The organism is Frigoribacterium sp. CFBP 8759 (assembly GCF_014841655.1).
GTDB lineage: Bacteria > Actinomycetota > Actinomycetes > Actinomycetales > Microbacteriaceae > Frigoribacterium.
Genome location: NZ_JACYUH010000006.1, coordinates 57,672 through 111,771 on the forward strand (window position 1 = coordinate 57,672; position 54,100 = coordinate 111,771).

The window sequence follows — 54,100 nt, forward strand, 5'->3', positions numbered from 1 at the left end:
ACACCGGCCTCGGCGTCCTCGAGCTCGAGGCAGACCCCGTGGCCACCGCCGAGGCCTTCGTCGCCGCGGGACTGCGCGCCGTCGCCCGCGGAGCGGAGGTGGTCTGCCTCGGCTGCGCGGGCATGGCCGGACTCGAGGAGCACGTCGGGGAGCGCCTCCCCGTTCCGGTCGTCGACGGCGTCGCGGCCGCCGCGTCGCTCGTCGAGACGCTCGCCCGGCAGAGGCTGACGACGAGCAAGATCGACAGCTACGCCACCCCGCTGGCCAAGGCGCGCAGCTGGCCCGGTCCGTCCCGGGCGGCGGCTCGTGTTGAATGAGGTGATCCCCCTCCGAACGGACCACGTCATGACCGCCGTCACCCCCGAGTCCTCCCTCGCCGAGCAGACCTACCGGACGCTCCGACGGCGGATCATCCTCGGTGACTACACCCAGGGCGCCCGGCTGGTCGAGGCGACCCTCGCGGCCGAGCTCAACGTGTCGCGCCTGCCCATCCGCGAGGCGTTGCCGCAGCTCGAGAACGAGGGTTTCGTCCGCACCCTGCCTCGACGGTCGTCCCGCGTCGTCGAGTGGACCGAGGCGGACATCACCGAACTGTTCGACGCCCGCCTGAGCCTCGAGACCCTCGCCGCCCGGCTGGCGGCCCGCGCGGCGGCGGGCGGTGCCTCGCTCGAACCCCTGCGGAAGGCGATCGCCGACGAGCACCGGGCGCTCGACGGCAACGACTGGCTCGAGGTCGCCGAGACGTCCACGGTCGTGCACGAGGTCGTCGTCCAGATCGGCGGCAGTGCCCTGTTGAACTCGCTGATGCGGGCCGTGACCGGTCGGATGACGTGGCTGTTCTACCTGACCTCGGCCCGTGACCAGCGTCAGCAGTCCGACGAGCACCACGAGATGCTCGAGGCCATCGGCGCCGGCAACGAGCGGCTCGCCGAGTCCATCGCCTTCACCCACATCGAGAAGGGGCGGGCACCGTCCCTGGGCCTGCTGACGCAGGCGACGACCGCCGAGGGCGACACCGGCGGCGGGCGGCTCACCCGGCCCTGAGGCGTGCTCGAGGCGGGCCGACGTCCGTCACCGACCCGCGCCTCCTGGTTCTCGGTCAGGCAGGGGTGGCGGTCACCGCCGCGGCACCGGTCCGCGTCGCGAGGACGTCGCGGACGGTCGTCCAGCGTGCGGGACCGTAGCGGTCTCCGTCGACGTGCCGCAGCTGTGCGTCGCCGCTGAACATGTTGACGAAGTACTGCATGCCCTGCCAGGCGGGGAAGGTGTCGTCGCCCTTCGACGTGCGACGCATGACGGCCGCCATCGCCGACAGGGTGCCGGTCGTGCCGGCCCACTGCGGCTTGAAGGACGTGCCGGTGAGCTCGCTCATCGTGCGGGCGACCTGGCGTGCCGTGACCCGGTCGCCGGCGACCTCCACGACGCGCGGCGCCTCGGGGTCGAGCGCGACCCGGGCGACGACGTGGGCGACGTCGTCCTTGGTCGTGAAGTCGAGCACCTGGTCGGCCGACGACCAGAACAGCACCCGCTTGCGGTCGAAGAGGACCAGGGGTGCGTCCCCGGTCAACAGGTCGGTGAACATGCCGTTCAGCACCGACGTCGCCCGGATCGGGGCCGCGTCGACGTCGGCCGCGAACTCGCGACGCAGTTCGAAGTTGCGGTTGCTGCCCGGCGGGATGCTGCGGTAGTCGGCCGAGTAGTCGGAGGGCACGAACCGGGGCACGCCCGCCGCGACGGCGGCCTTCAGGAGGGCGCGCTGCGCGTCGACGATCACGGCGCGGGTGCCGCTGACGGCGGACACGACGACGTCGGCGCCGCGGGCGGCGTCGGTCAGGGCGGGCACGTCCGTGTAGGAGGCGCGGGTCACCTCGACCCGGTCGTCGTCACCGAACAGCGTGGTCGCGCCGGTGTTGCCGGGGCGGGTCAGGACGCGCAGGCGCACGTCGTCCGTGGTGTCGCGGAGCAGTTCGCGGGCGATGCGCTGGCCGAGGTCGCCGGTCGCGCCGGCGAGGAGGACGGTGGTGGTCATGGGGGAGTGGCTCGTTCCGTCGGAGGGTCAGAGGCCAGTCTGCGCGCTCGACGGCGGTGCGGTGCGGTGCGGTGCGGCTGGTGGGGTCGGGTGCTGCGGATCGGCCGACACCGGGATGTGGGCACGACGCCAGGATGTGGGCACGACGCCAGGACAAGGGCTGGCGCTGTGCTCACATCCTGGCGTGGTGCGTGGTGCGTGGTGCGCAGAGGGAGGGGTCCTGGGGACGCGACCCGCGCCTCCTGCGGCCCGGCGGTGCGGGCCGTGCGCACCCTCATCATCCGGAGGGGAGCACGATGGCGGGGACCCGTGGCACCCGTGCACGGGCGAACGGAGAGAGCCGCATGAGCACCACCGACCCCGACGACTTCGTCACCCGCGCCGCACGACGGGCCCGTGAACTCATCGACACCTCCGACGTCGTGCCGCCCGTGGCCCGCGGTGCCCTGCACGACCTCGCGGGCCGGGCCGAGACCGTGGTGCGCGACGTCACCGACCGGGCCGGGTCGTCGGCCCACGACCTGGTCGACCGCGCCGAGGTGATCGCCGACCGGGCCGAGAAGACCGTGCGCGACGTCGCCGAGACCGTCACGATCGCCGCGATGGAGGCCACCGACCAGGCCCACCAGCGCTACCGGCGCCGCGCCCGCGTCACCAACGCCGTCGGCGCCACCGTCATCACCGGGCTCGTGGTCGCGCTGGTGGCGAGCAGGCGTCGGGGATAGCAGGCGTCGGCACCGGCGCCGCCGCCGAGCGGCCAGCCCGCCACCCCGCCACGAAGTCGACATCCCGCCACGCAAAAAGGTAGCGGGGTATGTACTTCGTGGCGGGCAGACCCTGAAGCGGTGCGGAGCGGTGTCCGACGGCGGGCGGGTGGCCAGGCCGCGGGGCTCAGGGACGCGCCGGCACCGACGTCGGCACGAGCGTCGTCGCGACCACGGTCACGTCGTCGCTGCGGTCGCGCTCGAGGGCGAGCCGCTCGACGACCTCGACGATGCGCGCCGGCTCGGGCGTCGCGGCGAGCAGTCGCTCGAGGTCGTGCAGCGCCTCGAGTTCGACGGGGAACAGGTCGAGCACGCCGTCGCTGACACAGACGAACACGTCGCCGTCGTCGAGCTGTGAGCGGTGCCGGTGCCAACCGGTGCCCACCCCGATGGGCAGGTCGGCCGAGTTCAGGCGGTCGACGGCCCCCGAGGCCCGACGGATGAAGGCCAGGCCGTGCCCCGCGTCGGCCCAGAGCACGCCGCCGTCGGCGTCGATGCGCGCATGGAACGACGTCGTGAACTGCGTCTCGGTGTCGTACGCGCTCGTCGTCAACCCCACGGAGGCGCGGTGGAAGGCCTCGGCCGGGTCACCGTCGTCGACGCTGCTGCGGATCACCGAGCGCACCGCCGCCGCGATCATGCCCGCGCCGACGCCCTTGCCCATGACGTCGCCGACGGTCACGGCGATGCCGGTCGAGGTCGGGTACCAGTCGAAGAAGTCGCCGCCGACCTCGCGGGCCGGCACGCAGGCCCCGAACACCGCGAAGGCGTCGGGCAGGGTCGAGGCGTCCGGCGGCAGCAGCGACTGCTGCACCACGGCGGCCCGGTTGAGCTCGCGCTCGAGGGCGTGCTGCTGGGCCCGCGCCCGCTCGAGTCGGGCCTTCGCCTGCCGGGCGAGTTCGTTGACCGCCGCGGCGACGGTCGCGTAGACGACCAGGGCGAACGCCAGCCGGATCAACTCGCTCGGGCCCCGACCGTCCGCGGTGAACAGGTACGGCAGCAGCAGGGTGACGGACGTTCCGACCAGGGGCAGCAGGACGTTGCGCCGACCGGGCCAGGACGCGACCCAGACGACCGCGAGCAGCACGATCGGCAGGAAGACCGATCGCTGGTCACCCGTGCCGTAGCGCAGCAGCCCCACGGCGACGAAGTCGGCCGCGGGCACCAGCAGCTCCCATCGCCGGAGCCGGGTGTGGCGGGCCATCGTGGCGGCGAACGCCAGGGCCGCGACGGCGACCGCCACGCCGAGCCACATCGTGACCGCGTCGGTGACGATCAGCCAGGGCAGGGTGGCGCTGAGCACCGCGGCCAGCGCGATCAGCAGGGCGATGAACGACTGGCGGAACAGCGGCACCTTCTCGACGGGCACGCGTCGCAGGGCCGTGTTGAGTGCCCGCCCGATCGCGTCGGCGCCCTCCGTCACGCGTCCCATGCCGGTCCCCTCGCCCCTGGATCGCCCGTCGACCACAGGTGTCGTCTTGTCTCGTCTCCCGACGACGCTACAGGGTGCCGCCGACGGGCCGCGGACCCGGGGAGGCGCGGTGTGGGCGGAACCGGCACCGTGCCTCCTGGGGGCGAGGCGTCGTCCACAGGCGACGCCTGTCTCACTCGGTCCGGTCGGACCCCTGGGCATCCTGGGCGGAGGAGGAGGAGGAGGAGGAGGAGGAGGAGGAGGCGGCGGCGGCGGCGGCGGTGGTGGCCGCGGCCTCCGACTCGCGGGCTGGGGCCGCCGCCTCGGGGGCCGTGGCCTCCGGCACCGACGCGACCCGCGCCTCCTGGGCGTGGGCGCCGAAGCGCAGCACGTCGGCGCCGTACGACGCGAACAGCCGGGCGAGGTCGTCGACCCGTGCCCGGGACAGCTTCTTCGTCGGACGCGAGGTCAGTTCGCGGACGACGCCCGCCAGCTGGGACCGGTGCGACACGATCACCGTGGCCGCACCTCCGTCGGTGGCGTCGCGCTCGGTCGCGAAGACCGTCGCGTCGCGGTGCGAGTAGAAGACGCAGGTGTCGAACCAGAGCCGGACGCCGGTCTCGGCCTGCACCCGGTCGGACAGCCGCTGCGCCTGGCGCCGCACCTGCGACGCGGGGGCCTCGCGGCCGAGGTGGGTGCGCACGGTCAGCACGGTGGGCGAGTCCTTGACGACCTGCAGCGCGAACGGCGGCGTCATCGTGCTCTCGTCGAACAGGCCCGCGAAGGCCGGGAACACGCTGCTCGGGGTCAGGCCGTCGAAGACGATGCCGTTCCAGCCCTTGTTCTCGATCACCATCACGCCGGTCTCGGCGAGCAGGACGTGGTCGACCTGCGCGACGAACCGCGAGGAGGCGCCGGTCGCCACGGGAACGAAGACCACGTTGGTCAGCAACACCGCGTCCACGCCCAGCTGTCGGCAGGTGTCGGCGATGTCGTCGCGCGAGGTGGCCTCCCACTTGAGGCCGGACGCCACGAGGTCGCGCGCCTGCTTCGCCTCGGTGAGGGCGGCCTGACGCTCGGCGCCCAGGGCGTCGCGCTCGCGGGCGTGGTCGGCGGCGGCCTTAGCGAGGGCGTCGTCGTGGGCCGCGGCGAGGGCCTCGTGCTGCTCGCGGGCGGCCCGGGCCTGCTCGTCGGCGGCCGCCTTCGCGGCGGCCAGGGCCCGCTTCGCCCGCGCCCGCAGCACGACGGCCACGACGATCAGGGCGACGAGCAGAACGGCGGCGATGATCCACGGGACGAGGCTCTGGTCGAACGGCATGCCTCCAGCAGAACACGGGGTGCGGGCGGCGCGAGGGTGCCTCGCCGGGCCCCGCCCGGTCGGGGGGTCAGGCGGGCAGGGCCCCGAGCAGCAGTCCGCCGGCCGCCGCCAGCGCGACGACGGCCCACGGCGGGGTCCGCCACACCACCAGCAGCACGAAGCAGACGAGCGCCAGGCAGAACGGCGCCACCCCGGTGATCGCGGTCGTGACGACGGGGTCGTAGAGGGCGGCGACCAGCAGGCCCACGACCGCCGCGTTGGCCCCGCGCATCAGGGCCCGGACCGGTGCCCGGCTCCCCAGGGCGTTCCAGAACGGCAGCACCCCGACGAGCAGGAGGAACCCAGGCGCGAAGATGGCGACGGTCGCGAGCGCGGCCCCGAGCGCGCCTCCCGGCCCGATGTCGGCCACGGTGCCGAGGTAGGTCGCGAAGGTGAACAGCGGGCCCGGGACGGCCTGGGCTGCGGCATAACCCGTCAAGAAGGTGTCGTCGTCGACGAAACCCGGCTCGACCAGGCCGGCGTGCAACAGCGGCAGGACGACGTGCCCTCCGCCGAAGACCAGGGCGCCGGCCCGGTAGAAGACGTCGACGAGCGCGATCGACCCCGACCCCGTCGCGGCGGCGACGGCGGGAAGGCCGACCAACAGGGAGGCGAAGGCCACGAGGCAGGCGACGCCCGCGGCCCGCGAGACGGGGAACCGGAGGGGCTCGGGATGGACGGCGGGCACCGCCGCTCCGGCCGTCGGGTCGGACCTCCGACAGAAGGCGAGCCCGGCCAGCACCCCCAGCGCGATCGCCGAGAGCTGCCCGGCCGGGCCGGCCAGCGCCAGCGCGAGGACGGCCGCGGTCACCGCGATGCTCGCCCGCGTCGGGTCCGGTGCCAGCGCGCGGGACATGCCGATCACGGCATGGGCGACGATCGCGACCGCGCCGATCCCCAGCCCCGTGACGATCGCCGAGCCCACCGGACCCTCGAACAGGCCGACGCCGGTGGCGATGACGAACATGATGAGTGCCGACGGCAGGGTGAACGCCACGAAGGCGACGAGCGCTCCGACGGGACCCGCCCGGAGCAGGCCGAGCCCGAACCCGACCTGGCTCGACGCCGGGCCGGGCAGGAACTGCGCGATCGCGACGAGGTCGCCGTACGCGGTGTCGCCGAGCCAGCGTCGTCTGCTCACGGCCTCGGCCCGGAAGTACCCGAGGTGCGCGACCGGCCCGCCGAACGACGTGACCCCGAGCACCGAGAACGCCGCCAGCACCTCACGGACCCGGGCCGGGCCGGGGCTCGACGGCTTCTCGGGTCGGGCCGTCGGATCGGGTGCGCGCTCGGTCACGAGGTCATCGTGGCAGGTGACCGCCCCGCGCGGTACCGCGGCCACCGAAGAGGAGGCGCGGGTCGTCACCCCGGGAGGCCGCGACCCCGCCAGGTCCCCAGCTCGGCGACCTCGCGCCAGCCGAGGCTCTCGTAGAGGCGGCGACCGTCGACGCTCGCGAAGAGCAGACCCGTCGTCGCTCCCCGGTCGGCGGCCCCGTGTTCGAGGCCGGCCATGACGCGGCTGCCCAGCCCGCGCCTCCGGAAGTCGGGTTCGGTCGCGATGCGGTCGAAGACGACGTCCTCGCCGACGACCGCCGCCTGGCCGCGGGCGGCGACGACGCCGTCGACCTCGACCCGGACGTGCACGACCCGACCGTCGCCGTCGCCGTCGACGATCACGCCCGCGGGCAGCGGCCGCGCCGACACCTGGCTCGTCATCATCCGCTCGGCGTGCGTCACGGCGTCGAGCCGGGCCAGGGTCGCGCGGGCGACGTCGTCGAGGGGGCCGATCACCGACAGCCAGACGTCGGGCGCGGTCGTCTCGTCGACGAGGCGGGTGAGCTCGTCCGGGGTCGGCCGGCCCACGATCCGTTCGACGGCGCGGGTCGCGGCGGCGACGTCGACCCGCCAGGCGTCGCCGTCGCGGTGACGGGCGGCGCCACGCGAGAGCGCCCAGCCCTCGACCCACCGGTCGACGAGCGGGATGAGGCCGTCGGTCGTCTCGATCACCCCTCGAGCGTAGGCCGGGTCGGCGACCACGAGGGGCGGCGAGAGGGCGGCGGGCACGTGGCACGTGGCGAGTGACGGGGGTGGTGGGTAGCGTCGTCGCCACGAACCACCCACGCACCACCAGAGGAGCACCTCATGACCTCGACCGGCACCGACCAGCCGCGCCCCCTCCCCGACGACGTCCGGCCGCCCGCCGTGGGCGCCCCGCTCGACGAGTTGTACCGGCATCTCCACCGACACCCCGAGTTGTCGTTCCACGAGGACGCGACGGCCGCGATCGTCGCGGCCGAGCTCACCGCCCTCGGCTTCGAGGTGCACACCGGCGTCGGGGGCACGGGTGTGGTCGGCGTGTTGCGCCGCGGGGACGGCCCGACCGTGCTGCTGCGCGCCGACATGGACGGACTGCCCGTCGCCGAGGCCACCGGCCTGGACTACGCCAGCACGGCCCGAGGCACCGACCCCGACGGGCGCGACGTGCCGGTGATGCACGCCTGCGGTCACGACGTGCACGTGACCTGCCTCGTCGGTGCCGCACGCCGACTGGCGACCGGCGACACCTGGTCGGGCACCCTCGAGGTGCTCTTCCAGCCCGCCGAAGAGCTCGGTGCCGGCGCCCGCGCGCTCGTCGCCGACGGGCTGCTCGACCGCGTCCCCACCCCCGACGTCGTCCTCGGCCAGCACGTCGCGCCGTTCCCGGCCGGTCTCGTCGCCCTGCAGTCCGGCCCCGCCTTCGCCGCGCAGGACGGCATCCGCATCACGTTCCACGGCCGGGGCGGCCACGGATCACGCCCCGACACGACGGTGGACCCGATCGTCATGGCCGCGGCCGCGGTGCTGCGATTGCAGACGATCGTCTCGCGCGAGACCGCTGCCGCTGATCGGCTCGTCATCACCGTCGGGTCGATCCACGCGGGCACCAAGAACAACGTGATCCCCGACACCGCCGAGATCCTGATCAGCATGCGGTCGTTCGACGAGCACGTCCGAGAGCGGGCGCTCGCCGCCGTCACGCGAATCGCCGAGGGCGAGGCCGCGGCGGCCGGCGCACCGCAGCCGCCCACCGTCGAGCACTACGAGAGCTTTCCGGCCGTCGTGAACGACCCGTCCGCGGCGGACCGCACCCGCGCCTCCTTGGTGCGTCGTTTCGGCGAGCAGCAGGTCATCGCTCCCGGGCCGGTGACGGGCAGCGAGGACGTCGGCATCCTCGCCACCGCGGCCGGTGCGCCGTGCAGCTTCTGGCTGCTCGGGGGTGCCGACCCCGCGTCGTTCGCCGAGGCGACGTCGGCCGCGGACGTGCCGCGGATCGTGGCTCAGCTGCCGTCGAACCACTCGCCCCTCTATGCGCCGGTCGTCGAGCCGACCCTGACGAACGGCGTGGACGCACTCGTCGCGGCGGCCCACGAGTGGCTGGCGGATCACGGTGCGTCAGGAGGCGCAGGGCACTGAGCGCACGGCCGCGCGCCTCGGTACGTCGTGAGGTCTCGTCGACGAGCTCAGGGCGGCCTCAGGGCGTCGCGTCGTCGTACACGGCGATCAGTCGGTCGAGGAAGCCCTGCACGACCGCCCGCTCGGCCTCGTCCATGCCGTCGACGAGGTGCTCGATGCCGTCGATCATCGGCAGCACCTGCTCGTAGGCCCGGTCGGCCGAGGCTTGCTCGGCCGTGACGATCAGCTTGCGGCCGTCGGAGGGGTGTCGCTCGCGCCGCACGTGACCGGCCGACTCGAGGCGGTTCAACACGAGGGTCATCGCGGCCGTCGACACCTCGACGCGGCGCGCCAGCTCGCTCGGGGTCGCCGGGCCGGTCGTGATCAGGTGGTCCATGGCGTCGAGCCCGGCCCGGTCGACGCCGAGACGCTCGGCCAGGTGCCGCTCGAAGCGCTGCTGCCGGACGGCCACCTGCTGCACGCGGGCACGGATGTCGTCGGCGGGCAGCTCGCGACCGTCACGCCGGGCCCGGGTGCGGTCGTCGCGATCGGGGCGGTCGCGGGGGTCGATGTCGGTCACCACTCAACGATAGCCGTGTAGATTGCCAATATCGTTGATAATCAATCCAGGGAGCAATTAGTGACCATCCCCACCACGCGCACCCGCGTCCTCGTCTCGGGTGCCAGCATCGCGGGGCCTGCCCTCGCCTACTGGCTCGACCGATACGGCTTCGAGACGACGATCGTCGAACGGGCCCCCGAGCTGCGGACCGGCGGGCAGAACGTCGACGTCCGCGGTGCGGGCCGCGAGGTCGTGCGCCGCATGGGCCTCGAGGACGACGTCCGCGCCGCCACCACGGGTGAGGTCGGCACCCGGTTCGTCGGGCCGACGGGCCGCACGGTCGCCGAGTTCCCGGCCGGCACCTCGGACTCCGGAGGCGCGACCGCCGAACTCGAGATCCTGCGGGGGGACCTCGCGCGGCTCCTCGTCGGGCGCACCACGAGCGACGGCCGGGGTCGTGGCACCACGTACCGCTTCGGCGACCGCATCACCGGCATCCGGGAGGACGGCGGGGTCGGGGTCGGCGGCGGGGTGGGGGCCGCCGGCGCCGCCGCTGATGCCGCCACGGGAGGCGACCCGACGACCACCGCGGCCTCCGCGCTCGCCGGCACCGCGCCTCCCGGATCCGGCTCGCGGCGCGTCGTCGTCTCGTTCGAGCACGCTCCCGACGAACGCTTCGACCTCGTGGTCGCCGCCGACGGCATCGGCTCGTCGACGCGGCGCCTGGTGTTCGGCGACGAGCCGACGATCCGGTCGCTGGGGCTCGAGACCTCGTACGCGACGATCCCGCGCACGGCCGCAGACGACGACTGGTGGCGCTGGTACAACGCCGCCGGGGGGCGCTCGATCACCCTGCGGCCCGACCCACACGGCACGATCCGCGCCGCGATGTCGTTCGTCACCGACCGCGCCCGAGAGCGGGGCGGGGCCGAGCGCCGCACCGTCGCGGAGCAGCGGGCCCGACTGCACGAGATCTTCGACGACGCGGGCTGGGAGGCCCGACGCGTGGTCGACGGCTTCGACCACGCGGACGACCTCTACTTCGAGTCGATCGGGCAGGTGCAGGCGCCGCGCTGGTCGTCGGGCCGGGTCGTTCTGCTCGGCGACGCCGCGTACTGCGCCTCGCCGGTGAGCGGCATGGGCACGAGCCTGTCGCTGGCCGGGGCGTACGTGCTGGCCGGCGAGCTCGCCTCGCACCGACACCACCGCGACGCCTTCGCCGGGTACGAGCGGCTGATGCGGCCCTACGTCGAGCAGGCGCAGCAGCTGCCGCCGGGGGTGCCGCGGGTCGCCAACCCGAGGTCCCGCGCGGGCGTCGCGGTGTTCCACGCCGGGGTGCGGCTCGCGTCGACCCGGGTCGCGGGTCGGCTCGGCGCACGCTTCTCCACCCCGCCGGCCGACGCGCTCGACCTGCCCGACTACGCACACCTCGAGCCCTGAGGCCCTGACGCTCCCGTCGAGTGGTCCCGGATCGTCCTCCACCCCGCCGGGAAGGACGATCTGGGACCACTCGACCGAGCAGTCGGGACGAGGAGGCGCGGTGCAGGCGTCCGACGGAGGGCCCGGACACGAGCGGCGCGGCCCGGACGTGCAGGACGGGCGGGCCCGGGGGAGGCGGGCGTCCGGAGACGCCCGCTCACACCGGACCCGCCCGTCCTGGCAGGAGGTCGGCCGGCCGGCCTAGCGGGCCGAGGCGGTCTCGCCGACGCGCGTGCCGTCGGCGTCCGTCGGAGCATCGGCGGAGCCGTCGCCGGCACCGCCGTCGCGGCCGCCGGCCCGGCGGGCACGGGCCCGCACGAACAGGCTCGACGCGTAGACCAGCACGAGCGAGGCGAGGATCGCGACGATGACGGCGATCTGACCGCCGGCCAGGCTGATCTGGCCGAACAGGATGCCGACGACGCCGTAGTCCGAGTCGGAGAACGTCGAGTTCGACAGTCCGATGTCGCCGAGCACCGGCAGCAGGAACAGCGGCAGGAACGTGATCGCGAGACCGTTGGCGAAGGCACCGAGCACGGCACCGCGTCGACCGCCCGCGGCGTTGCCGATGACGCCCGAGGCGGCTCCGGTCATGAAGTGCGCGACGACGCCGGGGATCACGATGGCGGTGCCGGCGAAGATCATCACCGACATGCCGACGATGCCGCCGACGAAGCTCGCGAGGAACCCGATCAGCACGGCGTTCGGGGCGAACGTGAAGGTGATCGGGACGTCGAGTGCGGGGATCGCGTTCTTGACCAGGCGCTCGCTGATGCCCTTGAACGCGGGCACGATCTCGGCCAGCACGACGCGCACGCCGGCGAGGATCACGAAGACGCCCGCCGAGAAGGTCGCGGCCTGCATGACGACGTAGACGATGTAGTTCTGGCCGTCGCTCAGCTCGGTCTCGACGAAGGCCGACCCGGCGAACAGGGCGACGATCACGTAGATCACGGCCATCGACAGGGCCACGATCACCGTGGTGTCGCGCAGGAACCCGAGCCCCTTCGGGAACGTGATGTCTTCCGTGGACTTCGACCGGGTGCCCTTGCCGCGGGTCAGCGTCGCGACCAGGCCGCTCAGGGCGACGCCGGCACCGCCGGTGTGGCCGAGGGCGACGTCGTTCGAGCCGGTGACCTTGCGCATGAAGGGCTGCACGATCGCCGGCGACAGCGTCGTGACGAGACCCTGCAGCAGCGCACCCCAGAGCACGACGCCCCAGACCGGGAACCCGGCGACGCCGAGGATCACGGCGATCATCGCCGCCATGTAGAAGGCGACGTGGCCCGAGAGGTAGATGTACTTGAAGTGCGTCGTCGCGGCCAGCAGCACGTTGACGATGAACCCGAAGAAGAAGATCAGCGCGGCGGCCGAGCCGTAGTCGAGCAGCACCTGGCCGACGATGGCCTCGTTGTTCGGCACGACGCCCTGGACGTCGAACGCCTCCTGGAACATGGCGCCGAACGGGTCGAGCGAGGCGACGACCACGCCGGCTCCGGCGGCCAGCACGAGGAACCCGACGAGGGTGCGCACGGTGCCCTTGAGCACGTCGCTGAACGCCTTACGCTGCAGCAGCAGCCCGACGAGCGAGATCAGCGCGACGATGATCGCGGGCTGGCGGAAGACGTCCAGCAGGACGGAGAGCACGCCCTCCATCAGTTGGCCCCGGCGTCGGGCACGGTCACGCCCTTGCGCACGGCGGTCTCGCGCACCTTGGTGCGCAGCTCGGCCAGGTCGATGATGCTGTCGAGCACCACGACGTCGCCGAGGCCGCCGACCGAGTCGGCCAGGTCGGCGCCGACGAAGATCACGTCGGCGGCACCCGGGCCGACCGAGCCGAGGTCGGCGTGGTCGACGTCGACCCCGGTGATGCCCTGCTCTTTGAGGACCTTCTCGATGTTCATGTGGACCATGAAGCTCGAACCGAGGCCCGAGCTGCAGACGGCGAGGAATTTCATGCGTTCTGTCCGATCTTGGTGAGGACCGCCAGGATGTCGGCGGGGGTGGAGGAGGCGAGCAGCTCGGCGCGGAGCGTCTCGTCGGAGAGCAGGGTGGCGAGGGCCATCATCGTGTCGAGGTGGCTCTGGGGGTCGGTCGCGGCGAGGCAGAAGAAGAGGTCGATCGGGTGCGCCGCGTCGTCGTTCAACAGCACCGTCTCGCCGACGCGCAGGCTCGAGAGCCCGGTGCGCTCGACGCCGTTCTCGGGCCGGCTGTGCGCGAGGGCGATGCCGAAGCCCAGGTCGATGTAGGTGCCGCCCGCGGCGATCGAGTCGGTCATGGCCGCGACGTAGTGGCTGCTGATGGCGCCGTTGTCGAGCAGGGGCTGAGCGACGCGTTCGACGGCGTCGCGCCAGCCGTCGACGCGGTCGGCGAAGAGGATGGTCTCGGGGGTGAGGAGGTCGGTCAGCACTGTCGTTCCTGGTGGGGGTCGGTGACGTCGGCGTCGGGACGGGCGTCGGTTGCGGTGGTGGGGAGGGGGTTCAGGAGGCGCGGCTCGGCGGGCGAGGCGCGCCCGGTCGGTCAGCCGTGCAGGCCGAAGAAGATCTCGCTGTTCTGCGGGGTGAAGTGGCTGGTCCCGTACGCGACGGCCCGCTCGTCGCCGTCGAACACGGTCGACGCGATCTTCAGCAGGGTCGTCCCGAGGGGGACGTCGAGTTCGTCGGCGTGGAGGGTGCTGGCCCCGTCGAGCGAGACGAGCAGGTCCTGTCGGGCGAGCGTGACGCCGTGCTCGCGGTCGAGGTGCCCGTAGAGCGAGCCGTCGGTGAAGTCGACGGTCGCCGTCTCAGGGAAGAGCGCGTGCGGCAACCAGGTCACGACGAGGTGGTGCAGCGAGCCGTTGACGAAGCGCAGGCGGGTCAGCTCGACGACCTCGTCGGCCGAGTTGATGTCGAGGTGGCTCGCCACCGTCTCGCCGGCCCGGACGACCTTCTGGTCGAGCACGCGGGTGCTGACCGCGAAGCCCTCGCCCGTCTGCTGCGCGTGGAAGCCCTTGACCTCGTCGGCGAAGCGCTCGCGGTAGTGCAGGCGGTACTGCGGCTCGGTGACGAAGGTGCCCCGGCCGTGCTCGCGCACCAGGTGGCCGTCCGCGATGAGGCCGTCGACCGCGTGCCGCAGCGTGATGCGGCTGACGCCGTACTCGTCGCAGAGGACGGGCTCGGCGGGCAGCTGCGACCCGGGCTCGAGCTTCTGGATGCGGGACAGCAGGTGCTCGCGCACGGCCACGTACTTGCTCGTGCCGCTCGTGGTGCTCATCTGGTGCCTCCGCGCCGTTGCTGAAGTGGGTGGTGCCCGCCCGACGACGCCAGGTCGTCGAGTCGTCAGGTCGTCAAGTCGTCATGATGACTTCGACGAGGGTACGTCTCGCCGACCACCGGTGCAAGTCGATAGTCGTCTTGATTCATCATGACGTCCTGATGACCGACGCTACGGTCGTCGGAGACCCAGCCCGCCCCTCCCCGAACCGGAGCCCCCCACGTGACCCATGCTCTCAATCAGGCCACTCTCGACGCCGCCGCCGCCGTCACCACCGCCCGCCTGCTCGCCCTCGACGCCGTCGAGCGCGCCGGGTCCGGCCACCCGGGGACGGCGGCCGCGCTGGCCCCCGTCGCGCACCTCCTCTTCCAGAAGCACCTGCGGCACGACCCGCAGGCACCCGACTGGGCCGGCCGCGACCGGTTCGTGCTGAGCTGCGGGCACGCGAGCGTCCTGCTCTACACGCAGCTGTTCCTCACCGGCTACGACGTGTCGCTCGACGACCTCAAGGCGTTCCGGTCGTTCGGGTCGCGCACCCCCGGCCACCCCGAGCTCGGCCACACCCCCGGCGTCGAGACCACGACCGGGCCGCTCGGGCAGGGCCTCGCCACGGCCGTCGGCATGGCGATGGCGATGCTGCACGAGCGTGCCGTCAACGACCCCGACGCCGCCCCGGGCGAGTCCGTCTTCGACCGCCGCGTCTTCGTGCTCGCGTCCGACGGCGACCTGCAGGAGGGCCTCTCGTACGAGGCCGGTGCGCTCGCCGGACGTCACCGCCTCGGCAACCTGACGGTGGTCTACGACGACAACGACATCCAGATCGAGGGCGACACGAGCCTCACCTCGAGCGAGAACGTCGGCGCCCGGTTCGCCGCGCAGGGCTGGCGCGTCGACCACGTCGGACTCGCCCCGGACGGCGACGTCGACGTCGAGGCCCTCGACGAGGTGCTCTCGACGACCGACCGCCGGGGCGACCGCCCGCACCTCGTGGTGCTCAAGTCGCAGATCGCCTGGCCCGCGCCGAACGCCCGCAACACCTCGGCCTCGCACGGCGCCCCGCTCGGTGCCGACGAGGTCGCCGCGACCCGGGTCGAGCTCGGCGTCGACTCCGAGCCCTTCACCGTGGACGACGCCGTGCTCGCCCACACCCGGTCCGTGCTCGAGCGGGGCCGGGCCGCCCGCGAGGCCTGGCAGGTCGCCGCCGACGCCTGGGAGGCCGCCCACCCCGCGGCCGCCGCCGAGCTGCACCGCTCGCGGTCGCGCACCCTGCCCGCGGACCTCGGGTCGCGCCTCCCCGTCTTCTCCCCCGGCGACACGCTCGCCACCCGCGACGCGTCGGGCACGGTCATCCAGGCGCTCGCCGAGGCGCTGCCCGAGCTGTGGGGTGGTTCGGCCGACCTCGCCGAGCCCAACCGCACGGCGATCGCAGGAGGCGCGTCGTACCTCCCCGAGGAAGCCCCCGGCACCGGCCGCGCCGGTCGCAACGTCCACTGGGGCGTGCGCGAGGGGGCGATGGCCTCGGCCATGAACGGCATCGCGCTGATCGAGGGCTCGCGGTTCTTCGCCGGCACGTTCCTCGTGTTCAGCGACTACCAGCGCCCGGCGATCCGGCTGGCGGCGCTCATGCAGCTGCCGGTCACCTACCTCTGGTCGCACGACTCGGTCGCCCTCGGCGCCGACGGGCCGACCCACCAGCCGATCGAGCACCTGGCGAGCCTGCGCGCGATGCCCGGGTTCTCGGTCGTGCGCCCGGCCGACGGTGCCGAGACCGCCGCCGCCTGGCTGGCGATCCTCGAGAAGGACGGCCCGGCCGGTCTGGTCCTGGCCCGACAGCCGCTGCCGGTCGCGGCGACGCCCGCCGACGTGGTGCGTGCGGGTGTGCGCCGCGGGGCCTACGTGGTGCAGGACGGTAGTGCTGCGGCTGCGGGCACCGGCACGACCGATGCCGGCGCGCCCGACGTGGTCGTCGTCGCCACGGGCAGCGAGGTCGCCCTCGTGCTCGAGGCCGTCGCGCGGATCGACGACCTCGCCGTGCGCGTCGTGTCGATGCCCTGCCGCGAGTGGTTCGACGCCCAGCCCGCCGAGTACCGCGAGCAGGTGCTGCCCCGCGCGGTGACGGCCCGGGTCGTGGTCGAGGCGGCCGCGAGCTTCGGCTGGGAGGGCGTCGCCGGCCCCGACGGCGTGGTCGTCGGCATCGACGAGTTCGGCCTGTCGGCCCCCGCGGCCGACGCGCTGCGCGAGCGCGGCATGACGACCGACCGCGTCGTCGCCGCCGTTCGCGGGGCTGCCGCCCGGGCTGCTGCCGCCCGGGCGGCGACCTCCGTCGCTTCCTGACCCGCGCCTCCTCGTCCTGGCCCGCGAGTGGGCAGAAGGTGCTGCTCGGCTCGCGCTGAAGAGCATCTTCTGCCCACTCGGCGGGGCGGCAGGGGTCGCTGCCGGGCCCGAGCCCGGGACCGGCCTACGGCTGGCTGGGCGAGGTGACCGTCACGGCTCCGCTGGCGATCTGGTCGCGCAGGGCGTCGAGCTCGTCCGACAGCTCGGGGCTGACCGACGACGCCAGGTCGTGGAACGGCGCGAGGCCGACGCCGCCGTTGTCGAGCGTGCCGACGTAGGGCTCGTTGGTGAACGAGTCGTCGGTCGACGAGACGGCGATCTGCTGGACGGCCTTCTCGGTGTCCTTGATGACGCTGGTCAGCACGATCGGCCGGTACTCGGCGGGCAGCGTGTCGTAGCCGTCGTTGTCGACCCAGATCACGTCGACGCCGCCCGTGGCGAGCGCGGCCGACGCCGCCCCCTCGCCGACCTGCCCAGCCACCGGCATGATCACGTCGGCACCCTGGTCGATCAGCGCCTGGGCGAGCTGCTTGCCCTTGTTGACGTCCTCGAAGTCGCCGGTGAACGAGCCGTCCTGCGCCTCCTTCGACCAGCCGAGCAGCTGCACGCTCGTGCCGTGCGCGGCGTTGTAGGCGTCGACGCCGTCCGCGAAGCCGTCCATGAACAGGGTGACCGGGGGCTGGTTGCCGCCGCCGAAGGTCGCGACCTTGCCCGTCTTGCTCACGCCCGCCGCGAGGTAGCCGGCGAGGTACGAGGCCTGCGCCGTGTCGAACAGGATCGGCTTGACGTTGGGGGCGTCGACGGTCTCGTCGACGATGGCGAAGTCGATGTCGGGGTTGGCCGCCGCCTGCTCCTCGGTGGCGGGGGCGAGCTCGTAGCCGACCGTCAGCACGAAGCCGCAGCCCGAGTCGACGGCCTGCGCGACGTTCGGGGCCAGGTCGTTCTCGGTCGTCGAGACGAGCACGCGGGCCTGGATGCCGTCCTCCTTCTCGGCCTTCTGCAGGCCGGCCCAGCTCGACTGGTTGAACGAGCGGTCGTCGAGCCCGCCCGAGTTCGTCACCATCCGGGCGCAGTCCTCGCCCGCGGCGGAGGTGCCCGAGGCGGCCGTGTCGGACGGGGCGCTGGCACAGCCGGCCAGCAGCGCGAGACCGGCGAGGCCGCCGGCGACCCCGAGGAGGCGCGGGCGGCGGAGTCGGGACGACGAGCGGCTCCCGGCGCGGGCGGCCCCGAGGCGGGTGCTGCCGAGGCGGGTGCTCGGGCGGGGTGCGGGTGCCGCGGGTGCTGCGGCTGCTGAGGAGCGAGCGGACGCGGCGGGGTGCGCGGGTGCGGCGGGGCGTGCGGACGCGGCGGGGTGCGCGGGTGCGGCGGAGCGCGAGGGGTGGACGGACATGAGGCGGGACCTCCGGGAACGGGTGTGCTGTGGGGGTGCCGGCGGTGCGGGCCGGGCGGGTGGACACAGTCAACTGCCTGCGGGCCTCCGTGCCAAGCGTGTGACGGGGGCGGGCTCCGTCGGCGGCCCGACCCGCGCCTCCTGTGTTCGCCCGTCCGGCCCGCGCCGCGCCTCCTGCTCTCGCCGCCACGAAGTAAACATGCCGCCACTTTTTCTCGTGGCGGGGTGTTTAGTTCGTGGCGGGCTGGCGGCTACGGCGGACTGGCGGGCTCCGTCGGCGGCCCGACCTGCGCCTCCTGCGTTCGCCCGTCCGGCCCGCGCCGCGCCTCCTGCGTTCCTCGCCAGGAGATGGACACAGCGCCAGGACTAGTCATGGCGTCGTGACCACTTCCTGGCGCCGTGCGGCGGGCTGCGCCACACCTCCCTGCCCTCGCCGCCACGAAGTAAACATGCCGCCACTTTTTCTCGTGGCGGGGTGTTTAGTTCGTGGCGGGCTGGCGGGCTGGCGGGCTGGCGGGCTGGCGGGCTGGCGGGCGCCCGGCCCGGCGGCGGCGCCGCCGCCTCAGCGGACCTCGACCCGGGCGTCGAGCCCGAGCCGCTCGAGGAAGGCCTCGTCGTGGCTGACGATCACGAGCGCCCCGCGGTAGCCGCGCAACGCCTGGAGCAGGTGGTCGGTGCTCGCCATGTCGAGGTCGTTCGTCGGCTCGTCGAGCACCAGCAGTTCGGGCGGCGGGTCGGCGAGCAGCAGCCCGGCCAGCGCGACCCGGAACCGTTCACCGCCCGAGAGCGTCCCGCCGAGCCGGTCCACGATGTCTCCCCGGATGAGGAACCGCGCGAGACGGTTACGCACCTCGCGCGGAGGAACGTCCGGTGCAGCCCTCCGGACGTTCTCGAGCACCGTGAGTCCGTCGTCGAGCGAGTCCTTCTTCTGCCCGAAGTGGGCGACCCGACCGGTGAGCGCCACGGCGTGCGTGTCGGGCAGCGGATGCGGCCGCGCGTCCGGCGCACCGACGAGCTGCTCGAGCAGCGTCGTCTTGCCCGCCCCGTTGTCGCCGACGACGGCGATGCGCTCCACCCCCTGGACGACCACGGTGCGTCCCCGCACCGTCAGCTCGGCGAGGCGCCGGGACGCCGGGACCGCCGGGTCCGGCAGGTCGACCACGATCGTGTCGTCACGACGCAGACGTCGTTCGGCGGTGTCGACCGCGACCCGCGCCTCCTGCTCGGACGACGCGTGCGCCTTGCGCAGCGCGCCCGCCGTCGCCTCGGCCTGGCCGCGCAGCTGGTTCGCCATGATCTTCGGCATCGACTCGCCGGCCTTGGCTCCCGCCTTGGCCCGCCGCGCGATGGTCGTCTCGGCCTCGATGCGCTGCCTCCGCTCGGCCTTGAACACCTGCTCGGCGGCCCGGACGTCGCGCTCGGCCGCGGCCTGCAGCACCGCGAGCTGGTGCTCGTAGGCCGACCAGGTCCCGCCGAACACGGTCATCGAGCCGTCGCGCAGCTCGGCGATCTCGTCGACGTGCTCGAGCAGCTCGCGGTCGTGACTGACGACGACGAGCGTCCCCCGCCAGCGGTCGACCACGTCGAGCAGCAGGCCGCGCGATCGTCGGTCGAGGTCGTTCGAGGGCTCGTCGAACACTGCGATCGGCCGACCCCGCAAGCGCACGCCGGCGATGGCGACGAGCACGGCCTGCCCTCCGGACAGCGTCGACACCGGGCGGTCGAGGACGGTGCCGGTGCCTGTGCTGCTGGTCCCGGTGCTGGTGCGGCCACCGCCGTCGAGGTGGCCCAGCCCGACGTCGGCGAGGGCCGCGGCGGCGCGCGACTCGACGTCCCAGTCGTCGGCGAGCAGCTCGAACTGCCGTTCGGTCGCGTCCCCGGCGAGGATCGTCCGCAAGGCGAGGAGGCGCGGGCCGACCCCCAGCAGGTCGGCCACGGTGTCGTCGGCGCGGGACCGCAGCCGTTGCGGCAGCAGGTCGACCTCGCCGGTGGTCGTGAGACGTCCGCCGGTGGGGACGAGGTCGCCGGTGACGAGCCGGACGAGCGTGGACTTGCCCGCGCCGTTCGCGCCGACGAGGCCGGTGCGGCCACGGCCGAACGCGGTCGACAGGTGGTCGATGACCCCCGAGCCGTCGGGCCAGGAGAACGAGAGGTCGGACAGGACGATGGAGGGTGCGGTGATGGTGGGCACGAGGGCTCCCGGTGGATGGTGTCGGAGCACGACGACCACCCGTCCCTCGCCGGCGACGGAGGTCTGCTGCGGCGGGGGAGCGACCCGGCAGGAGGCGCGGCGCCTCGAGCGAGGCGGCGCCCGGTTCACGGGGCGGGCGGGTGTGGCGTCAGTGCGAGGGCGACTGCTGCGCGAGGGGCGCAGTACCGGTGATGAGACGCAACGCTCTGCCTTCTGTGCGGTGGGCCCCCGTGTCCGCGAGGGCGGTCGACCGGCCGGTGTGTCGGCCGCACCGGTGCCTGCTCTCGCGACGGGGTACCCCGCCACGGTAGGTCGTGCCCACGCCGGTCCGCAAGGGGCGGGTGCCGGGCGACCCGCGCCTCCTGCGCTCGCCGCCAGGAGATGGACACGGCGCCAGGAGATGGACATGGCGCCAGAACTAGTCATGGCGTCGTGCCCACATCCTGGCGTCGTGCGACGGGCCGACGGGTGCGGCGGCGTCCAGGCGGGCGGGGCACACTGTCGGCATGTACCGAGGCCTGCCGACCATCTCGTTGCCCGAACCCGAGCGTCCGCCGTTCGTCGATCGGCTGCGACGGGCGCTCGACCTGGCCGCCGCCGAGGAGAGCGGGCGCCTGCGGGTCGTCCACTCGTGGGTCGGCGACGAGGTGCCGGGCACGACCCTGCGCCGCGTCGGCTGGCAGACGCGCGTCCTGACGGTCACGGGCCCTCGGCGTGCACCCGTGGACGTCTGGTTCGACGCCGACGACGGTGACGTCAGCGTGATCGGCGACGTCTCGGTGCCCGACTGGTCCCTGCACGACGCCGAGGCCGAGTCGGCCTGCCTCGCGGCGTCCGGCCAGTTGCTCCACGACCTCGCCGCCGGGCGCCTGCCCCGCGGTCGCCGCTCGGACTTCGTCCGGTCGAGCACCGTGCTCGCCCTGCTCGGTGCGGGGGCCGTCGTCGGCGCGGTCGTCGTCGACGTGCTGCGCGCCCGTGGTCGCGGCCGCTCGCTCTGACACCCCGCGCCTCCCGACGTGGCGACTCGCGCCTCCTGACCTGGCGACCCAGGCCCCTTGGCCCGGCGACCCGCGCCTCCTGACCTCGCGATCGGCGCCTCCCGGCCTCGCGATCCGCGCCTCCTCGGGGTGTCCCGCACCGCGGGCGCCGCCAGCGTGCGCGCAGGACGAACGCCTAGCGGGCGTGCCGCTCGAAGAACGCCGTCGACGGCGGCAGCAGCATCAGCAGGCAGGCGATCAGCGCGCAGATCACGGACGCCCACTCGAGCACCCCGCCGCCGCTCGCCCCGCTCACGCCGCCCAGCACCTGCAGGATCGTCAGCACGAGCAGCACGGTGCGTGCCCAGCGGCGCCCGTCGCGCATCGACCGCACGACCGCGAGCTGCACCAGGGCGACCACGATCGCGAACACGCCGCCGGCGATGTCGGCTCCGCGCGGATCGGCGAGGGCCCCGCCGGACGTCGAGACCCGCGCCGGCCCGCCGAACAGCATCAGCAGGACGGCACCGACGACGCCCAGGGCGACGACGGCGATCCACAGGGCGTACGCCGCCGAGATCGTGCGGGGGGCGGGTGGGGCGGCGTCGCGCATCGGGCCTCCTCGATCGGCGGGCGGGGCCTCCAGGGTAGGCCCGGCCACCGTCGGTGGTGCGGCGTACCCTCGACGCCACGAACCCCGAAGAGCACGAACGACCAGGAGCGACGGCCGGGCGCCGTCCGCCGCCCCACGACGAGCGCAGGAGGCGCGGCGCATGGACCGAGAACCCGAACGACGACCGCAGGGTCGCGACCACCGCGTCGACGCGGCCCGCTACCGGGTCGACGGCGACGTGCCGAGCGACGACGCGCCTCGCGACACCCGCACGGCCGCCGAGATGCGGGCCTGGGCCCGCACCGCCATCGACCAGGCGATCGCCCGTGGCGAGTTCGACGACCTGCCGCTCGCCGGCAAGCCGCTGCCCGGCCTGGCCGGCGGCACGGTCGACCCCGACTGGTGGCTCCGCGGTCTGATCGAGCGCGAGGGGCTCACCGGGCTCGCCCCTCCGGCCCTGTCGCTGCGCGCCGAGAGCACGGGTCTGCACGCCGAGCTCGACCGGCTGCGTTCCGAGGCCGCCGTGCGGTCGCACCTCGAGGACTTCAACGCGCGCATCGTCGAGGCCAGGCGCCAGCTGTCCGGCGGACCCCCGGTCGTGACGCCCACGCGGGACGTCGACGGCGAGGTCCTGCTCTGGCACGAGAGGCGGCAGGCGCGCCGGGCCGCCGAGGCCGCCGCCGTGCCGCCACCACCCCCGAGCTGGCGCGAACGGCGGGCCCTGCGACGCGAGCTCAAGCGGCGCCGAGGCGACCCGGGACCGTCGTCCGGGCCGGGTGAGCCGCCGTCATCCGACGAGTGATCACCGCCTGGCCTCGTGACCTGTTCGTGATCTTTTTCCGACGAGAACTACACCTCGAGGATGATGCGCGCTAGGGTCGAGTGTTCGCACCACCCCCAGACGAGAGGACCGCACGCGTGACGAAGCCCGCCTCCCCGACCTCTCCGGATCAGGGTGGCGCGACGGCAGGTCACGTCGAAAGTGCTGATCAGCGTCAGGCTGGTCCGACCGGCGTCCGTCCGCTCGGAGAGCGTTCGGCCCGCCTCGCCCTCGAGCGTCGCGAACGCCGTGCCCGACGGGACGTCCTCCCCACCTCGCACCGTGAGTCCTTCGTCGAGTGCCCCGCCCTCGTCGGTGCTGCCGAGGCCTCGGTCGCCCCGCGCGTCCGACCCCGACGCGCCGACGCGCCGGTTCAGACCGGCCCCCTGCTCGGTCTCGAAGAGTCCGCCGCCTCGGCCAGCGCCGCCGCTCGTCCCGAGGACGCGGCCCGCGCCTCCTCGTCCACCGGCCACCCGGCACCTGTCCGTCCGTCGCGCCGCGCTCGCCGTGCCGCGGCCGTGGTCGCACGTCCCGCGTCGCCGACCCGTGCGGCCGCCGGCCGCCCCGGTGCGGCGCGCAGCGTCGGCACCGCCGTCAAGAAGCTCTCCATCGTCACCGCGATCGTCGGTTTCGCCGCCAGCGGCGTCCTCCCCTTGCTCGCGACCACCGGCGACGAGGCCCAGGCCGTCGCCGCGGGTGCGACGGCGCGGTCGTCGCTCGGTTCGCAGACGCTGTCGGTCGACACCGCCTCGCTGACGGACGAGTCCGACGAGACCGCCCGCGACGCCTACTCGGCCACGTCGATGGTCGACGTCGTGACGCAGAACCTGCAGAACCGCAAGGCCGCGGCGAACACGACCTACGAGGGGCCGACCACGGCCGACTACCTCGCGAACCCGCTCTACCCCGAACTCGACCGCGACCAGGTGCTCGCGGTCGCGCTGCAGTACATCGGCACGCCGTACGTGCACGGCGGCGAAGACCCCTCGAAGTTCGACTGCTCGGGCCTCATCACGTTCGTCTACGCGCAGTTCGGCATCGAGCTGACCCACTACGTGCCGACGCAGAACACCGAGGGCCGGACCATCCCCGAGTCCGAGGCGGTCCCCGGCGACCTCGTCGTGTTCGACAACCTGGCCCACGACGGCATCTACGCCGGCAACGGCATGATCCTCGACGCCCCGAAGCCCGGCGGCTTCGTCGACGTCCGCCCGATCTGGAACCAGGCGCACCACTTCGTCCGCATCGACGGCTGAGCCGTCCCTCGGGCTCGGCTGCGTCTGCCGCTCTGACGTCCTGATCTGACGACCCGCGCCTCCGGGTCTCCGCCGTCCGCCCGGCCCCCGGGCAGCCTGCTGCCGTGCTGCCGTGCTGCCGTGCTGCCGTGCCGCCAGCCGCGAGCCGCCAGCCGCGGTGCCGCGTGCCCGTGCGCGTGCTGCGGACCCGCTACCCGAGGCGGCCGGTGAGACGGCCGTGGAACGCCTCGCTGCGATCGTCCAGCCCGACGAACGTCGCCGTCACGCCGTGTGCGCGGAACTTCTCGTCGACCGAGTCGAGGGCGGCGACGCTCGACGCGTCCCACACCTGGGCGCGGGACAGGTCGACGGTGACCGTCGCAGGGTCGTCTCCGTAGGAGAAGTGCTCGACGAGGTCGTTGCTGCTGCCGAAGAACAGCGGGCCGACGACGTCGTACCGCACCGTCTCGGGGGCCGGGGGTCCGTCGACGACGGCACCCGCGCCTCCTGCGCTCGGGGTGACCCCGACCGTGTCGCTGGCGGTGCCCAAGGTGCCGGTGTCGGAGGTGACGGTGGCGCCCGCGGGGGCCGACGTCACGTGCCGCTCGACCGTGATCACGTGGGCCACGCGGCGCGCGAACAGCACCATCGCGAGGAGCACGCCGACCGCGACGCCGAGGGCGAGGTTGTTCGTCGCGACGACCACGGCGACCGTGACCACCATGACCAGTGTCTCGGGCACGGGCATGCGGCGGAGGGTCGACGGCTTCAGCGAGTGCCAGTCGACGGTGGTGATCGCGACGATCATCATGACCGCGGCCAGCGCCACCATCGGGATCGTCGACATCACCGCGCTCAGCCCGGTCACCAGCAACAGCAGGAAGAGCCCCGCCGCGATGGTCGACACCCGCGTGCGGGCCCGCCCGATCTTCACGTTGACGACCGTCTGGCCGATCATGGCGCAGCCGGCGATGCCGCCGTAGAAACCCGCCGCGATGTTCGCGACGCCCAGCGCCCAGGACTCCTTGCCCTTGTGCGACGGGGTCTCGGTGAGGTCGTCGACGAGCTTCGCGGTCAGCAGGGTCTCCATCAGGCCGACGAAGGCGACGCTGAGGGCGGTCGGCCAGATGATCTGCAACGTCTCGAGGGTGAACGGGGCGAGCCACGGGGTCAGGCCGGGCAGGCCGCCACCCATCGGGCCCTCGTCGCCGACGGTGTGCACGTCGAGGCGGGCGGCCACGGCGATGACCGTCACGACGACGATGGCGACGAGCGGCGCGGGTACGGCCTTCGTCACCTTCGGCAGCAGCACGACGATCGCGATGGTCAGGGCGAACAGCGGGTAGACGACCCACGGCTGGTCGATGATGTGCGGCACCTGCGCCACGAAGATCAGCACTCCCAGCGCGTTGACGAAGCCGATCATGACCGAGCGGGGGATGAACCGCATCAGCCGGGCGAGGCCGGCGAGCCCGAACGCGAGCTGCACGAGCCCGGCCAGCACGACCGTGGGCAGCACGTAGTCGGTGCCGTGCTCGCGGACCAGTGGCGCGATGACGAGGGCGACCGAGCCCGCGGCGGCGGTCACCATCGCCGGCCGGCCGCCGAGGACCGACATGACGAGCGCGAGCACGATCGACGCGACGAGGCTGACCATCGGGTCGACCCCGGCGATCACCGAGAACGAGATGACCTCGGGCACGAGCGCGAGCGTCGTGACGACGCCGGCCAGGGCCTCGCGGGTCAGGAGGCGCGGGTTGCGCAACACGGACAGCACCGTGTCGGTGGGGCGGACGGGGAGGACCGACCGCGCGGCGGGTTCAGGGCGCGCGCGGTCGGAGTCGTGGGCAGTGGTCACGGAGGACTCCTGGGGTGTGCGGAAGAATGGGGAGTCGGCGACACTGCCGTACGATACAACCCTACCCTTACGTGAGGGTAGAGATGAAACGAGATCCCATGCCCGACGAGACCGCCACGATGCAGATCGGCGAGCTGGCCGAGCGCACCGAGATGTCGCTGCGCACGATCCGCCACTACGACGAGGTCGGTCTGCTGACGCCGTCGGGCCGCAGCGAGGGCGGATTCCGGCTCTACACGCACGACGACTACCTGCGGCTCATGGTGATCCGACGCATGAAGCCGCTCGGGTTCAGCCTCGACGAGATGGCCGAACTGCTGCGGGTCGTCGACGCACTCGACGGCGGGGCGGGTGACGAGGCCGCCGCGGTCGACGACGACGGCGGGGCGGGCGACGCGGCCGCCGCGGTCGGCGGCGCCGGGGCGGGCGACGAGGGTGACGGGCGCGGTCAGGCGACCCGCGCCTCCTTGGCGGCGTTCATCGACGAGACCGTCGAGCGTCGCGCGAAGCTCGAGCGTCAGCTCGCGATGGCGGACGAGTTCCTCGAGCTGCTGCGCGCCCGCCTGGGCTAGACACCGCCGGCCCGGCCCGGCGCGGCCCGGCCCGGTCGCTCGGCTCAAGCCGCCACGAAGTAAACACGCCGCCACTCGATGATGTGGCGGCGTGTTTATCTCGTGGCGCGGTCCCGAGGCGGGCCGGCCGACCGTGCGTTAGCTGCGGGCCCACTCGGGGCGGCGGTCGACGAGCATCTCGGCGTACGACGGGTACCACTCACCGGCCGGGGGGCCGTCGTTGCAGGTGCCGTCGCTGATGCCCGGCGTCTTGACCCAGAGCAGGGCGTCGAGGCGGCCGTCGTCGGACACCACGCGGGGGTCCTGGCCGAGGCCGACGTCCTCGGGGTTGCACCACGTCCCCTTCCAGCCGCGGCCGTTGCGGGACACGTCGATCACGTAGCGGCTGCCGCCCGTCATCGCCGCGACCTCCTCGGCGTAGGGCTGCTCGTCGCCCACGGGGTAGAAGCCCGCGACGTTGGTGAAGAAGCCGCGGGCCTGGGCGACGCCCGCGGCCTCGAGCCGCTCGGCCATCACCTCGGGCGGCACCCAGTGCGAGTTGCCGCCGTCGAGGTAGGCGGGCACGCCGGCCGCCGCGAAGTCGGCGACGGCCTGCTTCAGCAGGGGGAGGCGCGTGTCGGCCAGCTGCGGACACCGGCTGAGGATGCCGAGCGAGTCGGGTTCGACGATGACGACGGCCCGGTGCCCGGCGAGGGTGGCCGCGATGGTCGCGTTCCAGGCGGGGTAGCGCTCGACGGACAAGCCGCCGGCCGAGTAGTTGCCGCAGTCCCGGTCGGGGATCGCGTAGGTGACGAACACGGGCGTCGCCCCCTGGTCCTCGGCGGCGGCCAGGTAGTCGGTGATCACCTTCACGAGCTGGGCGTCGTCGTAGCCGTCCCCGATCCACATCGCGACGGGGCGCTTCGCGATGAGGGCCGCGGCCCGCGCGGCGTCCGTCTCGCCGTCGGCGCTCAGCGTGGCCTCGGCCCGGATCGCCAGCGAGTTCGGCTCGAGCGCGATGCCCCCGTGGAACACCGTGCCGGACGGAGCCGAGCGGATCGTCTCGGGCGTCACCCGGGTCGCCTGCGACGACGGGGTCGGCGTCGGCGTGGCCGGTGCGCCCGTCGGCGTCGGACGGGTGGCGTCGCCCGACGAGCACGCGGTCAGCAGGACGACGGCGGCCGCGGCGATCAGGCCGAGGGTGGTGCGCGCCGGTCGGGACGATGCCATCTGCGCCTCTCTCGGCGCACTCGGGGAGCTGCCCCGACGGTGGTGGAAGGGACAGTCGACCACGGATGCCGGCCGACGCACAGGGGCCGAAAGGGGGACACGGCCGTACCTCGCGGGCGCCGGGTCGGCGCCGCGTCGACGTCTCGTCCCCAGCCCGGCGACCGCCCCGAGGAGGCGCGGTGCGGGGCGAGCGCGCCGCTTCCGTCCCGGAGCGCCTCGGTAGTGTGGGTGCTCCGCGAGGCCCGAGCGCGGACGCCCCTGCACCACCGCACGCGACGCGTGCACCAGACAGACAGAGAGCCATGTCCCACTCCGTCCGCCCCGTTCCCCTCTCGCGCCCCCTCCGCCGCCGGACGTCGGCAGCCACCGTCGCCCTCGTGCTGGCCGTGCTCGCCACGCTCCTCGTCCCCGACCGCGCGATCGCCGCCGCCCCGACCTGGCAGGCCGTCCTCGCCGCCCGCGACGACGAGTCCGCCAAGAAGAAGGCGCTCGCCGACCTGCAGACGGCGCTCGACGCGGCCTCGGCCCGTGCCGAGGCCGCCCGCACCTCGGCGGACGAGGCCGGTCGCGTGCTGGGCGAGGCCCAGGCCGCCGTCGACGAGGCGACCGCACGGCACGAGCGGCTCGAGACGCGCCGGGCCGAGGCCCGCGAGACCGCCGACTCCTCACGACGGGTCGTCGGCCAGGCCGCTGCCCTGCTGGCCCGCCCCGGCAGCGGGGGCATGGTGGGCGACCTGCTCGCGGCCGGCGACGGCGCCCAAGAGGTGCTCAAGGGGCTGAGTCTGTCGAGCAAGCTGGGCGAGAACGTCGGTCGCCTCCGCGAGCGGGCCCAGGCCGCCGACAACCTCGCGACCTCGCTGGCCGACCAGGCCGCCGTGGCGCTCGCCGAACGCGACCGGCTCGCGGCCGACGCGCAGACCGCACTCGACGAGGCGGCCGCGGCCAGCGTGACGGCCGAGGCCGACCTCGCGGCCGTCGACGACGAGAAGGCCACCCTCGCCGCCCAGGTCGCCCTGCTCGAGGACGACCGCATGACGCTCGAGCAGGCCTACGCGCAGGCACAGGCGGCCGCGGCTGCGGCCGCCGCCGCCGCTGCGCGTCCCGCCCCCGCCGCGGGTGGTGGCACGGGCCCCGTCGCGCCGGGCACGGGCGGTCCCGGCCCGGGCGTCACCGTGCCCGACCCGGGCACCGGGTGGGTCGCCGCCATCCGCGCGTTCGGCTCGTACCAGGCCTACGGCTACCGCATCCACCCGATCACGGGCGAGTACAAGCTGCACGCCGGAGCCGACTTCGGGGCCTCCTGCGGCACGCCGATCTACTCGGTCTCGGCCGGACGCGTCAGCTACGCCGGGCCGTCGAGCGGCTACGGCAACCTGATCGTCGTGGACCACGGCGGCGGGGTCAGCAGCGCCTACGCCCACATGGAACGCAACGGCATCTACGTCTCGGTCGGCCAGCAGGTCGCGGCCGGCCAGAACATCGCCGGCGTCGGCACCTCGGGCGGCTCGACCGGCTGCCACCTGCACCTCGAGGTGCGGCAGGGCGGCGTCCCGACCGACCCCGTGGTCTTCCTCGCGTCGAAGGGCGTCCGCTGACGACCCGGGTTCAGCTCGAGTACTGGTAGCGGCACTGCGCGATCAGGACGTCCGTCTCGGTCACCTTGTAGACCAGCCTGTGCTCGTCGGTGATGCGGCGAGACCAGAATCCGTGGAAGCCGTGCTTCAGGGCCTCGGGCTTGCCGATGCCTTCGTTCCCGTTGCGTTCGATGTCGCGGATCAGGGTGTTGATGCGCTTCAGCACCTTCCGGTCTTGCGTCTGCCAGTACACGTAGTCGTCCCAGGCGTCGTCGTCGAAGACGATCCTCATCCGTGCAGTTCTCGCTCGCTCCCGCCACCCTCGCTCAGACGCTCGATCGCGCCGAGCAGGCGCCGCGCGTTGGCCGGGCTGCGCAAGAGGTAGGCCGCCTCTTTCAACGACTCGTAGTCGTCGAGTGCGACGAGCACGACGGGATCGTGCCCGGCGCGGGTGATGACGACCTCTTCGCGATCGTCGATGACCGCGTCGAGCGTCGCTGCGTAGTTCGCCCGCGACTCGGAATAGGTGAGTGTCTTCATCGTGCCTCCTGAGTACAGGAAATTGTACGTCCAAGAGGTCCGTGTCACAAGACGGCGACGAGACTTCGCGCGCCTCGTCCATCGGTTCGTCAGATCGACGCGGCTTCGGCCCGGATCTCGTCGACGACGGTGCGGACGGCCGGCCGGGCCGCCCGGTCGGGTCGCATCAGCGCCTCGAGGTGGCGCCCGGCGCGGACGTTCTCGAGCGTCGCGAGGTGGAACCGACCGGGCGCCCGCGAGGCCGACGTGTGGCGTGGGACGAGGGCGACCCCGTGACCGGCCGCCACGAGGTTCTCGATCAGGGGCAGGTGCACCGTGCGGTGGACGACCTCGGGTGCGACGCCCGATTGCAGGGCCATCGCCACCAGCACGCGGTCGATCGGGTAGCCCTCGGGCACGCCGATCCAGGGCTCGCGGATGACGTCGTCGACGGCCACCCGACTGCGGTCGGCCAGTCGGTGGCCGAGGGGGAGGGCGACTTCGAGCGGTTCGCGCAGCAGCGACACGACGGTCGTCGACGCTCGGCCCGGCGGCAGCACGCCGTCCGACCGGTGGGCGAGCACCACGTCGAAGTCCGCCGTCAGCGGGGCGAACTCGTCCTCGGAGACGTCGCGGTCGGCCACGTCGAGCTCGATGCCCGGGTGCGACCGCATGCGGTGCAGCACTCCGGGCAGCAGGAGCTCGGCCGCCGAGGCGAAGACGGACACCCGCACGACGCCACCCGTGCCTCCGCGGACGGCGTCGAACGCCGCCTCGGCCTCGGCGACCGCGGTCGCGACCCCGACCGACGCCCGGGCCAGAGCCCGACCCTCCTCCGTGAGCACGACGCCCCGGCCGACGCGACGGACGAGCTCGACCCCGAGCTGACGCTGCACCGTCTTCAGCTGCTGCGACACGGCGCTGGGCGAGCGGTGCGTGGCGGTCGCGACGGCGGTGACGCTGCCGCGGTCGGCGAGTTCCCGCAGCAGGTCGAGATGGGACAGGTCCATGAAGGCAGCCTACAAAGTGCAGGCGGGGATCTGCGCTAGTCCTGAACGGTCGGGCACGCCACGATGGAGACGTGACCGTCCGTGACCGCCTCCTCGCCCTCGTCGTCGCCGTCTGCTGGGGCATCAACTTCCCCGTGACCGCGATCGCCCTCGAGCACTTCCCGCCGTTCCTGCTCGTGGCGTTGCGCTTCACGTTGCTCGCGGTGCCGACCGTGCTGCTGGTGCCGCGTCCGGCGATCCCGTGGTCGCGCCTCCTGCTCGTGGGGGCCACCCTCGGCATGCTGCAGTTCGCCTTCCTCTACCTCGGCATCGCGGCGGGCATGCCCTCGGGTCTCGCCTCGCTCGTCCTGCAGGCGTCGGCGCCGTTCACGGTCGTGATCGCCGGCTTCTGGCTGCGAGAGCGCATCACCCGCCGACAGGCGATCGGCATCGGCATCGCGGTGGTGGGGCTCGTCGTCATCGCGGGGCACCGGTCGCAGGTCGCCGCGTTGCTCCCCGTCGTGCTGACGCTGTGCGGCGCGCTCGGCTGGGCGATCGGCAACGTGGCCGTCCGACGGGCCGCGCCGCCCAACCCGATGCACCTGACGCTGTGGATGTCGATCGTCGCGCCGGTGCCGATGCTCGCCCTGTCGTTCGTCGTCGAGGGCCCCGAGCGCATCGGTGAGAGCCTCGGCACGGTCTTCACGCTCGAGGCGCTGCCGTCGGTGCTCTGCCTGCTCTACCTCGTGCTGATCGCCTCGGTCGTGGGCTACGGCATCTGGACGCGCCTGCTCTCGGTCTACCCCTCGGCGACCGTCGCACCGTTCTCGATGCTCGTGCCCGTGGTCGGCGTGCTGGCCTCGTGGCTGGCGTTCGGCGAGGTGCCCGACCTGGTCGAGCTCGTCGCCGGCATCGCGGTGGTCGGCGGCGTGCTCTACGCCAGCCGGGTGCCGAGAGCCCGCGCCGCGGACGGCGACCCCGAGGAGGCGCGGGTCGCCCCGCCCGAGCCGGTGCCCGTCCCCGAGACCGACACCGCGCCTCCCGGGTCGTCCCTCAGGCGGTGACGGGCTTCTTCATCTGCACGGCGGTCGTCTCGTAGCCGAGCGATTCGTAGAGGTGGCGGGCGACCTCGTTGTAGCCGAACACATTCAGGCCGAGGGTCTCGGCGCCGTGACGGGCGGCGGCCTGCTCGGCGAGGAGCATCGTCGCCCGACCGAGTCCGGCGCCGCGGTGGGCCTCGTCGATCTCGACGTCGAAGACCCACCAGTCCGACGAGCCGGGCACGCGGGGTGCGATCCAGAGGATGCCGACGGGCTCACCCGGTCGGGCGTCGTCGATGACGTCGTAGACGAGGTGGCCCTCGGCCGGTGCCCCGTCGGGGAAGGCCTCGCCGAACGAGCGTCGGGCGGCCTCGGCGGCCTGCTCGGGGGTCTCGCCGGCGAGCACGCGGGACTTCTCGTACTCGGCGGTCGAGCGTCGCATCCAGGGCACGAGGCGGGAGGTGGGCATGGGCACGAGGCTGAGCGTCATGCCCGCACGCTAGCGCGCCGTGACCATGCGGGGCACGCGACGTCACGAGCCGCAGGCGGACCGGTCGGTCGTACCCCGAAACGCTTCGCCACGCGTACCCCGGCGACGGTCGGAGGGCGCAGGTCGCCCCGGTAACGTGTGCAGCGGCCGGCGGGGGGCGGCCGTGCGGTGCCTCGCAGGGGCACCGTCTCGACCCGCAGGAGAGACCCACCCGATGCCCCAGCAGAAACGCGCCCAGGCGACCCGCGCCGCCATCATCCGAGGGGCCGCCGTCGTCTTCGACGAGCACGGCTACAGCGAGGCCTCGCTCGACCTCGTCGCCGAGACCGCCACGGTGACCAAGGGTGCGCTCTACTTCCACTTCCGCTCGAAGGCCGACCTCGCGAACGCGGTCATCGCCGAGCAGCACGCGCTCTCGCGCGCCTACGCCGACCGGGTGTCCGAGACCGCGGGCAGCGGTGCCGAGGCGCTCATGCTCTCGTGCGCGTCGCTCGCCACGCAGCTCACCACCGAGGTGCTCGTGACGGCGGGCATCCGTCTGACCACCCAGTCGCCGAGCCGCGACCTCCGGGTCGAGCACCCGTACCTCGACTGGCAGGCCCAGATCTCGGGGCTCGTCGAGCGCGCGGTCGCCGAGGGCGACTTCCGGGCCGACACCGACGTCGAGAGCGTCGCCCGGTTCGTCGTCGGGTCGTACGCCGGCGTGCACATCGTGTCGCAGGCCCTGACCGGCCGCGCCGACCTCTTCGACCGGCTGCGTGACATGTGGGCGTTCGTGCTGCCGACCGTCGTGGCCCCCGGGCACGAAGGCCTGACCAGCTCGTTGCCCCCGCTGATCAGGCCGTCGGATGTTTCCCCGTCCCCCGACGTGTCCTCTGTGGACCCAGTTTAGATACTGGCCGACCGGTTTCCCAGTCCCTCGAGGAGGGGGCGGGTCAGGACGGTGGCCGCGGCGGGGTGAGCTCGGCCAGCACCCGCCGGATCTCCGCGTTGTCCACGGCCAGGGCCGCCGTGTCGATCGCGGAGAGCAGTTCGCCGTCGTCGTGCGGCACGGTGAGCTGCCGCTGCCACTCGGCCTCGTAGAGGGCGTCGCGGTAGCCGGAGGACTCACGGCACCGGGCGTCGGCCGTCGCGATCTCGATCTCGTCGTCGGTCGGCGACGTGCTCGAGTCGAGCGTCTCGAACCGGTCGGCCATCTCGAGGGTCGGCATGCCCGACGGGTCGGAGGCCACGTCGCCCACCCGGGCGTCTTGCATGCACCCGCGCCAGTCGTCCCAGGTCGCCGTCACCGTGGGGTCGTCACGGGCCCCCTCGAACGCGGCGTTGTTCAGGCGGACGAGCGACTGGGTGCGGTTCGAGTAGTCGTCCAGTGACGGCACCGTCCCGCGGGCGCGCTGCACGCAGGTGTCGAACCGGGCGGACCTCTCGTCCGTCCAGGGTTGCGACGAGAACTCGGACCAGGCGGCCGCCCCCGCGTCGATGACCGACAGGGCGTGGTAGCCGCGGGTCTCGGCCGTCGCCAGGTCGAAGGCCCGGAGGCGCAGCGAGCCGTTCATCGACAGCTCACCCGCCCGGTCGCCCGCCGCCACGTCCCGCCACGGCACCACGAAGTCGTCGTGACCGGCCGCGACCATGCACTGCTGGGCGACGAGCAGGAGGGCGTAGGACGACGAGGTCTCGCCGACCGGCACGTACCGGTCGAGCGGCATCGTCCACGCGTCGACGTCCTTCTCGGGGAGGTCGGGCAGGGCGTAGGCCGCATTGGCCGGGATGCCGTAGGCGACGACGCCGGCGACCACCGCGACCACGGCTGCGAGCGTCACCCGCTTCGCGCGTCGCTGTCGAGTCGAGACGCCGCCGGGCGGGACGTCGCGGGTCGGGACGTTCTTCTCGTCGGTCATCGCGTGGCCCCCTCGTCGTCGCGGGCCGGGCTCACCAGGTCGTTCTCGTAGGCGAAGACGACGATCTGCACGCGGTTGCGCATGCCGAGCTTCTGCAGCACGGCGCGCACGTGGCTCTTGACCGTCGCCTCGCTCAGCCACGCGCTCTCGGCGATCTCGGCGTTGCTCAGGCCCCGTGCCACGAGCAGGAAGATCTCGCGCTCGCGGGGCGAGAGCACCTCGAGCGGTTCGGTCCGCCGTTTCGGCGACGGGGTCGGCACGGCGAACGCGTGCACGACGTCGAGGGCGGCGGCCGTGGTCGGGACGGGCTCGCCGGCCGCCGCCGCGCGGATCGTCGTCAGCACCTCGTCGGGCGTGGCGTCCTTCGTGAGGAACGCGTAGGCCCCGGCCTTCAATGCGCTGAACACGGCCTCGTCACGCTGGATCGTGGTCAGGGCGACGACGCGCGGGGCCGAGTCGGGGTCGGTGCCGGCCGCCGCCACGATGCGCGTGGTGGCCTCGAGGCCGTTCATCACGGGCATGCGCAGGTCCATCAGAACGACGTCGGGCCGCTCACGCTCGACCAGGGCGACCCCGGCCGCCCCGTCGACGGCCGTGCCCACGCAGACCAGGTCGGCTTGCGCCTCGATCAGCATCTGCAGCCCGGAGGCGAACAGCGGCTGGTCGTCGACGACGACCACCCTCACGAGGGCAGGAGGCGCGGTGCGCGTCGTCGCGGTCGTCACGTCGGTCATGCGGGTTGCTCCGTCCAGGACTGCAGGAGTCCGATCGGTTCGGGAGTCGGCAGGAAGGCGGTGACGACGAAGACGCCGTCGTCGCCGAGCTCGGCCGTCAGCCAGCCACCGGCGAGCCGGGCCCGTTCGGTCATGCTGGCGATGCCGGTGCCCCGGCCGGTGCCGCGGCGGGCGGCGACGAGCGGGTCGTCGCCCGAGGACGTCACCAGCAGGGCGAGGCCGGGCCCCCGCCAGTCGAGGGCGACGTCGACCGTGCTCGACGAGCCGGAGTGCTTGAGGGCGTTGGTCAGGCTCTCCTGCACGATGCGGAAGACCGCGAGCTCTTGCGAGGGCAACAGTTCGGAGGCGTCGCCGAGGTGCCGCAGGGTGACGGTCATGCCCACGTCGCGCATCGTCGTCGCGAGTCGGTCGAGGTCGGCGAGGGTCTCGCGGGGCGTCACGTCGTCGGCGTCCTGCTGGATGCGCTCGACCAGGTGCCGCACGTCGACCAACGAGGTGCGGCCGACGTCGGCGATCGTGCGCAGCGCCTGCTCGACGACCTCGGGACGGGTCGCCGACAACGCGAGGGCGCCCTGCGCCTGCGACACGATCACCGCCAGCGAGTGGGCGAGGGCGTCGTGCACGTCACGGGAGATCCGGGCACGGTCGTGGGCGAGGCGCAGCTCGAAGTCCGTCTCGTGGAAGCGCGTCTCGGTGCGCTCGAGCACCTGCCCGATGCGGCGGACCCGCAGCACGCTCGAGAGGAAGATGCCGACCGCCCAGGCCGCGGCCGCGGCACCGAAGAGCGAGGCCGCCAGGGTGATCACGTCGGTCTTCGTGCCCTGGCCGCCGCCCACCCACGACGACCACACGTACGGTCGCGCGAGGGTGGGCACGGCCATCGCGATCGCGGCGAGTCCAGACGCGAGGCCGGCGGCGGCGAGGGCGACCAGCCGCACGGCGACCGAGCGGGCGAACGCCGCGAAGAACGCCACGAACGCGAGGGCGAGGTACGTCGGCCAGGTGGTGTCCGTCGGGGGCTGCACCCAGCCGGCGAGCTGCAGGGCCGGGATCGTCACCATCAGGCCGATCGACGTCCACGGCATCCAGACCGCGAGGCCGACGGCCAGGCCGAAGAGCCCGAACAGGACGACGTTCTCGACGATCGCGCCCCGGCCGGCCTCGGCGATCGTCCACAGCAGCACGAAGACCGCGGCGCCGACGGGGGCCGCGAGGCGCGGCACCCAGGTGCGCAGGTCGTCGGGGATGGTGTCCATGTCGACGACCGTAAGGCGTCGTCGACCGGCCGCGCGCGCCTCCTGCGGGGTTTTCATCCTTGAGGACGAACGCGCCCGGGGTGGGGACGAGCCGTCGGGCCCCGGGGACGCGGCGACGGCGCGCCCCCGGGTGGGGACGCGCCGTCGGCGTGGTGGTGCCGGGAGGGACTAGAGCGTGATCAGACCGTCGGTCTTGGTCGTCGCGGCGGCGAGGCGGGCCTCGACGTTGCTCCAGTTCACGATGTTCCAGAAGGCCTTGACGTAGTCGGCGCGCACGTTCTGGTAGTCGAGGTAGTAGGCGTGCTCCCACACGTCGAGCATCAGCAGGGGGACGAGGCCGAACGGCACGTTGCCCTGCTGGTCGAAGAGCTGGAAGACGCTGAGGCGCTGGCCGAGCACGTCGTACGCGAGCACGGACCAACCCGAGCCCTGCACGCCGAGCGCGGTGGCGGTGAAGTGGGCCTTGAACTTCTCGAGGTCGCCGAAGTCGCGGCCGATGGCCTCGAGCAGGTCGCCGGTGGGCTCGCTGGTCTCGGGGGTGAGGTTCGTCCAGAAGATCGAGTGGTTGACGTGGCCACCGAGGTTGAAGGCGAGGTCCTTCTCGAGCTTGTTGACGTTCGCCAGGTCACCCGTCGAGCGGGCCTCGGCGAGGGCGGCGTTGGCCGTGTTCGCGCCGGTGACGTACGTGTTGTGGTGCTTGGAGTGGTGCAGCTCCATGATCTTCGCGCTGATGTGCGGCGCCAGAGCGGAGTAGTCGTAGGGCAGATCGGGCAGGGTGTACTCAGCCATGTGGGGTCCTTTCGAATTGACCTGCATCCACCGTACGACCTCCACCCATGCCGGGGTCAACGTTCTCCCAGCGCGGACGCAGCCTCGGGGCCCGGCGCCGTCGGGGGTCGTGCGTAGGCTGACGGGCGTACGACGCACCCGCGAACGACCCCGCTCCACCCCGAGGAGGCGCACCATGGCAGGATTCACCGGCTTCGGCAGGCGACGCGCGGCCGACCCGCGACTGCCCCCGGGGCAGTACCTCGAGAGCGGGTTCCCGGTCCTGTCGGCCGGCCCCACGCCGAACATCAAGCGGTGGGAGCTCCAGGTCGCCACCGAGACCGGGCAGCGCTCCCTCACCTGGGCCGACTTCCAGGCCCTGCCGCACGAGGCGATCGAGACCGACATCCACTGCGTCACGAGCTGGTCGAAGCTCGGCACCCACTGGCGGGGCGTCTCGCTCGACACCCTCTTCGACGGCCTCGAGACCACGCACGAGTTCGCGATGGCGACCAGCCACGGCGGGTACACGACCAACCTGCCGCTCGGCGAGCTGCTCGGGGGCAAGGCCTGGGTGGTCGACACCTACGAGGGCCAGCCGTTGCACGCCGAGCACGGCGGGCCCGCGCGCCTCTTCGTGCCCGGGCTCTACTTCTGGAAGAGCGCCAAGTGGCTGCAGGGCATCCAGACCATGGCCACCGACCGCCGCGGCTTCTGGGAGAGCATGGGCTACCACCCGCACGGCGACCCGTGGAAGGAAGAACGGTACGCGTGAGCGACCACGTTCCCGACCCCGGGGTCGGCGGCGTCGCCGGGCTCGACCCCGCGGGTGATCCGTACGCCTGGCTGCCCGCCACGATCGTGTCGTCGGTCGCGCAGACGCCGCGGGCCCGGTCGCTCACCCTCGCGGTGCCCGGCCTTCGGCCCGCGCGAGCCGGCCAGCACGTCGACCTGCGGCTGACCGCGGACGACGGGTACACGGCCGTGCGGTCGTACTCGCTGAGCGACGTCAGGGCCTCCGGTGGCCCCGACGGCGCGCGGGGCGCAGGAGGCGCGGGCCCGGTCCCGCAGATCGAGGTCACCGTCGAGCGCCTGGACGACGGCGAGGTCTCGCCCTACCTGGTCGACGCGGCCGAACCCGGCGATCCGATCGAGGTGCGCGGCCCGATCGGCGGCTGGTTCGTCTGGCCGCCGACCGAGTTCGAGCCCGACTCGGCCGTCCACGCGGTGCTGCCCGAGCCCGAGGGGGCGACCCCGCCGACGGCGGCCCCCGTGCAGTTGATCGGTGGGGGGTCGGGCGTCGCACCGCTGATGGCGATGGTGCGGGCCCGAGGCCGGGACGCACCCCCGTTGCGTCTGCTCGCCTCGGTGCGCGACCCGGGTTCGCGGTGGTACGTCGGCGAGTTGGACGAGGCCGCGCGCGCCTCCTCGGCTCGCGACGCGACGGGGCCTCGAGCGCCCCTCGTGGTCGACTGGGTCTTCAGCCGAACGGCTCCCGAGGGGCACGCGCGACCGGCGGGCCGACTCACCCGCGACGAACTCGAGCGGCTCGTGCTGCCCGCGTCCGAGCATCCGTTGGTCTACGTCTGCGGGGCGAACTCGTTCGTGGCGGTCGTCGCCGGCTGGCTGGTCGAGCTCGGGCACGCGCCGACCCGCGTCCGGACCGAGCGCTTCGGCGGCGTCTGAGGCCGCCTGCCGTCCGGCGGAGGCACCAGCCCCCACCCGAACGCCGGGAGTCAGGCGGGCGTGCCCTTCTCGGGCGCCGTGGTGCGGAAGTCGCCGCGCGTGACGTGCTGCTGCCAGAGCAACTCGGCCAGCGCCTCAGGGCTCTTGTCGATGCTCTCGGGCTCGATGCCGCCGGGGATGATCAGCTGACCGACGTGGATGCCCTCGCCGGCGAGCTCGTCGTGGAGCAGCTGCGCGTAGGCGGTCAGCCCGGCGAAGGCGATGGAGGTGCCCGTCACCTTCGCGCCGGGCGTGACGGCCGAGCCGCCGTTGACGAAGAGGATGGTCCCGCCGCCGTCGGGCAGGAACCGCATGCCGGGCAGCACCTGGTGCACGGCCGCGACCGGTCCGTAGATCGAGAACTCGACCGGACCGACCAGGTCGGCGGGCATGGTCTCGAGCACGGGACGCATGAAGTCCTTCTGCGGCAGCGGGCTGTACTGCATGACCTGGATCGGTCCGAGCTGCTCGGTCGCCTGCTCGAGCGCGGCGGCGATGCTCGCCGGGTCGCGCACGTCGGCGGTGAAGCCCTGGGCCGTGACGCCGTCGGCCTCGAGTTCGGCCGCGAGGGCGTCGAGCCTGCCCTGGTGGCGGGAGATGAGGGCCACGCTGAAGCCCTCCGCGCCGAATCGTCGGGCCACGGCAGCGCCGAGCCCCTTGCCTGCACCGATGATCGCGAGTGTCGTCATGGGACCCATCCAACCGAGGAGGCGCGGGGCGGCACCCAGCCGGAGGGGTACGCGGGCCGCGTGACCGCGTGACCGCGTGACCGCGTGACCGCGTGGCCGCGTGGCCGCGTGGCCGCGTGGCCGGGTCGCCGAATCGACCGGCCAGGGCCGGCGCTCAGCAGGGGGCTGCGAGCATGGACGCGTCCCCGTCGGCCCCTCATCAGGAGCAGCTCGTGTCGCCTCGCACCCTCTTCCGCTCGTTCGCCGTCGCCGAGGTGGTGACCTGGTCGCTGCTCATCGCCGGCATGATCCTCAAGTACGCCGTGGGGGTCGGCGACTGGCCGGTCAGCGTGGCCGGGCCGATCCACGGCTTCGTGTTCCTCGCGTACCTCGTCGCGGGCGTCGTCGTCGCGGTGAACCAGCGCTGGTCGGGCGGGGTGACCCTGGCCGCCCTCGCCAGCGCCGTCGTGCCGTTCGCCTCGTTGCCCGTCGAGCGCTGGATCGACCGCCGCGGCCTCCTCGCCGGCGCCTGGCGCCGCACGGCGACCGACGACCCGCGCGACCGACGCCCCCTCGACCGCCTGTTGCGCTGGATGCTCGGGCACCTCGTCCTCGCCCTCGTGCTGCTGGTCGTCGCCGTGGTCGTCGTCTTCGTGGTGCTGCTGATCGCGGGGCCACCCGTGCAGGTGGGCTGACCGCCCGACCGCACCGCGCCTCCTGGGCTGTGCCGCCCGGGCTGCACCTCCCGCACCGCGCCTCCTGGGCTGTGCCGCCCGGGCTGCACCTTCCGCACCGCGCCTCCCTGGCTGTGCCGCCCCTCCCTCGCCGCCCCTTCCCTGACAATCCTCTTAGCAACTAAGAGATCGACCGGCGGGCACGACTAGCGTCCCCCTCATGAGCACCGACACGAGCACCCGATCCCCTGCCGAGACCGCGACGTCGCGTGACGTCGTCCGCCAGATCGTCGTGGTCGTGACCGCGGTCCTCGCGATCGTGCTGGCCGCCTACGGATCGGGCGCGTTCGGCGGCGTCTCGGTGTCCGACGCGGCAGGCGGGGCCCTCAGCGCGACGGCCACGACGGTCGCCCCGGCGACCACGGCCTTCAGCATCTGGAGCGTCATTTACCTCGGCCTCGTCGCCTACGCGATCTACCAGGCCCTGCCCGGTCAGCGCGCCGTGACCCGACACCGTCGGCTCGGCTACTGGGTCGCGGCCTCGCTGCTGCTCAACGCCGCCTGGCTGTTCGCCGCCGTGCAGCTCGGCAGCGTCTGGCTGGGCGCCGTCGTGATCGTCGCGCTGCTGCTGGTGCTCGCGCGCATCTTCGTCATCCTGTTCCACACTGCGTCGAGCGGGTGGGTCGACGCGGTCGTCACCGACGGCACCCTCGGCCTCTACCTCGGCTGGGTCAGCGTCGCGACGGTCGCCAACGTCGCCGCCGGCCTGGTCGACGCGGGCTTCGACGGATTCGGCTTCGCGGCCGGGTTCTGGTCGTCGGTGGTGCTCGCCGTGGCCGCCCTCGTCGGCGTCGTGTTGGCCTTCGCCGGGCGCGGCCGCCTCGCTCCCGCCCTGTCGCTCTCGTGGGGACTCGCCTGGATCGCGGTCGGCCGCCTGACCGGCGAACCCGAGAACGTCGTCGCCGGGGTGGCCGCGATCGTCGCCGCCGCCGTCGTGCTGGTCGTCACGATCGCCGTGCGGGTCGCCCGCGGTCGCGTCGGCGCCACCGCCTCGCTGCAGCGCTGAGCCCCGGCCGCCCCGCCCGCACCGCCCCGCCCCGCACGGCACCGCCCCGCCTCGGGCTCCGGGCACGCCGGCACGAAGTAAACGACCCGCCACAGGATTGCGTGGCGGGACGTTTACTTCGTGGCGGAGTGCTCGGTCACGCGTGCCACCGCACCGCACCGCCCCGCACTGCACCGCACCGCACCGCACCGCACCGCGAGATGGTCACGGCGCCAGGAGAAAACCTGGCGCGGTGACCATCTCGCGGTGTCGTGCGGGATGAACAGCGTGGGGGAGGCGCGGTGCCCGCAGGAGGCGCGCCGCGCCTCCTGGTCAGCGGCCGCCGGTGATCTTCCGGTCGCGCTGGGCGACCCCTGCCGTGCCGTAGGGGTAGTCGTCGACCCGGGGTGCGCTCGCCGAGGTGAGCCTGGCGACCTCGTCGTCGGTGAGGGCCGCGGCCAGGGCCGACGAACCCAGGTTGTCGTCCAGCTGCTCGACCGTGCGGGCGCCGAGGATCACCGAGGTGACCGCGGGCTGACGCAGCAACCAGGCCAGCGCGACCTGCGAGGCCGAGGCGTCGTGTGCCGAGGCGATCGAGGTGACCGCGTCGAGGACGGTCCAGGTGCGCTCGTCCGCGTTGCGCGCCTCCCAGGCCTCCATGCCGCGTTTCGGGTCCTCGCCGAGGCGGGTGGCACCGGTGGGCGCCTGGTCGCGGACGTACTTGCCGCTCAACCAGCCGCCGGCCAGCGGCGACCAGGGCAGCAGGCCGATGCCGGCGTCGAGCGAGGCCGGGACGACCTCGTGCTCGATGTCGCGGACGAGCAGGTTGTACTGCGGCTGCAGCGTGACGGGCGGGGCGAACCCGAGGGCCTCGGCCCGGCCGACGGCCTTGGTCACCTGCCACCCGAGGTAGTTCGAGAAGCCGTAGTAGCCGATCTTGCCCGCGCTGATCGCGTCGTCGAGGAACCTCAGCGTCTCGTCGATCGGGGTGAGGTGGTCCCAGGCGTGCATCTGGTAGAGGTCGACGTGCTCCACGCCGAGCCGGGTCAGCGAGGCGTCGAGGGCCTTCGCGAGGTGACGACGCGACAGCCCGACGTCGTTGGGCCCGTCGCCCGTGGGGAAGCGTCCCTTGGTCGCGAGCACCACCTGGTCGGCGTCCGTGGGGTGGCTCGCCAGCCACCGGCCGATGATGGTCTCGCTGGTGCCGGCGCTGTAGACGTCGGCGGTGTCGACGAGCGTGCCGCCTCCGGCCACGAAGGCGTCGAGGATGGCGTGCGAGGTCGGTTCGTCGGCTTCGGCGCCGAAGGTCATGGTGCCGAGGGTCAGCTCCGACACCGAGGCTCCACTGTTTCCGAGGGTTCTGTAGTCCATGACCCGACGCTACGCGGACTGCGACCGCACCCGACCGGGCGGTGCCCTGCCCCAGGATGCGGCGCGCGTCCAGTTCGTCTGTTGGATACTCTCGGGTAGGTCACTCGACACCGACGTCGGGAGGACCACCCGGGACCAACCACCCCGGATCACCGTCCCACCCGAGGGGAACGACCGTGACGTCCACACCGCAGGCGGCCTCACCAGTCGCCGGATCAGCTGCACTCCGCACCACGCCCACGAACACCGCGCCGACGGACACCGCGCCCACGGACACCACGCCGACCGACGCCACCACCGATCCGACCGCGGCGCCCCCCAGGGCGCAGACCTTCGAGGCGCTCGTCGACCCGCGGGTCCGCAGCGTCTCGACCACGGATCGCGAGGTCGCGCACGCGCTGATCCGCAAGAACTACAAGATCACGCGACTCGAAGGCGAGGGCCCCGAGCCGTTCACCTACAGTCGCGCCGTGTCCGGCGACACGCGCTTCGCCCTCTGTCGCTTCGAGTACCGGCGGGGACGCCTGCTGTCCGAGAGCGATCCGACCGGGTTCCTCGTCGCCGGCGGCGTGATGGCCGGCCGGTTGTCGCTGCGGACCCGCGACCACGAGCTCAGGGTCGAGCCGGGCGCACCGTTCTCGTTCCCGTCGCACGACGCCAAGGTCATGCTGTCGTACGACCTCGTGCTCGGGCAGGTGATGCTCGACCGCACCGCCGTCGAACGCGAGCTGGAGGCCATGCGGCTCACCGCCCCCGGGGGGCTCCGGTCGACCGCGGCCGAGGCGGTCTCGCCCTCGCTCGGCCGCTACTGGTCCGACCTCGTCCGGCACGTGCACGAGCACGTCATCCGCAACGACGCCGCCATGGCCAGTCAGCTGGTGCGGGGCTCGGCGTTCCGGTCGCTCGTGGCCGCCTACCTCGAGGCCTTCGAGACGAACGTGGTCGGCGTCGGCGGTGCCGACGGCCTCACGCCCCTCCCGTCGACCGTGCGTCGGGCTCGCGACTACATCGAGCAGCACGCGCACGACGACATCGGCGTCGTCGAGATCGCCGAGGCGGCTCGGGTGACCCCCCGCGCCCTGCAGCTGGCGTTCCGTCGCCACCTCGACTCGACGCCCATGGCCGAACTGCGGCGGGCGCGGCTGCGCGGCGCGCACGGGGACCTCGTCATGGCCGATCCGACCCTCGGCCACACCGTCGCGGGCGTGGCGCTCAGCTGGGGTTTCGCCCACGCGGGCCGCTTCGCGGCCCCGTACACGGCCGAGTTCGGGCGGTCACCCCGCGACACCCTCGAAGGGTGACGGGTGACTTTTTGCCACCGCTTCGCAAGCTGAGCTTTCATTTCGTTTTTCGGACATTGCCGGGTTTGCCCGAGGAGCGGAGAGCCGCAGAATGAAGTGGCCTCGCGGTGAAAGGTTCAGGACCGCGAGTCACAGCGCACGAGATCGACGTCGGGTTTCTCTCGTGTCGCCGGGGTGCGGAGGGAGTCGGGTTCCTTCCGCACCCCTTTCTCGTCTCCGGAGGAGGCGTCCGTCGGGGACGCGGCCCGCGCCTCCTGCGTTCTCGACGAGCGCGGCGCGAACGCGCAGCGCGAACGCACGGCGCGAACGCGGCGCAAGCGCGGGGCGAACGCGCGCAGCGGTCAGTCGCGGGCGGAGACGTCCGTGTGCACGAAGCCCTGGAAGGACCGGCTGGCGGTCGGGCCGCGCTGGCCCTGGTAGCGCGAGCCGTACTGGGACGAGCCGTACGGGTGCTCGGCGGGTGAGCTGAGCTTGAAGAAGCAGAGCTGGCCGATCTTCATGCCGGGCCAGAGCTTGATCGGCAGGGTGGCGACGTTCGACAGCTCGAGCGTGACGTGCCCGCCGAAGCCGGGGTCGATGAAGCCCGCGGTCGAGTGGGTCAGCAGGCCGAGGCGCCCGAGCGAGCTCTTGCCCTCGAGGCGGGCCGCGACGTCGTCGGGCAGGGTGACGAACTCGTAGGTGTTGCCCAGCACGAACTCGCCCGGGTGCAGGATGAACGGCTCGTCGGCCTTCGCCTCGACCAGGCGGGTCAGCTCGGGCTGGTCCGCGGCCGGGTCGATGAACGGGTACTTGTGGTTGTCGAAGAGCCGGAACAACCGGTCGAGCCGCACGTCGATGCTCGACGGCTGGATCAGCGTCGGGTCGTAGGGGTCGAGGCCGATTCGGCCGGCGTCGAGTTCGAGCTTGATGTCGCGGTCGGAGAGCAGCACGCGACAAGACTAGTCAGCGCGTGCGGGGCCACGGGGGGAGGATGGACGCATGCGTGCCATCACCGTCCCCGTGCCCGGAGGGCCCTCCGCCCTCGTCGTCTCCGAGGTCGCCGAGCCGGTGCCCGGCCCCCGCGAGGTCGTGATCGACGTCGCCGCCGCGGGCGTCAACCGCGCCGACGTCAACCAGCGGGAGGGGCACTACCCGTCGCCCGCCGGGGCGCCCGGCTGGCCCGGGCTCGAGGTCAGCGGCACCGTCGTCGCGACCGGCGAGCACGTCACCGCCGCGGCCGTCGGCGACTACGTCGTGGCCCTGCTGCCGGGCGGTGGTTACGCCGACCGCGTGCAGGTGGACGAGGGCCTGGTGCTGCCCCTGCCGCGCGGCGTCGACCTCGTCGAGGCGGCGGGCCTGCCCGAGGCCGTCGCGACCGTCTGGTCGAACGTCTTCATGAGCGCCGGGCTGAAGCCGGGCGAGACCCTGCTCGTGCACGGCGGCGCCAGCGGCGTCGGCTCGATCGCGATCCAGATGGCCGTGGCGCTCGGCTCGACCGTCTACGCCACCGCCGGGACGGCCGACAAGACGTCGTTCTGCGAACAGCTCGGCGCCGCGCGCGGCATCGACTACAAGACCGAGGACTTCGTCGCGGTCGTCGACGAGCTGACCGAGGGCCGCGGCGTCGACGTCGTTCTCGACCTGGTCGGTGGCGACTACATCGCCCGCGACGTCGAGGCGCTCGCCGTGAACGGCCGGATCATGGTGATCGCCGTGCAGGGCGGCCCGTCGGCCACGATCGACCTGTCGCGCCTGATGGCCAAGCGCGGTCGGGTCTGGGCCACCACGCTGCGCGCCCGCCCCCTCGACGAACGCCGCGCGATCATGGCCGAGGTGCGCGAGCACGTCTGGCCGCTGGTCGAGGCCGGGTCGGTGCGACCGGTGCTCGACAGCGTCTACCCGCTCGAGTTCGTCGCCACGGCCCACAAGCGCATGGAGTCCGGCGGGCACAGCGGCAAGATCCTCCTCGCCGTCCGCTGAGGCCGAGCCGGACCGAGGAGGCGCGGGTCGCGGAGCCGAGGAGGCGCGGGTCGTGGAGCCGAGGAGGCGCGGGTCGTCAGGCCACGCGGCTGTCGGCCCCCTTGCGCACGGCCGAGGCGCCGGTGATCTCGACGAGCACGGGCACCGTCTCGCCCAGCACGCGGTCGAGCCCGCGGGCGACGTCGGACGCCGCCGCGACCACGGGCGCCGGGGACGACCCCGCGGTCAGCCGCACCCGCACCTTGAGGGCGGGCCGACCCGCGACCGTCCACGCCGAGACGCCCACCGAGGCCACGTCGCGGCGGTCGCGGAGCGCGTCCGTGATCGCGGTGTCGGCGAACGAGCTCGACACGGCGACCGAGCCGGCCGGGTCGTCCTGGACGACGACGCTGTCGGTGCGACCGTGCCCGTGGGCGGGGATCGCGACGACGAAGACGATGACGAGCAACAGGCAGAGCAGGGCGAGGGCCACCGGCAGCCAGCTGCCGCCCGTCGCACCGGACGGGTCGATCGGCGTCGCCGCCACGGCGTCGTCGAGGGCCGACGACGCGGGTGACAGCAGGTCGCGCAGGACGCCGCCGCCGGGCAGGGCGACGATCACGAGGAACGCTCCGACGGCCAGGGCGACGAGGCCGACGACGAACAGGAGGAGGCGGTTCGCGAACCGGTTGCTCGAGGTCATGCGCCGACCCTCCCCGTGTCGGTCGTGCGGACGCGAGCCCTGAGCTCGGGCCGGTAGGCGACCGACTCGAGTTCGGAACGGGTGGCGGCCCCGACCGACTGCTCGTCGACCGCGAGGCCGGACGCGGGCGTCAGGTCGATCTGGGCCCGACGACGGGACACCCACGCCGAGACCTGCTGGTCCGAGAGGCGCCCCGAGACACGGGCGGCCCGGGCGAGCGAGGACGCGATGACCCGGTCGTCGACGACCACCGCCACGCGGTCGTCGTCGACGGTGTGGCGTCCGCGACGGCCGGGCGTCACGGCGAGGCCGATCAGGACGAGGCCCACGACCGCCGCGACGACGCCGGCGCCGAGCACGAGGCCCGAGGTGCCGCCGCCGTCGACCGACGACGTCAGCGTCGCGAGGACGTCGACCGGGGAGAAGAGCAGGGCCCGTCGACCGAGCGCGGCGTAGACGGCCTCCACCCCGACGTACCCGACGACGAGCGTGAGCAACACGAGCACGACGATCGCGCTGCCCGAGCGCGAGGAGTGCTGCTCGCGTCGGAGGACACGGCGGTGGAGGCCGGGGTCGATCCCGCTCACGAGGTGCGCCCCGTCCGGTCGGTGCGGCTGCCGCTGACGGTGACGTCGACGCGGGACACGGTGCGTCCCGCGAGTTCGGAGAGCCGACGGGTCAGGGTGGACTGGAGGTCGCGGACGACGGCGAGGACCCCGCCCTCGGGCATGGTCACGGCCTCGGAGAGCATCGGGACGCGGACCGGCGTCGAGACGCGCAGCGCGAGCTGGCCGGCGTCGTCCTCGGCCAGGACGCGGACGTCGGCCCGACGCACGTGGAGGGTCTCGGCGACGACGGCCACCGCCACCTTCTGCAGCACCTTGGCGGGGATGCCGACGTGCCCCGCGACGACGCGTCCCGTCTCGGCGAGATCCGTGCCGGCGGTGGTCATGACGACGAGCGCCGTCCGCGCAGGGCGTCCAGCAGCCCGGCCACGTCGGTCCTGCCCGAGACGATGCGCCCGACGAGCGCGCCGACGGCGATGAAGACCGCGACGAGCACGAAGCCCCAGAACCCGAAGGCCAGGGCCGAGACGGCGAGCACGGCGCCGACGGCCATGCCCGTGGTGGTGGCGGTCACGAGACGCGGCTCTCGCTGGTGGAGTCGACGTCGTCGTCACCGGGGATGTTGACGTCGACGATCGCGACGTTCACCTCGGCGACCTCCATGCCGACGAGCTGCTCGATCGCACCGGCCACCGCGGCACGCACCTGTCCGGCCACCGTGTGCAGGGGGGCCGGGTACCCGACGACGATCGTGACGTCGGCGGCGACCTGGGTCTCGCCGACCTCGACGCGCACGCCCTGACCGAGGTCGGTCGTGCCGATCACGTCCCGCAGGGCGCCGAACGCCCGCGCGGTGCCGCCACCGAGGGCGAAGACGCCGGGCACTCCACGGGCGGCGATTCCGGCGATCGTGGCGACGACGCCGTCGGCGACGACCGTCCTGCCGGGCACCCCGACGGTGCCTCTCGGGACGGTGCTCGTCGGGGTGTCGTCGGTGGTGGCCATCGGTGTCTCCTTCTGATCGGACGATGTGCGACGGGTCGGCGTCGCCCTTCGGTCTTACCGGACGCGCCGCCGACGGGTCCGGTCACGGTCTCCCGCGCGCACCGATTCCGGTGTATCCAGGGATGAGACGCCTTCCGTGGCCCGAACGTCACGGAATGCGTCACCATTCATCCACGGGTCGTGACTCATCCACGGGTCGTGACCCGCGCCTCCTCGTCCTGGGGGCCCGGGCGGACGCAGCAGCAGAGGAGGCGGACATGGCGGCGGACCTGACCGAGGCCACCGACGCCGTGCTCGCGTCGCGTGCCGCCGAGGGTGACGAGCGGGCCTTCGAGGTGTTGCTCCGACGCCATCTGGGGCTGATGACGGCGTACGCCACCCGACTCACCGGTTCACGAGCCGATGCGACCGACGCGGTGCAGGAGGCGTCCATCACGATCTGGCGCGAACTCCCGACGCTGCAGACGCCCGCGGCGGTCAAGGGCTGGATGATGCGCATCGTGTCGCGCAAGGCCTTCGACCTGATCCGGTCGCGCCGCCTCACCGACGACGTCGACGACCTCGAGCTGCCGGCGGCGACGCCCACGACCGATCCGGAACGCCGGGCGTCCTCGAACGACGCCATGGAGGCGCTGCGTGCGGCGCTCGCGCGGCTCCCGGCCAGCCAACGGCAGGTGTGGGCGCTGCGCGAGGTCGGTGGCGAGTCGTACACCGAGATCGCCGAACGGACCGGCACCACCGTGACCGCGGTCCGGGGGCAACTGGCCCGGGCACGAGAGACCCTGACCCGCGAGATGGAGGCCTGGCGATGAGTGACCGTCCTCACGGCACCGACCACGCCCACGAAGACCCGACCCCGCCCGACGTGCCCGTCGCCCTGGGCGAGTCCGTCGACCCGGGTGCTTCCGTCGAGCCGGGTGCGCCCGTCGACCCGGCTGCGCCCGTCGACCCGGGTGCGCCGGGCGACGCCGGCCCGTCGCCCGACGAGCTCGTCGACGGTGCCGAGGACGGAGTCTCGCCCGAGCGTCTCGTCGACTACCTCGACGCCGGCCGGCAGCCCTACGACCCCGAGATCGAGGAGTCGCCCGAGGCCCGGGCCCAGCTCGCCGCCCTCGAACGCCTCAGGGCGATGGGGGCCCGACTGCTCGAGTCCGACGCCGCGGCGAGCCCCGCACCGGACCCGAGCTGGATCTCGGGCGTGATGGACCGCGTGCGCCTCGAGTCGCGGGCCGGGAGGCAGATCCCGCTCGCCTCGATCGACGAGCGTTCCACCCTGCACATCACCGAGGGCGCCGTGAGGTCACTCATCCGCGAGGCGGGCGACGGCGTCGACGGAGCCATGGTCATCTCGTGCACGATCCGCGGCGACGTCAGCGTGCCCGGGGCGCTCGTCCGGGTCGAGGTCGTCGTCAGCGGCCTCTTCGGCGAACCGCTGCCCGCGCTCGCCGAGGCGGTCAAGTCGGCGGTGTCGTCGAGCCTGTCCCGCCAGACCGAACTGACCCTCGAGAGCGTCGACGTGGTCGTCGACGACGTCCACCTGCAGAGCGAAGGAGGCGCGGCGTGAGCGACGACGACGGCCTGCGGGCCCCGATCAGTCCGGCCGACCTGTCCCTGCTCGCCGCCGAGCTCGGCGAGATCGCGGCATCGGTCGACGGCGTCGTGCACGTCCGGGCCCGGCCCGGATTCGGCAGCGTCGTCCGCTCGGCCCTCCAGGGGTTGAGCGCCGTCGTCGGTGGCGGAGGGGTCGTGGGCTCGACCGTGCAGAGCGACGCCTCGATCGCCGGAGCCACGTCGGCCGACCCGGGCGTCCCCGCCTCCGACATCCCCGACGCCGAGCGCGCCGACCCGGCCTCCGCCGAGGCCGCCGCCCCCGGTCGACCCGTGCCCCTCGTCGGCATCGCCGTGGCCGACCTCGAGACCCGCATCACCCTCGACATCGCGGTCGACGAGAGCGGCTCCGGGCCGCTCATGGCCCGTGCGGTCGCCCAGGCGCTGCTCGACCGCGTGAGCGGGGAGCCCGTTCCCCCGGCATCGGTCGACCTGCGCATCGTCTCGGTCGCGACCGGGGCCTGAGCGCGCCTCCTGTAGGTGGGGTGGTGCGCGGAGTCGCACCGCCTGCCGGACGTCGCACCGCCTGCTGGACGTCGCACCGCGGAACGCGGCGGTGCGACGTCCGCTCGGCGGTGCCACGCGCTCGGCAGGGCGGAGGGAGCACGGGAGGCGCGGGCCGCTATAGTGGTCTGACGCGCCTCCGAGGCGCCGCGCGAGTGTAGTTCAATGGTAGAACTTCAGCTTCCCAAGCTGATAGCGCGGGTTCGATTCCCGTCACTCGCTCTCTTCTTCTCTGAGGTGACGTGACGGCCGGGCTGACGGCCTGGTCACCACCGCCGTCACGTCTCTTCCCACGTCATCGGGGTACGGGCTCGTGGGGCGTTCGGCCGACGGCGGCCGGGAGCGCCGCCCCCGTACGATGGTCGTCGCCGCTACCGGGGGGAAGCCATGACCGACGATGCCACGACGACCGTCTCGTTGCTGCACCCGATGCTCGACACGCACGGGCCCGGCTGGGTCGAGTCGCGGTCGAGCAAGCCCGTCGTCGGGGTGTCCAGTGGCCTCTCGGCCCTCTTCGTCGACTGTGCCGGGCCGGGCACCCGCGTCGCCCTCGTCACCGATCCCGCATCGCGGCTCACGTACTCGCTGTTCCACCTGCTCGACGTGCTCGGCGGGGTCTGGCTGACCCGCGCCTCCGACGGTTCGCTGCGTCGGGCGGTCACGCTCGAGCCGGTGCGCTCACCGGCCCACGGCCTCGGGGTGACCGAGGACGGCTACCCGCTGCCGCAGGACGAGGCGCCGTCGTCGGTCCGGCTCGACGAGGGACGCACCGTCGACCCCGACGCCGTCCCGTGGACGCAGCTCGCCGTCGTCACCCACCACCGGGCGCGGGCCGAGGCCCGACTCGGTGGCACGCTCGAACGACTCGTCGAGTCACTCGCTCCCGGCACGCGCACCCTGTGGGGGACGACCGAGCCGGCCACCACGGTCTGGGACCGGGACTTCTTCACGGCCGCCGCGCGCAGCCGCATGCCGTCCGAGACGCGGTTCCACGTGGCCGGCGGTGACGCCTCCGGGCCGAGGTATCGGGGCTGGGTGCGCATCGCGCGCAGCGACGACGGGGTGATCGAGGAGACCCGCATCGTCGTGACCGGAGCCGTCGCGCCGGGCGTCGTCGCGGACGCCCTCGCCGACGTGGCCGGTCGACAGCAGGTCCTGCTCGCCACGGCGTGGTCGATGTCCGGCCGGGCCGACGGGACCGTGTCCGCCCACGACCGGGTCGCACCGCAACCGCTCGCCGCCGTCGTCGGGGCGCGGAGCGTCCGGGGCATGCAACTGGACGTCGAGGGTCTCGTCCGCCGGGTGGGTGGACGGGTGCTCGGGTCGTCGCGGACGCCGTCGGTGCTCGTGTCGTTCCACGAGGGGCTGGCCGGTGACGCCGAGGTCGGTGCTGGTGCTGGTGCTGTCGACGGTGCCGCGGCCGCAGCCCGTTGGCACCGCTTCGCCGATGCTGTCGAGGCCGTCGGCGCCGACGAGATCCTCGCCGCGATGACCCCGCCGGGGGTGCACCGTGCCTCGTGAGTACACCGTGGTGACGCCCGAGCCCGTGACCGCCGTCGATGGTGCCCGCGCAGCCGCCGAGATCGACCCGTACCTCGGGCTGGGCAAGCTCTGGAACGGCGGCGGGCTGCAGATCGCGACCGACGACGGGCTCGTGCTGGCGATCGTGCGCAGCACCTACGTCGAGGACCCGGCCGACGCCTCCGTCCTGCTCGGGGTCGACGTCGAGGCGGCCAGCTGGCTGACCGAGGCGTACGCGCCGGGGACCGACCCGGTGTCCGATGCGGTCGTGCAGGCGCTCGTCCGCAACACCGGGGGGCGCGTCGTGGTCGAGGCGGTCCCGGGTGGGCCGAGGCCCGCGACGGCTGCGCCCGCGACGACCGACGAAGGGGCACGCTCATGAGTTCGTGGTCGATCTCGCCCAGCGGGGTGCAGTCGGTCCTGGCCGAGGTCCAGGTCTCGGCCGGCGACCTCGGCACCGCGGCCGGAGGCCTGGAGACCGGTCACGAAGAGCTGAGCGGCGGTGTCGGCGACCTCCTCGTCGGCGTGGCCAACGCGGTGCTCGGGCTGATCGAGTCCGAGGCGACGACCCTCACGTCGGTGGTCAACCGCATCGAGTCGTGCGGCACCGGTGCCGCCGAGGCGACCATCGCCTACGTCGCCGGCGACGAGGAGATGGCGGCGAACGCCCAGTCCGCCGCCGTGACGGCGGCCGCCGAGGCACCCGCGCTGGCGAGCGAGCAGAGCGCCGCCGGCATTCCGCCCGTCTCCACCCCGAGGGTGCCGCGATGAGCCCCTCGCTGATCGTCCCCGGTGCGATCCCCGGCGTCACCATCGACCCGGCGGCGATCTCGACGTCCGCCGCCACCTTCCGCAGCACGGCGACCGCCATCGCCGAGAAGGGTGCGGGCGTCGTCACCTCCTGGTCCGGGCTGTCGGGCGTCTACGCGGCGCCCGAGGCCGAGCAGTTGTTCGTCGCCATGGACCCGGTCGGCACGAGCACGCAGACCCTCGGTGACACGTTCGGCCAGGTCGCGACGTTGCTCGACGACCTCGCCACGGCCGTCGCCGCGCCCGTCGCCCGGCTCAAGGAGCTCGTCACCGAGGCCGAGGCCTTCACCGCCGAGGTGTCCGGCGGCGTCACCTACAGCACCGAGAGCTACAACTCGTACATCTCGAGCGGCGCCGACGAGACCACGGTCGAGTGGTACGACCACATCCCCTCGCGCAACCGCAACGACGAGTTGCTCGGCGAGGTCAACGCCGAGGTCGCCAAGATCGACGCCGCCCGAGCCGAGTGCGAGAACGGCATCAACGCGTTGCGCACCGACCCGATGTGCTTCCCCGAGCAGGTCGGCCTGTCGGCCGAGCAGCTCGACTCGATGAAGGACCTGCCCTACGGCGCCCCGGGCGACCCGCACAAGACCTGTTCCGAGTCGATGGGCACGGGTCTCGGCATGTTCATCGCCGAGGCGGCCTACGGCGCCGGTGCCCTGGTCGGCTGGGACATCCAGGGCGGCACGGGCGTCACCAAGGAGTTCGGCCTCAAGGCCTGGGGCGGCCTGCTCCAGGGGCTCGGGGCCATCGCGATCACGAGTCCGGCGACGATCGCGCTGGCGTACGCACCTCCCGGCACGGTGCCGGCGGCCGCCCAGCCGGCCGTCGACTGGTACCGCACCACGATCGAGGGCGTCACGCAGGGCATCGTGGGCACGCCCGAGATGTACGACGAGGACCCGGTCGCGGCCGGCACCTACGCCACCCTCGGCGTGGCCTCGTTCTTCGTCCCGGTCGGAGGCGCAGCCGTCGGCGGGACGAAGGCGGCGACGGGCCTCGCACGGCTCGGTGGCGCCGCGGAACGAGCTGCGCTCCGTGCCCCCGAAGGTTCCCTGTCGCGGATCGGCCTGACGCACGCGGGTCACGCCCTGAACGCCATGTCGGAGACCACGCGTCTCCTGACCGGAGGGCACGGCTCGGCCGGTCGCGGGCCGGACGCCGCGCCTTCGCGCTTCGACGAGCAACTCACCCGCCTCGACGACGTCGTCGGCGTCCGCGCCGACGGCCTCGCGCCACCGCCCACGCGCGTCGACGGCCCCGACACGACGCCCGGCCCGGTCCGTGGTGACGACGCGTCCGCCCCGCCCGTCCGCGACGACGCGTCCGCCCCGCCCGTCCGTGACGACGCGTCCGCCCCGCCGGTCCGTGACGAGACGTCGGCCCCGCCCGTCCGCGACGACGCGTCGGCCCCGCCGGTCCGTGACGACGCGTCCGCCCCGCCGGTCCGTGACGACGCGTCGGCCCCGCCGGTCCGTGAGGACGCAGGAGGCGCGGGTCACGCCGACGACGCCCCCGCGGCCGACCAGCCCGGTCACGCCGACGGCGATGCCGGAACGGGTGGCTCGGGCGGCGACGCCCCCGGCTCGAATGGCACGACCACACCGAGCGCCGTGGATCGAAGCGGAATGACTCGGGAGCAACTCGCGAACTACCTGGACGTTGTCGACCCCGACGCCGGCGCGGTGTTCCGCGAGAAGGGAACGTGGCCGGCCGATCAGCAGGTGCCGAAGGACGCCAGCGTCCTCGGGGCGGACGGCAAGGTCAACTGGAAAGACGAGGCGCCCCGCGACGGATTCACGTTGAACGAGGACGGCGACCCCATCAAGACGCCCGACCCCGACATCCCCCTCGGCACGCGACTTGATCGAGAGGGCCCAGAGACGGGGCGGTTCACCTCTC

Annotated in this window: 57 protein-coding genes and 1 tRNA gene (2 of these 58 only partly in view); 27 read left to right on the top strand and 31 right to left on the bottom strand. The window is 73.4% G+C overall.

Features of this window, described 5'->3' with window-relative positions; all coding sequences use genetic code 11:
• Positions 1-317, top strand: the 3' portion of a protein-coding gene (locus IFT79_RS15595) for an aspartate/glutamate racemase family protein (RefSeq protein ID WP_233568429.1). Its footprint begins 478 nt before the window's first position; only the last 317 of its 795 coding nucleotides appear in the window; its start codon lies off the left edge, out of view; the stop codon is at positions 315-317.
• A gap of 28 nt (positions 318-345) precedes the next feature.
• The gene (locus tag IFT79_RS15600; protein ID WP_192125224.1) at positions 346-1,044 is read left to right on the top strand and encodes a GntR family transcriptional regulator; all 699 of its coding nucleotides are present in this window, start codon (positions 346-348) and stop codon (positions 1,042-1,044) included.
• 55 nt (positions 1,045-1,099) lie between these two features.
• Here the strand turns inward: IFT79_RS15600 and IFT79_RS15605 are convergent, their stop codons facing one another.
• A complete protein-coding gene (locus tag IFT79_RS15605; protein WP_192125226.1) occupies positions 1,100-2,029 on the bottom strand; it encodes an NmrA family NAD(P)-binding protein in 930 nt (309 codons plus the stop codon).
• Positions 2,030-2,373: 344 nt separating this feature from the next.
• Between IFT79_RS15605 and IFT79_RS15610 the strand changes: the two genes are divergently transcribed.
• On the top strand, positions 2,374-2,754 hold the full coding sequence (locus IFT79_RS15610) for a hypothetical protein (protein WP_043597691.1): 381 nt from the start codon (positions 2,374-2,376) through the stop codon (positions 2,752-2,754).
• 166 nt (positions 2,755-2,920) lie between these two features.
• Here the strand turns inward: IFT79_RS15610 and IFT79_RS15615 are convergent, their stop codons facing one another.
• The 4 genes from IFT79_RS15615 to IFT79_RS17015 all read right to left on the bottom strand — a co-directional run bounded on the left by IFT79_RS15615 (position 2,921) and on the right by IFT79_RS17015 (position 7,568).
• A complete protein-coding gene (locus IFT79_RS15615; protein ID WP_192125228.1) occupies positions 2,921-4,225 on the bottom strand; it encodes a PP2C family protein-serine/threonine phosphatase in 1,305 nt (434 codons plus the stop codon).
• 172 nt (positions 4,226-4,397) lie between these two features.
• Positions 4,398-5,522, bottom strand: a complete 1,125-nt coding sequence (locus IFT79_RS16770) for a nuclease-related domain-containing protein (protein WP_192125230.1) — start codon at positions 5,520-5,522, stop codon at positions 4,398-4,400.
• A gap of 67 nt (positions 5,523-5,589) precedes the next feature.
• Positions 5,590-6,858, bottom strand: coding sequence for a chromate efflux transporter (gene chrA, locus IFT79_RS15625; protein WP_446718866.1), 1,269 nt, complete (start codon positions 6,856-6,858; stop codon positions 5,590-5,592).
• Between the two features lie 65 nt (positions 6,859-6,923).
• Entirely contained in the window at positions 6,924-7,568 is a 645-nt protein-coding gene (locus tag IFT79_RS17015; protein ID WP_192125232.1) for a GNAT family N-acetyltransferase, read from the bottom strand.
• A gap of 135 nt (positions 7,569-7,703) precedes the next feature.
• Here IFT79_RS17015 and IFT79_RS15635 point away from each other — a divergent pair, with 135 nt between their 5' ends.
• Positions 7,704-9,014 (top strand): amidohydrolase, encoded by a 1,311-nt coding sequence (locus IFT79_RS15635; RefSeq protein ID WP_082460113.1) that lies wholly within the window; start codon positions 7,704-7,706, stop codon positions 9,012-9,014.
• Positions 9,015-9,072: 58 nt separating this feature from the next.
• Here the strand turns inward: IFT79_RS15635 and IFT79_RS15640 are convergent, their stop codons facing one another.
• Complete coding sequence (locus IFT79_RS15640) at positions 9,073-9,573, bottom strand: MarR family winged helix-turn-helix transcriptional regulator (protein ID WP_233568428.1); 501 nt, start codon at positions 9,571-9,573, stop codon at positions 9,073-9,075.
• A 60-nt stretch (positions 9,574-9,633) separates the two neighbouring features.
• On the opposite strand from IFT79_RS15640, the gene IFT79_RS16580 reads away from it, so the two are divergent.
• On the top strand, positions 9,634-10,995 hold the full coding sequence (locus tag IFT79_RS16580; protein ID WP_342211872.1) for an FAD-dependent monooxygenase: 1,362 nt from the start codon (positions 9,634-9,636) through the stop codon (positions 10,993-10,995).
• Between the two features lie 240 nt (positions 10,996-11,235).
• Here IFT79_RS16580 and IFT79_RS15655 read toward each other — a convergent pair whose 3' ends face one another.
• The 4 genes from IFT79_RS15655 to IFT79_RS15670 form a co-directional block, all read right to left on the bottom strand.
• Positions 11,236-12,681 (bottom strand): PTS ascorbate transporter subunit IIC, encoded by a 1,446-nt coding sequence (locus tag IFT79_RS15655; RefSeq protein WP_347342489.1) that lies wholly within the window; start codon positions 12,679-12,681, stop codon positions 11,236-11,238.
• 8 nt (positions 12,682-12,689) lie between these two features.
• Entirely contained in the window at positions 12,690-12,992 is a 303-nt protein-coding gene (locus tag IFT79_RS15660) for a PTS sugar transporter subunit IIB (RefSeq protein ID WP_056044337.1), read from the bottom strand.
• The gene (locus IFT79_RS15665; RefSeq protein WP_192125234.1) at positions 12,989-13,444 is read right to left on the bottom strand and encodes a PTS sugar transporter subunit IIA; all 456 of its coding nucleotides are present in this window, start codon (positions 13,442-13,444) and stop codon (positions 12,989-12,991) included. The genes IFT79_RS15660 and IFT79_RS15665 overlap by 4 nt, the downstream gene beginning before the upstream one ends.
• Before the next feature lie 110 nt (positions 13,445-13,554).
• Positions 13,555-14,286 carry a GntR family transcriptional regulator gene (locus tag IFT79_RS15670; RefSeq protein ID WP_056227873.1) on the bottom strand — a complete coding sequence of 244 codons (732 nt, stop codon included), beginning with the start codon at positions 14,284-14,286 and terminating at the stop codon, positions 13,555-13,557.
• Between the two features lie 222 nt (positions 14,287-14,508).
• Between IFT79_RS15670 and IFT79_RS17020 the strand changes: the two genes are divergently transcribed.
• On the top strand, positions 14,509-16,620 hold the full coding sequence (locus tag IFT79_RS17020; RefSeq protein ID WP_192125236.1) for a transketolase-like TK C-terminal-containing protein: 2,112 nt from the start codon (positions 14,509-14,511) through the stop codon (positions 16,618-16,620).
• A gap of 124 nt (positions 16,621-16,744) precedes the next feature.
• Here the strand turns inward: IFT79_RS17020 and IFT79_RS15680 are convergent, their stop codons facing one another.
• Positions 16,745-18,010 (bottom strand): BMP family lipoprotein, encoded by a 1,266-nt coding sequence (locus IFT79_RS15680; RefSeq protein WP_192125238.1) that lies wholly within the window; start codon positions 18,008-18,010, stop codon positions 16,745-16,747.
• Positions 18,011-18,572: 562 nt separating this feature from the next.
• Complete coding sequence (locus IFT79_RS15685) at positions 18,573-20,201, bottom strand: ATP-binding cassette domain-containing protein (protein WP_342211873.1); 1,629 nt, start codon at positions 20,199-20,201, stop codon at positions 18,573-18,575.
• Between the two features lie 506 nt (positions 20,202-20,707).
• Here IFT79_RS15685 and IFT79_RS15690 point away from each other — a divergent pair.
• Positions 20,708-21,199 (top strand): hypothetical protein, encoded by a 492-nt coding sequence (locus tag IFT79_RS15690; protein WP_192125249.1) that lies wholly within the window; start codon positions 20,708-20,710, stop codon positions 21,197-21,199.
• A gap of 175 nt (positions 21,200-21,374) precedes the next feature.
• Here the strand turns inward: IFT79_RS15690 and IFT79_RS15695 are convergent, their stop codons facing one another.
• Positions 21,375-21,791: a hypothetical protein gene (locus IFT79_RS15695; protein WP_056044345.1), complete on the bottom strand. Its 417-nt coding sequence runs from the start codon at positions 21,789-21,791 to the stop codon at positions 21,375-21,377.
• A gap of 160 nt (positions 21,792-21,951) precedes the next feature.
• On the opposite strand from IFT79_RS15695, the gene IFT79_RS15700 reads away from it, so the two are divergent.
• Positions 21,952-22,593 (top strand): DnaJ family domain-containing protein, encoded by a 642-nt coding sequence (locus IFT79_RS15700; RefSeq protein WP_192125251.1) that lies wholly within the window; start codon positions 21,952-21,954, stop codon positions 22,591-22,593.
• Positions 22,594-22,709: 116 nt separating this feature from the next.
• Positions 22,710-23,867, top strand: coding sequence for an NlpC/P60 family protein (locus IFT79_RS17025; protein WP_192125253.1), 1,158 nt, complete (start codon positions 22,710-22,712; stop codon positions 23,865-23,867).
• A gap of 190 nt (positions 23,868-24,057) precedes the next feature.
• On the opposite strand, the gene IFT79_RS15710 is transcribed toward IFT79_RS17025, so the two are convergent.
• Complete coding sequence (locus IFT79_RS15710; RefSeq protein ID WP_192125255.1) at positions 24,058-25,704, bottom strand: SulP family inorganic anion transporter; 1,647 nt, start codon at positions 25,702-25,704, stop codon at positions 24,058-24,060.
• Between the two features lie 98 nt (positions 25,705-25,802).
• On the opposite strand from IFT79_RS15710, the gene IFT79_RS15715 reads away from it, so the two are divergent.
• On the top strand, positions 25,803-26,276 hold the full coding sequence (locus IFT79_RS15715) for a MerR family transcriptional regulator (RefSeq protein WP_192125257.1): 474 nt from the start codon (positions 25,803-25,805) through the stop codon (positions 26,274-26,276).
• A 138-nt stretch (positions 26,277-26,414) separates the two neighbouring features.
• Here IFT79_RS15715 and IFT79_RS15720 read toward each other — a convergent pair whose 3' ends face one another.
• Entirely contained in the window at positions 26,415-27,485 is a 1,071-nt protein-coding gene (locus IFT79_RS15720) for a glycoside hydrolase family 6 protein (protein WP_192125259.1), read from the bottom strand.
• Positions 27,486-27,787: 302 nt separating this feature from the next.
• On the opposite strand from IFT79_RS15720, the gene IFT79_RS15725 reads away from it, so the two are divergent.
• Positions 27,788-29,080, top strand: coding sequence for a M23 family metallopeptidase (locus IFT79_RS15725; RefSeq protein ID WP_192125261.1), 1,293 nt, complete (start codon positions 27,788-27,790; stop codon positions 29,078-29,080).
• 10 nt (positions 29,081-29,090) lie between these two features.
• Here the strand turns inward: IFT79_RS15725 and IFT79_RS15730 are convergent, their stop codons facing one another.
• From IFT79_RS15730 to IFT79_RS15740, 3 genes are all read right to left on the bottom strand, one after another.
• On the bottom strand, positions 29,091-29,351 hold the full coding sequence (locus IFT79_RS15730) for a Txe/YoeB family addiction module toxin (RefSeq protein WP_123571029.1): 261 nt from the start codon (positions 29,349-29,351) through the stop codon (positions 29,091-29,093).
• Positions 29,348-29,599 (bottom strand): type II toxin-antitoxin system Phd/YefM family antitoxin, encoded by a 252-nt coding sequence (locus tag IFT79_RS15735; protein WP_054145051.1) that lies wholly within the window; start codon positions 29,597-29,599, stop codon positions 29,348-29,350. The genes IFT79_RS15730 and IFT79_RS15735 overlap by 4 nt, the downstream gene beginning before the upstream one ends.
• A gap of 89 nt (positions 29,600-29,688) precedes the next feature.
• The gene (locus IFT79_RS15740) at positions 29,689-30,588 is read right to left on the bottom strand and encodes a LysR family transcriptional regulator (RefSeq protein ID WP_159826661.1); all 900 of its coding nucleotides are present in this window, start codon (positions 30,586-30,588) and stop codon (positions 29,689-29,691) included.
• A 71-nt stretch (positions 30,589-30,659) separates the two neighbouring features.
• On the opposite strand from IFT79_RS15740, the gene IFT79_RS15745 reads away from it, so the two are divergent.
• A complete protein-coding gene (locus IFT79_RS15745) occupies positions 30,660-31,631 on the top strand; it encodes an EamA family transporter (protein ID WP_192125263.1) in 972 nt (323 codons plus the stop codon).
• On the opposite strand, the gene IFT79_RS15750 is transcribed toward IFT79_RS15745, so the two are convergent.
• Complete coding sequence (locus IFT79_RS15750) at positions 31,621-32,097, bottom strand: GNAT family N-acetyltransferase (protein WP_054145054.1); 477 nt, start codon at positions 32,095-32,097, stop codon at positions 31,621-31,623. The two genes, IFT79_RS15745 and IFT79_RS15750, sit on opposite strands and share 11 nt — an antisense overlap.
• A 214-nt stretch (positions 32,098-32,311) precedes the next feature.
• Here IFT79_RS15750 and IFT79_RS15755 point away from each other — a divergent pair, with 214 nt between their 5' ends.
• Complete coding sequence (locus IFT79_RS15755; RefSeq protein WP_192125265.1) at positions 32,312-32,989, top strand: ScbR family autoregulator-binding transcription factor; 678 nt, start codon at positions 32,312-32,314, stop codon at positions 32,987-32,989.
• A 43-nt stretch (positions 32,990-33,032) separates the two neighbouring features.
• On the opposite strand, the gene IFT79_RS15760 is transcribed toward IFT79_RS15755, so the two are convergent.
• The 4 genes from IFT79_RS15760 to IFT79_RS15775 form a co-directional block, all read right to left on the bottom strand.
• Complete coding sequence (locus IFT79_RS15760; protein ID WP_192125266.1) at positions 33,033-33,998, bottom strand: hypothetical protein; 966 nt, start codon at positions 33,996-33,998, stop codon at positions 33,033-33,035.
• Positions 33,995-34,732: a response regulator gene (locus IFT79_RS15765; RefSeq protein WP_192125274.1), complete on the bottom strand. Its 738-nt coding sequence runs from the start codon at positions 34,730-34,732 to the stop codon at positions 33,995-33,997. Before IFT79_RS15765 ends, IFT79_RS15760 begins: the two co-directional genes overlap by 4 nt.
• Entirely contained in the window at positions 34,729-35,988 is a 1,260-nt protein-coding gene (locus IFT79_RS15770; protein WP_192125276.1) for a sensor histidine kinase, read from the bottom strand. The genes IFT79_RS15765 and IFT79_RS15770 overlap by 4 nt, the downstream gene beginning before the upstream one ends.
• A 168-nt stretch (positions 35,989-36,156) precedes the next feature.
• A complete protein-coding gene (locus IFT79_RS15775) occupies positions 36,157-36,777 on the bottom strand; it encodes a superoxide dismutase (RefSeq protein ID WP_055976080.1) in 621 nt (206 codons plus the stop codon).
• Positions 36,778-36,952: 175 nt separating this feature from the next.
• Here IFT79_RS15775 and IFT79_RS15780 point away from each other — a divergent pair, with 175 nt between their 5' ends.
• Together IFT79_RS15780 and IFT79_RS15785 are read left to right on the top strand one after the other, a co-directional pair.
• The gene (locus tag IFT79_RS15780; RefSeq protein ID WP_056044367.1) at positions 36,953-37,531 is read left to right on the top strand and encodes a molybdopterin-dependent oxidoreductase; all 579 of its coding nucleotides are present in this window, start codon (positions 36,953-36,955) and stop codon (positions 37,529-37,531) included.
• Positions 37,528-38,442, top strand: coding sequence for an oxidoreductase (locus IFT79_RS15785; RefSeq protein ID WP_342211874.1), 915 nt, complete (start codon positions 37,528-37,530; stop codon positions 38,440-38,442). Before IFT79_RS15780 ends, IFT79_RS15785 begins: the two co-directional genes overlap by 4 nt.
• 50 nt (positions 38,443-38,492) lie before the next feature.
• Here the strand turns inward: IFT79_RS15785 and IFT79_RS15790 are convergent, their stop codons facing one another.
• Entirely contained in the window at positions 38,493-39,170 is a 678-nt protein-coding gene (locus IFT79_RS15790; protein ID WP_192125278.1) for an SDR family NAD(P)-dependent oxidoreductase, read from the bottom strand.
• 212 nt (positions 39,171-39,382) lie between these two features.
• Between IFT79_RS15790 and IFT79_RS15795 the strand changes: the two genes are divergently transcribed.
• Entirely contained in the window at positions 39,383-39,844 is a 462-nt protein-coding gene (locus tag IFT79_RS15795; RefSeq protein WP_235452366.1) for a DUF3817 domain-containing protein, read from the top strand.
• Between the two features lie 199 nt (positions 39,845-40,043).
• The gene (locus tag IFT79_RS15800; protein ID WP_056044373.1) at positions 40,044-40,889 is read left to right on the top strand and encodes a tryptophan-rich sensory protein; all 846 of its coding nucleotides are present in this window, start codon (positions 40,044-40,046) and stop codon (positions 40,887-40,889) included.
• Positions 40,890-41,201: 312 nt separating this feature from the next.
• Here the strand turns inward: IFT79_RS15800 and IFT79_RS15805 are convergent, their stop codons facing one another.
• Positions 41,202-42,239: an aldo/keto reductase gene (locus IFT79_RS15805; RefSeq protein WP_192125280.1), complete on the bottom strand. Its 1,038-nt coding sequence runs from the start codon at positions 42,237-42,239 to the stop codon at positions 41,202-41,204.
• Positions 42,240-42,415: 176 nt separating this feature from the next.
• Between IFT79_RS15805 and IFT79_RS17030 the strand changes: the two genes are divergently transcribed.
• Positions 42,416-43,540, top strand: coding sequence for a helix-turn-helix domain-containing protein (locus tag IFT79_RS17030; RefSeq protein WP_192125283.1), 1,125 nt, complete (start codon positions 42,416-42,418; stop codon positions 43,538-43,540).
• A 341-nt stretch (positions 43,541-43,881) separates the two neighbouring features.
• On the opposite strand, the gene dcd is transcribed toward IFT79_RS17030, so the two are convergent.
• Positions 43,882-44,469, bottom strand: a complete 588-nt coding sequence (gene dcd, locus IFT79_RS15815) for a dCTP deaminase (RefSeq protein ID WP_192125285.1) — start codon at positions 44,467-44,469, stop codon at positions 43,882-43,884.
• A 49-nt stretch (positions 44,470-44,518) separates the two neighbouring features.
• Between dcd and IFT79_RS15820 the strand changes: the two genes are divergently transcribed.
• Positions 44,519-45,499, top strand: a complete 981-nt coding sequence (locus tag IFT79_RS15820; protein WP_123571017.1) for an NAD(P)H-quinone oxidoreductase — start codon at positions 44,519-44,521, stop codon at positions 45,497-45,499.
• 76 nt (positions 45,500-45,575) lie between these two features.
• Here IFT79_RS15820 and IFT79_RS15825 read toward each other — a convergent pair whose 3' ends face one another.
• Genes IFT79_RS15825 through IFT79_RS15845 form a run of 5 tightly spaced genes read right to left on the bottom strand, consistent with a single transcriptional unit; the run spans position 45,576 to position 47,752 of the window.
• On the bottom strand, positions 45,576-46,181 hold the full coding sequence (locus IFT79_RS15825) for a hypothetical protein (protein ID WP_192125286.1): 606 nt from the start codon (positions 46,179-46,181) through the stop codon (positions 45,576-45,578).
• Positions 46,178-46,768 carry a DUF6286 domain-containing protein gene (locus IFT79_RS15830; RefSeq protein WP_192125288.1) on the bottom strand — a complete coding sequence of 197 codons (591 nt, stop codon included), beginning with the start codon at positions 46,766-46,768 and terminating at the stop codon, positions 46,178-46,180. The genes IFT79_RS15825 and IFT79_RS15830 overlap by 4 nt, the downstream gene beginning before the upstream one ends.
• Complete coding sequence (locus IFT79_RS15835) at positions 46,765-47,133, bottom strand: hypothetical protein (RefSeq protein WP_056044386.1); 369 nt, start codon at positions 47,131-47,133, stop codon at positions 46,765-46,767. Before IFT79_RS15835 ends, IFT79_RS15830 begins: the two co-directional genes overlap by 4 nt.
• Positions 47,130-47,321, bottom strand: a complete 192-nt coding sequence (locus tag IFT79_RS15840) for a DUF2273 domain-containing protein (RefSeq protein ID WP_123571013.1) — start codon at positions 47,319-47,321, stop codon at positions 47,130-47,132. The genes IFT79_RS15835 and IFT79_RS15840 overlap by 4 nt, the downstream gene beginning before the upstream one ends.
• Positions 47,318-47,752, bottom strand: a complete 435-nt coding sequence (locus IFT79_RS15845) for an Asp23/Gls24 family envelope stress response protein (protein WP_123571012.1) — start codon at positions 47,750-47,752, stop codon at positions 47,318-47,320. Before IFT79_RS15845 ends, IFT79_RS15840 begins: the two co-directional genes overlap by 4 nt.
• 257 nt (positions 47,753-48,009) lie before the next feature.
• Here IFT79_RS15845 and IFT79_RS15850 point away from each other — a divergent pair, with 257 nt between their 5' ends.
• From IFT79_RS15850 to IFT79_RS15885, 8 genes are all read left to right on the top strand, one after another.
• Positions 48,010-48,564 (top strand): RNA polymerase sigma factor, encoded by a 555-nt coding sequence (locus IFT79_RS15850; protein WP_056044391.1) that lies wholly within the window; start codon positions 48,010-48,012, stop codon positions 48,562-48,564.
• The gene (locus IFT79_RS15855) at positions 48,561-49,316 is read left to right on the top strand and encodes an Asp23/Gls24 family envelope stress response protein (protein ID WP_192125290.1); all 756 of its coding nucleotides are present in this window, start codon (positions 48,561-48,563) and stop codon (positions 49,314-49,316) included. The genes IFT79_RS15850 and IFT79_RS15855 overlap by 4 nt, the downstream gene beginning before the upstream one ends.
• Positions 49,313-49,825: a hypothetical protein gene (locus IFT79_RS15860; RefSeq protein WP_192125292.1), complete on the top strand. Its 513-nt coding sequence runs from the start codon at positions 49,313-49,315 to the stop codon at positions 49,823-49,825. Before IFT79_RS15855 ends, IFT79_RS15860 begins: the two co-directional genes overlap by 4 nt.
• A gap of 190 nt (positions 49,826-50,015) precedes the next feature.
• Positions 50,016-50,086 (top strand) — tRNA-Gly (locus IFT79_RS15865).
• A 165-nt stretch (positions 50,087-50,251) separates the two neighbouring features.
• Positions 50,252-51,385 carry a DUF6177 family protein gene (locus IFT79_RS15870; protein ID WP_192125294.1) on the top strand — a complete coding sequence of 378 codons (1,134 nt, stop codon included), beginning with the start codon at positions 50,252-50,254 and terminating at the stop codon, positions 51,383-51,385.
• Complete coding sequence (locus IFT79_RS15875) at positions 51,375-51,767, top strand: hypothetical protein (RefSeq protein WP_192125296.1); 393 nt, start codon at positions 51,375-51,377, stop codon at positions 51,765-51,767. The genes IFT79_RS15870 and IFT79_RS15875 overlap by 11 nt, the downstream gene beginning before the upstream one ends.
• Positions 51,764-52,156: a DUF6507 family protein gene (locus tag IFT79_RS15880; RefSeq protein WP_173154305.1), complete on the top strand. Its 393-nt coding sequence runs from the start codon at positions 51,764-51,766 to the stop codon at positions 52,154-52,156. Before IFT79_RS15875 ends, IFT79_RS15880 begins: the two co-directional genes overlap by 4 nt.
• Positions 52,153-54,100, top strand: the 5' portion of a protein-coding gene (locus tag IFT79_RS15885) for a TNT domain-containing protein (protein ID WP_192125297.1). It continues 317 nt past the right edge of the window; 1,948 of the gene's 2,265 nt are visible here — the first part of the coding sequence; it begins with the start codon at positions 52,153-52,155; its stop codon lies off the right edge, out of view. The genes IFT79_RS15880 and IFT79_RS15885 overlap by 4 nt, the downstream gene beginning before the upstream one ends.

What these genes read in the sequence shown, in the direction of transcription:
- IFT79_RS15600 (WP_192125224.1), top strand. Translation starts at nt 346, where the DNA reads ATGACCGCCGTCACCCCCGAGTCCTCCCTCGCCGAGCAGACCTACCGG.
- IFT79_RS15605 (WP_192125226.1), bottom strand. Translation starts at nt 2,029, where the DNA reads ATGACCACCACCGTCCTCCTCGCCGGCGCGACCGGCGACCTCGGCCAG.
- IFT79_RS15610 (WP_043597691.1), top strand. Translation starts at nt 2,374, where the DNA reads ATGAGCACCACCGACCCCGACGACTTCGTCACCCGCGCCGCACGACGG.
- IFT79_RS15615 (WP_192125228.1), bottom strand. Translation starts at nt 4,225, where the DNA reads ATGGGACGCGTGACGGAGGGCGCCGACGCGATCGGGCGGGCACTCAAC.
- IFT79_RS16770 (WP_192125230.1), bottom strand. Translation starts at nt 5,522, where the DNA reads ATGCCGTTCGACCAGAGCCTCGTCCCGTGGATCATCGCCGCCGTTCTG.
- IFT79_RS15635 (WP_082460113.1), top strand. Translation starts at nt 7,704, where the DNA reads ATGACCTCGACCGGCACCGACCAGCCGCGCCCCCTCCCCGACGACGTC.
- IFT79_RS15660 (WP_056044337.1), bottom strand. Translation starts at nt 12,992, where the DNA reads ATGAAATTCCTCGCCGTCTGCAGCTCGGGCCTCGGTTCGAGCTTCATG.
- IFT79_RS15670 (WP_056227873.1), bottom strand. Translation starts at nt 14,286, where the DNA reads ATGAGCACCACGAGCGGCACGAGCAAGTACGTGGCCGTGCGCGAGCAC.
- IFT79_RS15680 (WP_192125238.1), bottom strand. Translation starts at nt 18,010, where the DNA reads ATGTCCGTCCACCCCTCGCGCTCCGCCGCACCCGCGCACCCCGCCGCG.
- IFT79_RS15690 (WP_192125249.1), top strand. Translation starts at nt 20,708, where the DNA reads ATGTACCGAGGCCTGCCGACCATCTCGTTGCCCGAACCCGAGCGTCCG.
- IFT79_RS15695 (WP_056044345.1), bottom strand. Translation starts at nt 21,791, where the DNA reads ATGCGCGACGCCGCCCCACCCGCCCCCCGCACGATCTCGGCGGCGTAC.
- IFT79_RS15700 (WP_192125251.1), top strand. Translation starts at nt 21,952, where the DNA reads ATGGACCGAGAACCCGAACGACGACCGCAGGGTCGCGACCACCGCGTC.
- IFT79_RS15715 (WP_192125257.1), top strand. Translation starts at nt 25,803, where the DNA reads ATGCCCGACGAGACCGCCACGATGCAGATCGGCGAGCTGGCCGAGCGC.
- IFT79_RS15720 (WP_192125259.1), bottom strand. Translation starts at nt 27,485, where the DNA reads ATGGCATCGTCCCGACCGGCGCGCACCACCCTCGGCCTGATCGCCGCG.
- IFT79_RS15725 (WP_192125261.1), top strand. Translation starts at nt 27,788, where the DNA reads ATGTCCCACTCCGTCCGCCCCGTTCCCCTCTCGCGCCCCCTCCGCCGC.
- IFT79_RS15730 (WP_123571029.1), bottom strand. Translation starts at nt 29,351, where the DNA reads ATGAGGATCGTCTTCGACGACGACGCCTGGGACGACTACGTGTACTGG.
- IFT79_RS15735 (WP_054145051.1), bottom strand. Translation starts at nt 29,599, where the DNA reads ATGAAGACACTCACCTATTCCGAGTCGCGGGCGAACTACGCAGCGACG.
- IFT79_RS15740 (WP_159826661.1), bottom strand. Translation starts at nt 30,588, where the DNA reads ATGGACCTGTCCCATCTCGACCTGCTGCGGGAACTCGCCGACCGCGGC.
- IFT79_RS15750 (WP_054145054.1), bottom strand. Translation starts at nt 32,097, where the DNA reads ATGACGCTCAGCCTCGTGCCCATGCCCACCTCCCGCCTCGTGCCCTGG.
- IFT79_RS15755 (WP_192125265.1), top strand. Translation starts at nt 32,312, where the DNA reads ATGCCCCAGCAGAAACGCGCCCAGGCGACCCGCGCCGCCATCATCCGA.
- IFT79_RS15760 (WP_192125266.1), bottom strand. Translation starts at nt 33,998, where the DNA reads ATGACCGACGAGAAGAACGTCCCGACCCGCGACGTCCCGCCCGGCGGC.
- IFT79_RS15765 (WP_192125274.1), bottom strand. Translation starts at nt 34,732, where the DNA reads ATGACCGACGTGACGACCGCGACGACGCGCACCGCGCCTCCTGCCCTC.
- IFT79_RS15770 (WP_192125276.1), bottom strand. Translation starts at nt 35,988, where the DNA reads ATGGACACCATCCCCGACGACCTGCGCACCTGGGTGCCGCGCCTCGCG.
- IFT79_RS15775 (WP_055976080.1), bottom strand. Translation starts at nt 36,777, where the DNA reads ATGGCTGAGTACACCCTGCCCGATCTGCCCTACGACTACTCCGCTCTG.
- IFT79_RS15780 (WP_056044367.1), top strand. Translation starts at nt 36,953, where the DNA reads ATGGCAGGATTCACCGGCTTCGGCAGGCGACGCGCGGCCGACCCGCGA.
- IFT79_RS15790 (WP_192125278.1), bottom strand. Translation starts at nt 39,170, where the DNA reads ATGACGACACTCGCGATCATCGGTGCAGGCAAGGGGCTCGGCGCTGCC.
- IFT79_RS15800 (WP_056044373.1), top strand. Translation starts at nt 40,044, where the DNA reads ATGAGCACCGACACGAGCACCCGATCCCCTGCCGAGACCGCGACGTCG.
- IFT79_RS15805 (WP_192125280.1), bottom strand. Translation starts at nt 42,239, where the DNA reads ATGGACTACAGAACCCTCGGAAACAGTGGAGCCTCGGTGTCGGAGCTG.
- IFT79_RS15820 (WP_123571017.1), top strand. Translation starts at nt 44,519, where the DNA reads ATGCGTGCCATCACCGTCCCCGTGCCCGGAGGGCCCTCCGCCCTCGTC.
- IFT79_RS15825 (WP_192125286.1), bottom strand. Translation starts at nt 46,181, where the DNA reads ATGACCTCGAGCAACCGGTTCGCGAACCGCCTCCTCCTGTTCGTCGTC.
- IFT79_RS15835 (WP_056044386.1), bottom strand. Translation starts at nt 47,133, where the DNA reads ATGACCACCGCCGGCACGGATCTCGCCGAGACGGGACGCGTCGTCGCG.
- IFT79_RS15845 (WP_123571012.1), bottom strand. Translation starts at nt 47,752, where the DNA reads ATGGCCACCACCGACGACACCCCGACGAGCACCGTCCCGAGAGGCACC.
- IFT79_RS15850 (WP_056044391.1), top strand. Translation starts at nt 48,010, where the DNA reads ATGGCGGCGGACCTGACCGAGGCCACCGACGCCGTGCTCGCGTCGCGT.
- IFT79_RS15855 (WP_192125290.1), top strand. Translation starts at nt 48,561, where the DNA reads ATGAGTGACCGTCCTCACGGCACCGACCACGCCCACGAAGACCCGACC.
- IFT79_RS15870 (WP_192125294.1), top strand. Translation starts at nt 50,252, where the DNA reads ATGACCGACGATGCCACGACGACCGTCTCGTTGCTGCACCCGATGCTC.
- IFT79_RS15880 (WP_173154305.1), top strand. Translation starts at nt 51,764, where the DNA reads ATGAGTTCGTGGTCGATCTCGCCCAGCGGGGTGCAGTCGGTCCTGGCC.